The sequence below is a fragment of the Neptunomonas sp. CHC150 genome (genome assembly GCF_030397555.1).
GTDB classification, from domain to species: domain Bacteria; phylum Pseudomonadota; class Gammaproteobacteria; order Pseudomonadales; family Balneatricaceae; genus Neptunomonas; species Neptunomonas phycophila.
Window position 1 is genome coordinate 288,358 of record NZ_JAPNXU010000005.1, and the last position, 57,671, is coordinate 346,028.

At 46.8% G+C, this 57,671-nt stretch carries 50 protein-coding genes (2 of these 50 only partly in view); 10 read left to right on the plus strand and 40 right to left on the minus strand.

Annotation, left to right across the window (positions count from 1 at the left end):
- A protein-coding gene (locus tag OW491_RS05760) for an ATP-binding cassette domain-containing protein (protein ID WP_290035067.1) crosses the window boundary here: on the plus strand, positions 1-1,365 show its 3' portion. The gene continues 558 nt to the left of window position 1, outside the view; the window shows 1,365 of its 1,923 coding nt (coding positions 559-1,923); the start codon falls outside the window, past its left edge; the stop codon is at positions 1,363-1,365.
- 84 nt (positions 1,366-1,449) lie between these two features.
- Here the strand turns inward: OW491_RS05760 and OW491_RS05765 are convergent, their stop codons facing one another.
- The 11 genes from OW491_RS05765 to OW491_RS05815 all read right to left on the minus strand — a co-directional run bounded on the left by OW491_RS05765 (position 1,450) and on the right by OW491_RS05815 (position 13,736).
- Positions 1,450-2,775, minus strand: a complete 1,326-nt coding sequence (locus tag OW491_RS05765) for an HDOD domain-containing protein (RefSeq protein WP_290035068.1) — start codon at positions 2,773-2,775, stop codon at positions 1,450-1,452.
- Between the two features lie 89 nt (positions 2,776-2,864).
- Positions 2,865-4,976 (minus strand): RelA/SpoT family protein, encoded by a 2,112-nt coding sequence (locus tag OW491_RS05770; protein WP_075173277.1) that lies wholly within the window; start codon positions 4,974-4,976, stop codon positions 2,865-2,867.
- A gap of 116 nt (positions 4,977-5,092) precedes the next feature.
- Positions 5,093-5,305 carry a DNA-directed RNA polymerase subunit omega gene (gene rpoZ / locus OW491_RS05775; protein ID WP_075173278.1) on the minus strand — a complete coding sequence of 71 codons (213 nt, stop codon included), beginning with the start codon at positions 5,303-5,305 and terminating at the stop codon, positions 5,093-5,095.
- Between the two features lie 60 nt (positions 5,306-5,365).
- Positions 5,366-5,986: a guanylate kinase gene (gene gmk / locus OW491_RS05780; RefSeq protein WP_075173279.1), complete on the minus strand. Its 621-nt coding sequence runs from the start codon at positions 5,984-5,986 to the stop codon at positions 5,366-5,368.
- A 186-nt stretch (positions 5,987-6,172) separates the two neighbouring features.
- Positions 6,173-7,288, minus strand: a complete 1,116-nt coding sequence (locus OW491_RS05785; RefSeq protein WP_290035069.1) for an ABC transporter ATP-binding protein — start codon at positions 7,286-7,288, stop codon at positions 6,173-6,175.
- A gap of 23 nt (positions 7,289-7,311) precedes the next feature.
- The gene (locus tag OW491_RS05790; RefSeq protein WP_215151150.1) at positions 7,312-8,193 is read right to left on the minus strand and encodes a carbohydrate ABC transporter permease; all 882 of its coding nucleotides are present in this window, start codon (positions 8,191-8,193) and stop codon (positions 7,312-7,314) included.
- Complete coding sequence (locus OW491_RS05795) at positions 8,186-9,022, minus strand: sugar ABC transporter permease (protein WP_246283367.1); 837 nt, start codon at positions 9,020-9,022, stop codon at positions 8,186-8,188. The genes OW491_RS05790 and OW491_RS05795 overlap by 8 nt, the downstream gene beginning before the upstream one ends.
- 187 nt (positions 9,023-9,209) lie before the next feature.
- Positions 9,210-10,460 carry an ABC transporter substrate-binding protein gene (locus OW491_RS05800; protein WP_075173283.1) on the minus strand — a complete coding sequence of 417 codons (1,251 nt, stop codon included), beginning with the start codon at positions 10,458-10,460 and terminating at the stop codon, positions 9,210-9,212.
- Between the two features lie 195 nt (positions 10,461-10,655).
- The gene (locus tag OW491_RS05805) at positions 10,656-12,113 is read right to left on the minus strand and encodes an ATP-binding protein (RefSeq protein WP_277251935.1); all 1,458 of its coding nucleotides are present in this window, start codon (positions 12,111-12,113) and stop codon (positions 10,656-10,658) included.
- Positions 12,082-12,834 carry a response regulator transcription factor gene (locus OW491_RS05810; protein ID WP_075173285.1) on the minus strand — a complete coding sequence of 251 codons (753 nt, stop codon included), beginning with the start codon at positions 12,832-12,834 and terminating at the stop codon, positions 12,082-12,084. Before OW491_RS05810 ends, OW491_RS05805 begins: the two co-directional genes overlap by 32 nt.
- Positions 12,835-12,878: 44 nt before the next feature.
- A complete protein-coding gene (locus OW491_RS05815; RefSeq protein ID WP_075173286.1) occupies positions 12,879-13,736 on the minus strand; it encodes a MurR/RpiR family transcriptional regulator in 858 nt (285 codons plus the stop codon).
- A 232-nt stretch (positions 13,737-13,968) separates the two neighbouring features.
- Here OW491_RS05815 and zwf point away from each other — a divergent pair, with 232 nt between their 5' ends.
- The 5 genes from zwf to OW491_RS05840 all read left to right on the plus strand — a co-directional run bounded on the left by zwf (position 13,969) and on the right by OW491_RS05840 (position 19,202).
- A complete protein-coding gene (gene zwf / locus OW491_RS05820; protein WP_290035071.1) occupies positions 13,969-15,444 on the plus strand; it encodes a glucose-6-phosphate dehydrogenase in 1,476 nt (491 codons plus the stop codon).
- Positions 15,431-16,141, plus strand: coding sequence for a 6-phosphogluconolactonase (pgl, locus tag OW491_RS05825; protein WP_290035072.1), 711 nt, complete (start codon positions 15,431-15,433; stop codon positions 16,139-16,141). The genes zwf and pgl overlap by 14 nt, the downstream gene beginning before the upstream one ends.
- Positions 16,142-16,170: 29 nt before the next feature.
- Positions 16,171-16,815 (plus strand): bifunctional 4-hydroxy-2-oxoglutarate aldolase/2-dehydro-3-deoxy-phosphogluconate aldolase, encoded by a 645-nt coding sequence (locus OW491_RS05830; protein ID WP_075179450.1) that lies wholly within the window; start codon positions 16,171-16,173, stop codon positions 16,813-16,815.
- A 237-nt stretch (positions 16,816-17,052) separates the two neighbouring features.
- Entirely contained in the window at positions 17,053-18,732 is a 1,680-nt protein-coding gene (gene pgi, locus OW491_RS05835) for a glucose-6-phosphate isomerase (protein ID WP_075173290.1), read from the plus strand.
- Between the two features lie 2 nt (positions 18,733-18,734).
- Positions 18,735-19,202, plus strand: coding sequence for a methylglyoxal synthase (locus OW491_RS05840; protein WP_075173291.1), 468 nt, complete (start codon positions 18,735-18,737; stop codon positions 19,200-19,202).
- A 48-nt stretch (positions 19,203-19,250) separates the two neighbouring features.
- On the opposite strand, the gene OW491_RS05845 is transcribed toward OW491_RS05840, so the two are convergent.
- The 20 genes from OW491_RS05845 to OW491_RS05940 all read right to left on the minus strand — a co-directional run bounded on the left by OW491_RS05845 (position 19,251) and on the right by OW491_RS05940 (position 46,490).
- Positions 19,251-20,138, minus strand: coding sequence for a D-hexose-6-phosphate mutarotase (locus OW491_RS05845; protein ID WP_290035073.1), 888 nt, complete (start codon positions 20,136-20,138; stop codon positions 19,251-19,253).
- A 1-nt stretch (position 20,139) separates the two neighbouring features.
- Positions 20,140-21,111 carry a glucokinase gene (gene glk, locus OW491_RS05850; protein ID WP_290035074.1) on the minus strand — a complete coding sequence of 324 codons (972 nt, stop codon included), beginning with the start codon at positions 21,109-21,111 and terminating at the stop codon, positions 20,140-20,142.
- Complete coding sequence (gene edd, locus OW491_RS05855; protein ID WP_290035075.1) at positions 21,108-22,937, minus strand: phosphogluconate dehydratase; 1,830 nt, start codon at positions 22,935-22,937, stop codon at positions 21,108-21,110. The genes glk and edd overlap by 4 nt, the downstream gene beginning before the upstream one ends.
- Before the next feature lie 383 nt (positions 22,938-23,320).
- Positions 23,321-24,607: a TRAP transporter large permease gene (locus OW491_RS05860; RefSeq protein ID WP_290035076.1), complete on the minus strand. Its 1,287-nt coding sequence runs from the start codon at positions 24,605-24,607 to the stop codon at positions 23,321-23,323.
- Positions 24,604-25,206, minus strand: a complete 603-nt coding sequence (locus tag OW491_RS05865) for a TRAP transporter small permease (RefSeq protein ID WP_290035078.1) — start codon at positions 25,204-25,206, stop codon at positions 24,604-24,606. Before OW491_RS05865 ends, OW491_RS05860 begins: the two co-directional genes overlap by 4 nt.
- A gap of 19 nt (positions 25,207-25,225) precedes the next feature.
- The gene (gene dctP / locus OW491_RS05870) at positions 25,226-26,233 is read right to left on the minus strand and encodes a TRAP transporter substrate-binding protein DctP (protein WP_075179456.1); all 1,008 of its coding nucleotides are present in this window, start codon (positions 26,231-26,233) and stop codon (positions 25,226-25,228) included.
- A gap of 351 nt (positions 26,234-26,584) precedes the next feature.
- On the minus strand, positions 26,585-27,796 hold the full coding sequence (gene choV, locus OW491_RS05875) for a choline ABC transporter ATP-binding protein (RefSeq protein WP_354669557.1): 1,212 nt from the start codon (positions 27,794-27,796) through the stop codon (positions 26,585-26,587).
- Positions 27,796-28,641, minus strand: coding sequence for a choline ABC transporter permease subunit (gene choW, locus OW491_RS05880; protein WP_075179457.1), 846 nt, complete (start codon positions 28,639-28,641; stop codon positions 27,796-27,798). Before choW ends, choV begins: the two co-directional genes overlap by 1 nt.
- A gap of 15 nt (positions 28,642-28,656) precedes the next feature.
- On the minus strand, positions 28,657-29,571 hold the full coding sequence (locus OW491_RS05885; RefSeq protein WP_290035153.1) for a choline ABC transporter substrate-binding protein: 915 nt from the start codon (positions 29,569-29,571) through the stop codon (positions 28,657-28,659).
- Positions 29,572-29,740: 169 nt separating this feature from the next.
- Positions 29,741-31,444 carry a choline dehydrogenase gene (betA, locus tag OW491_RS05890; RefSeq protein WP_290035079.1) on the minus strand — a complete coding sequence of 568 codons (1,704 nt, stop codon included), beginning with the start codon at positions 31,442-31,444 and terminating at the stop codon, positions 29,741-29,743.
- Between the two features lie 9 nt (positions 31,445-31,453).
- Complete coding sequence (gene betB / locus OW491_RS05895) at positions 31,454-32,914, minus strand: betaine-aldehyde dehydrogenase (protein WP_290035081.1); 1,461 nt, start codon at positions 32,912-32,914, stop codon at positions 31,454-31,456.
- Positions 32,915-32,986: 72 nt separating this feature from the next.
- The gene (gene betI / locus OW491_RS05900; RefSeq protein WP_075173302.1) at positions 32,987-33,589 is read right to left on the minus strand and encodes a transcriptional regulator BetI; all 603 of its coding nucleotides are present in this window, start codon (positions 33,587-33,589) and stop codon (positions 32,987-32,989) included.
- A 418-nt stretch (positions 33,590-34,007) separates the two neighbouring features.
- Entirely contained in the window at positions 34,008-35,480 is a 1,473-nt protein-coding gene (locus OW491_RS05905) for an efflux transporter outer membrane subunit (RefSeq protein WP_290035084.1), read from the minus strand.
- Positions 35,473-38,619 carry an efflux RND transporter permease subunit gene (locus OW491_RS05910; RefSeq protein ID WP_290035086.1) on the minus strand — a complete coding sequence of 1,049 codons (3,147 nt, stop codon included), beginning with the start codon at positions 38,617-38,619 and terminating at the stop codon, positions 35,473-35,475. The genes OW491_RS05905 and OW491_RS05910 overlap by 8 nt, the downstream gene beginning before the upstream one ends.
- 14 nt (positions 38,620-38,633) lie before the next feature.
- Positions 38,634-39,791, minus strand: a complete 1,158-nt coding sequence (locus tag OW491_RS05915; protein ID WP_277253340.1) for an efflux RND transporter periplasmic adaptor subunit — start codon at positions 39,789-39,791, stop codon at positions 38,634-38,636.
- A 238-nt stretch (positions 39,792-40,029) separates the two neighbouring features.
- Positions 40,030-42,216, minus strand: a complete 2,187-nt coding sequence (gene mdoH / locus OW491_RS05920) for a glucans biosynthesis glucosyltransferase MdoH (protein ID WP_290035088.1) — start codon at positions 42,214-42,216, stop codon at positions 40,030-40,032.
- On the minus strand, positions 42,204-43,802 hold the full coding sequence (locus OW491_RS05925) for a glucan biosynthesis protein G (protein ID WP_290035089.1): 1,599 nt from the start codon (positions 43,800-43,802) through the stop codon (positions 42,204-42,206). Before OW491_RS05925 ends, mdoH begins: the two co-directional genes overlap by 13 nt.
- Before the next feature lie 188 nt (positions 43,803-43,990).
- The gene (locus OW491_RS05930; RefSeq protein WP_290035090.1) at positions 43,991-45,031 is read right to left on the minus strand and encodes an acyltransferase; all 1,041 of its coding nucleotides are present in this window, start codon (positions 45,029-45,031) and stop codon (positions 43,991-43,993) included.
- Between the two features lie 391 nt (positions 45,032-45,422).
- Positions 45,423-46,016 (minus strand): glutathione S-transferase, encoded by a 594-nt coding sequence (locus OW491_RS05935; RefSeq protein WP_290035091.1) that lies wholly within the window; start codon positions 46,014-46,016, stop codon positions 45,423-45,425.
- Positions 46,017-46,055: 39 nt separating this feature from the next.
- Positions 46,056-46,490, minus strand: coding sequence for a VOC family protein (locus OW491_RS05940; protein WP_290035093.1), 435 nt, complete (start codon positions 46,488-46,490; stop codon positions 46,056-46,058).
- Between the two features lie 125 nt (positions 46,491-46,615).
- Between OW491_RS05940 and OW491_RS05945 the strand changes: the two genes are divergently transcribed.
- Complete coding sequence (locus OW491_RS05945; RefSeq protein WP_075179468.1) at positions 46,616-47,506, plus strand: LysR family transcriptional regulator; 891 nt, start codon at positions 46,616-46,618, stop codon at positions 47,504-47,506.
- Here the strand turns inward: OW491_RS05945 and OW491_RS05950 are convergent.
- Genes OW491_RS05950 through OW491_RS05975 form a run of 6 tightly spaced genes read right to left on the minus strand, consistent with a single transcriptional unit; the run spans position 47,480 to position 52,666 of the window.
- Positions 47,480-48,166: an HAD family hydrolase gene (locus OW491_RS05950; RefSeq protein ID WP_215151128.1), complete on the minus strand. Its 687-nt coding sequence runs from the start codon at positions 48,164-48,166 to the stop codon at positions 47,480-47,482. The genes OW491_RS05945 and OW491_RS05950 overlap by 27 nt on opposite strands.
- 1 nt (position 48,167) lies before the next feature.
- The gene (locus OW491_RS05955) at positions 48,168-49,187 is read right to left on the minus strand and encodes an ABC transporter ATP-binding protein (protein ID WP_290035095.1); all 1,020 of its coding nucleotides are present in this window, start codon (positions 49,185-49,187) and stop codon (positions 48,168-48,170) included.
- Positions 49,184-49,972, minus strand: coding sequence for an ABC transporter permease (locus OW491_RS05960; protein WP_075173314.1), 789 nt, complete (start codon positions 49,970-49,972; stop codon positions 49,184-49,186). Before OW491_RS05960 ends, OW491_RS05955 begins: the two co-directional genes overlap by 4 nt.
- Positions 49,959-50,807, minus strand: coding sequence for an ABC transporter permease subunit (locus OW491_RS05965; protein ID WP_290035096.1), 849 nt, complete (start codon positions 50,805-50,807; stop codon positions 49,959-49,961). The genes OW491_RS05960 and OW491_RS05965 overlap by 14 nt, the downstream gene beginning before the upstream one ends.
- Positions 50,801-51,604, minus strand: coding sequence for an alkaline phosphatase family protein (locus tag OW491_RS05970; RefSeq protein ID WP_290035097.1), 804 nt, complete (start codon positions 51,602-51,604; stop codon positions 50,801-50,803). The genes OW491_RS05965 and OW491_RS05970 overlap by 7 nt, the downstream gene beginning before the upstream one ends.
- 9 nt (positions 51,605-51,613) lie before the next feature.
- Entirely contained in the window at positions 51,614-52,666 is a 1,053-nt protein-coding gene (locus OW491_RS05975; RefSeq protein WP_075179470.1) for an ABC transporter substrate-binding protein, read from the minus strand.
- 191 nt (positions 52,667-52,857) lie between these two features.
- Here OW491_RS05975 and OW491_RS05980 point away from each other — a divergent pair, with 191 nt between their 5' ends.
- Positions 52,858-53,574 (plus strand): UTRA domain-containing protein, encoded by a 717-nt coding sequence (locus OW491_RS05980; RefSeq protein WP_075179471.1) that lies wholly within the window; start codon positions 52,858-52,860, stop codon positions 53,572-53,574.
- Between the two features lie 244 nt (positions 53,575-53,818).
- On the opposite strand, the gene OW491_RS05985 is transcribed toward OW491_RS05980, so the two are convergent.
- Positions 53,819-55,057, minus strand: coding sequence for a type II toxin-antitoxin system HipA family toxin (locus tag OW491_RS05985; protein ID WP_290035099.1), 1,239 nt, complete (start codon positions 55,055-55,057; stop codon positions 53,819-53,821).
- Between the two features lie 12 nt (positions 55,058-55,069).
- Positions 55,070-55,384, minus strand: coding sequence for a helix-turn-helix transcriptional regulator (locus OW491_RS05990; RefSeq protein WP_110577073.1), 315 nt, complete (start codon positions 55,382-55,384; stop codon positions 55,070-55,072).
- A gap of 347 nt (positions 55,385-55,731) precedes the next feature.
- Between OW491_RS05990 and OW491_RS05995 the strand changes: the two genes are divergently transcribed.
- Positions 55,732-56,277: a DUF3427 domain-containing protein gene (locus OW491_RS05995; RefSeq protein WP_290035112.1), complete on the plus strand. Its 546-nt coding sequence runs from the start codon at positions 55,732-55,734 to the stop codon at positions 56,275-56,277.
- A 157-nt stretch (positions 56,278-56,434) separates the two neighbouring features.
- Positions 56,435-56,890 carry a hypothetical protein gene (locus tag OW491_RS06000; RefSeq protein WP_290035113.1) on the plus strand — a complete coding sequence of 152 codons (456 nt, stop codon included), beginning with the start codon at positions 56,435-56,437 and terminating at the stop codon, positions 56,888-56,890.
- Positions 56,891-56,901: 11 nt separating this feature from the next.
- Here the strand turns inward: OW491_RS06000 and OW491_RS06005 are convergent, their stop codons facing one another.
- Positions 56,902-57,671 carry the 3' portion of a YicC/YloC family endoribonuclease gene (locus OW491_RS06005; RefSeq protein ID WP_290035115.1) on the minus strand. 94 nt of this gene lie beyond the right edge of the window, so only the last 770 of its 864 coding nucleotides appear in the window; the start codon falls outside the window, past its right edge; the stop codon is at positions 56,902-56,904.

Here is a 57,671-nt window from a genome sequence, read left to right on the forward strand (position 1 = left end):
TGGCTAGAGGATTGGCTACGCAACTACCCGGGCACATTGCTACTTATATCGCATGACCGTGACTTCTTAGATCAGGTGGTCACGCATATTACCCATATGCACCAGCAAAAACTGGATATCTATAAAGGACAATACAGCGCCTTTGAGCGTGCTCGTGCCGAAAAGCTAGCTCAACAGCAAGTCCAGTTTGAGAAACAACAGCAGCGCATTGCCGAAATTGAGCAATTTGTTCGCCGCTTTAAAGCCAAAGCGTCTAAAGCCAAACAAGCGCAAAGCCGTGTTAAAGAACTAGAGCGCATGGAGCAAATATCCGCCGCCCATGTCGACAGCCCATTCACTTTCCGCTTCCCGAGCAGCGATAAGGTATCTAACCCATTGCTGTCACTCAGGCATAGTGATTGCGGCTACGCTGAAAAAGCCATCCTAAAAGGTGTATCAATCACGCTTACACCCGGCTCCCGTATCGGTCTTTTGGGCCCTAACGGCGCAGGCAAATCCACTCTGATTAAAAGTTTAATGGGCGATTTATCCGTTTTAAATGGCGAGCGTCATACAGGTGAGCATTTACGGGTGGGTTATTTTGCTCAACATCAACTGGAAGCGTTGGATATGGAAGCGTCTGCGGCCTTGCACATACAACGTATATCACCACAAGCGACCGACCAAGAAGTTCGCAACTACTTGGGCTCTTTTGGTTTTATCGGAGATGATGCGCTAGCGCCTGTAAAACGCTTTTCCGGAGGTGAAAAAGCACGCGTAGCATTGGCTTTAATTGCGTGGCAAAAACCAAACCTACTACTGCTAGACGAGCCGACAAACCATTTAGACTTGGAAGTACGCCACGCGTTGACGATGGCTATGCAAGAGTTTGAAGGCGCTGTCATTCTTGTCTCGCACGATCGCCACTTATTACGTAACACTGTCGATCAATTCTTACTGGTGGCAAACGGTAACGTAAGCGACTTTAGTGGCGATTTAGATGACTATCAACGCTGGTTAACCGACCAACGCCGTATTGCCCAACAGGCGCAAAGCAAAACCGTTGAGCGTGAGAGCCAATCGATCTCAGCAGCTGACCGCAAAGCTCAAAAGCGTGAAGCCGCTGAGTTACGCAAAAAGCTCAGCCCTATAAAGAACAAAATAAGCGCACTCGAAAAAACCATGGAAACTCTTCAAGCGCAACTGGGTGAGGTAGAAACTTTATTGGCCGACAATAGCCTCTACGAAGCCAGTAATAAGGACCAGTTACGAGACACGCTAGCTAAACAGACACAATTAACACAGCAACTGGACACAACGGAGAGCGAATGGATGGAGCTAGCGGAAACGCTAGAAACCATGGAGCAAAGCCTAGCTAATGAATAGCATAGGATATAAGCCCTACAAAAAAGTCCGGTACGAATAATCGATACCGGACTTTTTGGATACGTCCAGAGACTAGTCCACACATTACTGCGATAACGTGCGGGTTAGCTCCTGCAGCTCATCATCATGTTCATTCATTCGTGCTATTTCTTCATCAACGATTTGCTGCGTTAGTCCTGCTGCTAAGAGCACGTCATCATTAATAGACTCAATAGGACCATCCGCATTTTGATGTTGGCGCAGGGCACGGTTCGCAATGTACACCACTTGAGAGAACGCATCCGCTTCTTCATGTAATGGGTCATTGAAATAGCGAACCCCACGGCACACTTCTTCAGGTAGTGACCAACACTCCATCAACCAAGCACCGACTTGCTCACGTGTCACATGTAGAATGTGCTTTTCGATACTATCTAAACGTAAGTGCGGATTCGCCTCGATGTAACGCGATAGCAATGAAAAATGCGGCGGAAATAAATGCCCTAGCACCACATAACCAAAATTGTGAAGCAAACCCGTCAAATAAACGAGCCCAGGCTTAGGCCGTGCGTCATAAGGCATTTTTTTGGCTAACCGCTCAGCAAGAGTCGCTGTGTAAACCGCTTGCTTCCAATAGGGAATTTGGTTTCGCGGTGTATCTTTAGGCAAATCTAACGTTTTACCCATAGCGATACCCAATGCCAAGTTCACGACCAAATCAAACCCGAGAATGCGGATAATGGCGTCTTCAATAGACTGTATACTGCCGGGCGCTGCATAATAAGGAGATACCGACCAGCTCATTACTTGAGCAGACAAGCTAGGATCCACCTTCACTACAGGCACTAGATGGTCTACACCAGCAGCGGGATCGCTGCGCAACTCTATAATTTTATTCGTCGTTGGCGCCAGACTTGGTAAGCCCAGCGTGTCTTCTAGCCGCTGACGAATACGCAGTGCGGTGAAACGCTCCACGGCATGCGTAATGACGGCCTCATCATCCCCTTGTGGCTGCACCTTCTCGATATCATCTAAGCTGATACCAAGCGACAACGCTTGTGTGGTTTCGCCAAACCAGGACTTGGAGGCTGTAAATGATAAGCTGGAATAAGGCTCTATGATCTCAATACTCTTGAGATCATCAATCGATTTATCAATCAGCAACGGCAGGCTAAATAATTTCTGCTGACCTTCAGGAGTGGAGAGTTTGTCTTGCCCGAAAAAACGAAGCGCATCGTCACAGCGTGTCGGTTGTAAATTACGACCCGCTTCACGCCACAAACTCACTAAATTTAATAATTTTGCGGCAGGTAATAACACCAATACTTTGCCATCACTGTCATGCAGCAACACCAAACGACATTGTTTATTCTGCTCTACGGTTAATGTCTTTACACCAATGGCCAACGCTCTTCCTCCGGTTTGGTCCATATAATCAGCACCTTAATAAAGGCAGTATAGCCTAGCCTTGCAAAGCTGCTATAAAACACTTATCAAGCCAGTAAAAAGGACAAAACAAATCAGAGACGAGTGACTTTATTAACCGTACGCAACGACCGAACTTTTTTTATGGTTGCGGCTAAGTGAACGCGATCTGTTACAGCAATTTCAAGGTCAACACGCGCTAATTGGCCTTCTTTTTCCGACATATCAATCTTCAGAATATTAGCTCCTGATTCTGATATTGTCGTGGCTAAATTAGCGATAACACCCCGCTGCGATGTCACGCTCACCTGAAGAAGCACTGTAAACTCTTCATCCATTGCATCTGACCACTCCAGAAAAATACATTTCTCTGGATCATCACGCAGATAACCAATATTACGGCAATCTATGCGATGAATGACCAAACCACGACCGCTGCTGATATGGCCAATTATTTTGTCCCCAGGTATAGGACGGCAGCACCGTGCGTACTGTATAACTAAACCTTCTGTACCTTGAACAGCTATCGGCTTTTGCCCTTTAGTTAAACTATCGGCAGGTTCATCGTCAGGTTTAAGTTTTCTTGCAACAACATAGGCCATACGGTTGCCCATGCCGATATCTTCGAGCAAATCGTCAAGCTCATCAAAACTGCCGTCACGCAACAACTCGGCAAGCTTAACGGCATCAATGTGCTCAACGGTAATGTTATAGTTGGCAAGAAACTGATTGAGCAATCGACGGCCAAGTTCCACCGACTCATGACGTTGTTGGTTTTTTAGGAAATGGCGAATACTGGAACGCGCCTTACCGCTGACAACAAAATTAAGCCACGCCATGTTTGGCTGAGCGCTCGGCGTTGTAATTACTTCAACTGTTTGACCGCTTTCTAAAGGCTCTGATAACGGAGCAAGACGGCGATTTATACGACATGAAACGCATGAGTTACCCACATCAGTATGAACAGCATAGGCAAAATCAACCGGTGTTGCTCCGCGAGGCAACTCTAAAATTTTACCTTGTGGCGTAAATACATAGACTTCATCAGGAAACAGGTCTTTTTTAACGTGCTCAATAAACTCCATTGAGTCGCCAGCGTACTTCTGCATTTCCAACAGGCCTTGCACCCATTTTCGCGCACGGTTGTATGAACCTATGGCACTATCTGAATCACCATACACTTTATAGTGGCTGTGCTCAGCAATACCTTGGCTGGCTACAGCGTCCATCTCTTTGGTGCGAATTTGTACTTCGATAGTGATGTCACGCGCACCGAATAACTCTGTATGCAAGGATTGGTAGCCATTCGCCTTAGGAATGGCGATATAGTCCTTAAAACGCCCGTGAACAGGTTTATAAAGGTTGTGAACCGCGCCTAAAACACGGTAACAATCATCAACACTTTCCGTCACGATACGAAACGCAAATACATCCATGATTTCTGAAAACGCTTTTTTCTGCGCCTTCATTTTGTTGTATATGCTGTAGAGGTGTTTTTCTCGTCCGGTGACAATACCCGGTAGTTTTTCTTGGCTTAAACGCTGGCGAATAGAATCTTCGATAGAGGTAATAATATCTTTTCGCTGACCTCGGGCTTTAACCACCGCTCGGCGAATATACTTGGCCCGCATTGGATAAAAAGATTGGAATGCGAGGTCTTCTAATTCTACCTGTAGGTCACGCATCCCTAATCGTGCAGCAACCGGCGCATAGATATCCAATGTTTCACGAGCAATGCGGCGCTGTTTAACAGGCGGCATAGCGCCTAGAGTGCGCATATTATGTAAACGGTCTGCCAGCTTTACCAATATAACGCGTATGTCCTCGGCCATTGCCAAGACCATTTTCTGAAAGTTTTCAGCTTGAGCTTCAGCTTTAGTTTCAAACTCGAGGTGGGTAAGCTTCGATACGCCATCAACGATATCCGCTACGGATTCGCCAAATTGCGCCTCGATAGCTTCGTAATCAATTTCGGTATCTTCAATAACATCATGCAACATCGCCGCCATTAGGCTTTGATGATCCATGTGCATACCTGCAAGGATGCCTGATACAGCTAGAGGATGGGTAACATAAGGCTCGCCACTTTTGCGGCGCTGGCCATCATGAGCCTGCTCTGCATAAAAGTAGGCACGACGAACATCTCGGATCTGTTCTAGATCAAGATAGTCGTTTAAATGTCCAGATAGGGCATCGATTGTCGGCATTATCTCTCCGCTACGTCTATAGGCATCCATCGCATTGAATGGGATGCCTATAATCTAACAGACTTATACCTGTCGATGGAATAACGCCTTTAAATGACGACGAAAAAGGGCCGAGCTTAGCGGCGCTCAGCGTCTTCTAGGATTTGCTTAGTTGTCAGGCCTTCTGCAATTTCACGTAACGCGACAACGGTATCTTTGTCGTTTTCACGATCCAACTTAGGCTCTTTGCCGCCTGTTGCTAGCTGGCGAGCACGTTTTGCTGCAACCATAACCAATTCAAAACGGTTATCTACGTTTTCTAAGCAATCTTCAACTGTGACACGTGCCATGTTTAAACCTCAAATCATTGTTCGTTCTAAGAACGGGGCAGTTATTTTACTGGACAGTTTTTATACTGACAAGAGATCTTGCAACAGATCCGCATATCGACGCTGCTGGCTCGCTCGTTTTAGCCTTTCAGCGCAGAAAATAGACTGCAAATCGTTTAATGCTAAATCAAAGTCATCATTAATGACGACATAATCAAACTCATCGTAGTGCTGCATCTCTGAAACAGCTTTAGACATGCGATGTTTAATAACCTCGGCATCGTCTTGTCCTCGACCGGTCAACCGGCTTTCAAGTGCAGCTCGCGATGGCGGTAAAATAAAGATAGAGATATTTTCGGGCATTTGCTCACGCACTTGCTGAGCGCCTTGCCAATCTATTTCTAAAATAACATCAACCCCTAAGTCGAGCTGACCTTCCACCCATGCACGTGAAGTACCATATTTATTAGTAAATACTTCGGCATATTCTAAAAACTGGTTATCAGCAATCAGCGCATCAAAATCCGCCATACTGACAAAATTATAATCTACGCCGTTATGTTCACCGGGGCGCATTGAGCGCGTTGTGTGGGAGACTGAGACGCGCACCCTGTTATCGTGCGTCAGAAGTGCTTTTACTAAACTGGTTTTACCAGCACCCGAAGGCGCTGCAATAATGTAGAGGTTACCGCGAACGTTCATGCTCTGTCTCTTGCTACTTTGACGGCGCTATAGCATAGCTACAGCGAAGATGAGCGACGTATTATAGTATTATCTAACGAGAATTCATCGCCTAGCCTGATTTTAGTCACTTTTATTCCCGCCGGGCGCTTAAACAAAAACGGCCCAGCAGGTTAACGCTGAGCCATATCGTCGCTTTACACTCTTTTACACATCAATACGTGCCTGTGTTTGAGCATCAAACAAGACCGCTTTGCTCATATCAAACATCAATGATGCCACCTCTCCGGGTTTAACCGGATAACGCGGATTAACCCGACAGTTAACTTCAACACCATTCACCTCAGTCACTACCATGGTGTCAGCTCCGGTGGGTTCAATCACCTCAACTTTTACATCCACAGAAACCACCGTGTCCATATTCTCTTTATGCGGCACCGGGTCGGTAATCATTTCAGGACGCAAGCCCAGCGTGACTGTTTTACCAACGTGAGCAGATAAATCCATAGTTTGAGGCATAGGTAAAATTATCTTCTGGCCATTGCCATCAATAAACTCCACACCATAACCCTCACCATTTTTTACCAGCACCACTGACATAAAGTTCATAGCTGGCGATCCCATAAACCCGGCGACAAACTGGTTTACCGGGTTATCGTAAATTTCTTGCGGCGTATCAAGCTGCAACAACTCTCCATCTTTCATAACCGCGATACGATCAGCCAAGGTCATCGCTTCAATTTGATCGTGAGTAACATAAACAATAGTGGTACCCAAACGCTGATGCAGTTTTTTAATTTCGGTACGCATCTCAACACGTAGCTTTGCATCTAGGTTCGACAAGGGCTCATCAAACAAATACAAGCGCGGGCGACGTGCCAAGGCGCGGCCCATCGCTACGCGCTGGCGCTGACCACCCGACAAATTGGCTGGTTTACGGTCCAATAAATGCTCAATCTGCAGCAGGGTAGACACCCGCTGTACTTCTTCTTCGCGTTCTTTCTTTGGCATTTTACGAATTTCTAAACCAAAGGCGATATTTTCACGAACAGTCATGTTGGGATAAAGCGCGTAAGACTGGAATACCATCGCTATATCACGATCTTTAGGCGAGGCATGGGTAACATCCTCATCACCTAATAAGATACGACCACCAGTTACATCTTCAAGACCTGCTATGCTGTTCATTAGCGTAGACTTACCACATCCTGACGGGCCCACTAAGATTAGAAACTCACCCTGATCAATCGCTATATTGATCCCTTTCAGAACCTTCGCCTGACCGTAACTTTTTTCTACATTATCAATTGTTAACGCAGCCATGTTGAATCCTCAATTATTATTCTTTAGCCTTTCACAGCACCGGCGGTCAGACCGCGAACAAAATATTTACCTGCAAACACATACACCAGCAGTGTTGGCGCGGCTGCTATCAGAGCAGCGGCCATATCCACGTTATATTGCTTACCCCCAAAGCTGGTGTTAACCAGATTGTTAAGCGCCACCGTGACAGGTTGCGTATCAAAACCAGAGAACACCACGCCAAATAAGAAGTCATTCCAGATTTGCGTAAACTGCCAGATGACTGTCACAACAATAATGGGCGTGGATAGTGGAAGAACAATACGCCAGAAAATACGGAAGAATCCGGCACCATCTAAACGTGCAGCACTAATCAACTCTTTAGGAAGCGCGATATAAAAATTACGAAAGAACAAGGTCGTAAAAGCAACACCATAGACAACATGCACCATCACTAAGCCGGTTGTTGTGTTCGCGAGCCCAAAGAAACTCAGTGTGCGCGCCATCGGTAATAAGACCACCTGAAACGGGATGAAGCAGCCGATCAAAAGCAGCCCAAAAAACAGCTCACTGCCGCGAAAGCGCCACATAGCAATCACATACCCGTTAAGCGCCCCTAACAAGGTAGAAATAACCACAGCGGGGATCACAATCATGAAAGAGTTCATGAGATAAGGAGAAATCCCTTCGCACGTACCACCGGTGCAAGCACTCCCCCACGCTTTGCCCCACGCGTCAAAATTCAATGAACCCGGTAACGACAGCAAGGTACCCGTACGGATTTCTTCAACATCTTTAAGCGATGTCAGCAACATCACCCAAAGCGGCATTAAATAAACAAATGCCATAACCAGTAGAATGGCATACAAACCGTAACGCAATAAACGCTGCGCCAGACTGGTTGTTTTCGTCATTGCATTAGGCATTTTTCTTTCCTCGTAGCTCTGAGTAAAGATACGGTACAAGTATCGCTAATACGCCGCCCAACATAACCATTGCACTGGCAGCACCTAAGCCCATCTGCGCACGCGTAAAGGCATGCGTATACATAAAGTTCGCAGGCAAATCTGAGCTATAACCAGGGCCACCACCCGTTAATGCCGCGACCAAATCAAAGCTCTTAATAGCAATGTGCGCCAAGATAACAAAGGCACTAAAAAAGACAGGTTTTAAACTCGGCAAAATCACTCGGCGATAGATCATCGGCATGGAAGCCCCATCGAGCTGCGCCGCTTTAATCATATCCTGATCAACACCACGCAAACCGGCCAAGAACATAGCCATCACAAAGCCCGAAGACTGCCAAACCGCCGCAATCACCAAACAAAAGACGACACGATCAGGATCAACTAACCAATCAAGCTGAACACTCTCGAATCCCCAGCTATGGAACATTTTCTCTAAACCCAGCGATGGATTAAGCAGCCATTTCCAGGCTGTACCTGTCACAATGAACGAAATAGCCATGGGATAAAGATAGATAGTACGCAAAGCACCTTCAGCACGAATTTTCTGGTCCAAGAAAATCGCAAGAACGATACCTAACGCCAAACACGTGAGAATAAACAGAGCGCCAAAGACAACCAAATTATCTAATGACACTAACCAGCGATCATTAGCAAAGAGCTTTTCGTATTGCCCTGTACCAATAAATTTCCAGACAGGCAGCATACGAGAGCTGGTAAGCGATAAAAGCGCGGTCCATATAATGTAACCGTACATACAAACCATAACCATCAACAACGTTGGGGTCATGACCAATTTAGGTAGCCAGCTCGCGAGGCGGTCCTGAAAACTGACCGAGCGAACCCGCTGAGCCTTACCTTCTGGCAGCACAGGAGTTTGATTTTGCATAATCATTACCGAAGATTGGAGTATCGGAGATCGTAGTGATCAAGTAGCAAGCGCGGCACGATGTCCACGCTTGCTCAAAGCGAACCGCTTACAGTTGAGCGGCTTTAACAGAACGCGCCAGTGTTTCAACCGCATCTTCAGCCGACGTATCGCTATTGAAGAAGTTAGTCACCACATCGTAAATCGCACCCTGGACTTGCGAAGTAGTCGCCAAACCATGCGCCATACTTGGCACTAGCGTACCGCTAGCCGAGCTGGCTTCAAACGCATCCATTGATGCCAAAGCGCAGCTATCAAACGGGGCACGGTTCATTCCCATACGCGCAGGGATAGAACCTTTGTTCAAGTTAAAAGTTTCTTGGAAAGCGGGGTCCATCACCAGCTCAGCTAGCTTGCCTTGCGCTTTTGATGCGTCATCATCGCTCAGCGCGAACATCGCGAATGAATCAATATTAAACGTAAAGGTTCCGCTAGTATCGGGTGCGGCTAGGCATACATAATCCACACCTGGCTTTTTGCCCGCGGCGGTAAATTCGCCTTTCGCCCAGTCACCCATGATCTGCATTGCCGCTTCGCCATTAATGACCATTGAGGTAGCAATATTCCAATCACGACCGCTGGCATTCGGGTCGATAAAATCACGTAACTTTTTAAAAGTTTTGAAGACGTTGATCATTTCGGCGCCTTTCAGCGTCGCTTCATCATGATCAACAAAGGCTTTGCTATAAAACTCTGGGCCACCAACACCCAACGCTACTGCTTCAAATAACGTAGCGTCCTGCCATGCTTGACCACCATGAGCCAAGGGAATGACACCCGCTTCTTTTAACTTAGGTGCAACTTCAAGAAACTGCTCCCACGTTGTCGGGATACCCAAGCCTGCTTTACGGAAAGGTTCTGGGTTAGCCCACAGCCAGTTAACACGGTGCACGTTAACCGGCACGGCTACGTATTTACCGTCGTATTTCATTACATTGCTAACAACAGGGGGCAATAAAGTATCCCACTTACCTGCCGTCGCTACGCCATCAAGATCCGTTAGAAAACCGAGATCACCCCACTCTTGAATATCTAAACCTTTGATCTGAGCCGCCGCAGGAGGGTTACCCGAAATAGCGCGGGACTTGAGCACCGTCATCGCTGATTCACCACCACCGCCAGCTACAGCAAAATCTTTCCATGTATGGCCAGATTCGCCCAAGTATTCTTTCAATACATTAATAGCTGCCGCTTCACCACTGGATGTCAGGTAATGGAGAACCTCTACCTCAGCCGCTTGCGATACGCTTGCAGCTACCGATAAAGCTAAACCAGAGAGACAATACTTTAAATTTTTCATGCCATTCGCCTTCTTTTTGTTGTTTTGACGTTAGTCCGGATGTCACCGGCACATAGAACACTAACAAAGACAAAAAAAATAATGCGTAAATTAGTGCAATCATTTGTAACAGGGCGTTACAAAATCGCCCAAATGACGCAAAACAGCGATATAAAAGACAACTAACAGCCCTATTACAGACTAAAGTATTACGCGCTAACCACGAGGTAACGTTACCGTGACGACCAAACCTCCTTGGGGGTGATTACGCAAAGACACCTCCCCGCCGTGAGCGCGGGCTATATTCCGACTGATCGACAAGCCGAGCCCCATACCAGGGTGATTAGAATGGTCTGTCGTAAGGCGGGTATAAGGCTGAAACACACGTACTAGCTGAGAATCAGGGATGCCCGGCCCTTGGTCTCGGATACTGATAATTAGGGCAACATCACTATCGGTAACAGTTACATAGGCTTCTTTGCCATAGTACAAAGCATTATCTAGCAAGTTACCAATACATCGTTTTAATGCCAAAGGTTTACCCAGATAGGGTTGTCGCTGCTGACCCGATAGCTCAATTTTCTTACCGGCAATATCAGCGCCATCAGCCATGTATAGCATCATCCGCCATAAATCGACTTCAACGCGATTCTCATGGATATCCGTATCCTTAACGCTTTGCAAAGCTCCTTTCACCATAATATCTAGGTCTTCTAAGTCGCGCGCCATCGCCTCTCTTTGTTTATCATCCTCAAGCATTTCAGCTCGTAAACGCAAACGCGTTATTGGTGTTTTGAGGTCATGGGAAATAGAAGCAAACAATTTTTCACGATCATCCAAATAGCGCTGAATACGACCCTGCATCGCGTTAAACGCTTTGGCCGCCGTAATCACTTCCTGGGACCCTCTTTCAGGTAAGTGCTTTTGCTCCCCTTTACCAAAAGACTCCAATGCCCGCACTAGCTGCCGCAAGGGGCGCAATAACACACGCACAATCCATACTCCAAGCAGCAAAATAACCATTAGAGATATAACAAGCGACATTAAACGCTCTGTAGATAAAGGAGAAGCCGCGTCTAAAAATTGCGCATCAGGCATCACCGTAGCCAAATACAACCACTCTTTATCACTGATAGGCAGCTGCATGACTAATATAGGCGAACCGCTGGGACGCACGAGTAAACTTAAATCAGCCCAACGGGCAGGCAGATCGTCTAAAAGGGTTTCATTATTAAGCACATGAAGGTCAGCGGGGCGAGAAAATTTGATATGGACAGTGTCAGGATCTATCCCCAACTGTTTTTTAAGCGCCTGTTGAAACTCATTCACCACTACGGTTTTAAGCGGCGAGTCAGGCAAGTCCTTAATATGTATATATTCGCGATTGAGTGTTACAAAAAAGCGCGTCCCACCCATATCACGCAACTGGTTGAGCACGACATGCCGGTAAGATGTAGGCAAAGACGTAAAAAATTGAACCGTAGAAGCAACCCGAAAAGCCATATGCTGGGACACTTCGCGCACACGCAACTCACTGTCAGCACGCCATTGTGTATACCACACAACCGCACTTATGGTTTGCGCCAAGATAACACCGGCAGCAAGCGCTATTAATATACGGCTGGTAAGCGTTAAGGGGCTTTTAATCAATCGTTGCAAAAAGCGGGGTTTCACTGCGCTCCACCTCGCATGACAGGACATAACCCTTACCACGAACGGTTTGAATCAACGATGGACGCCGGGCGTCTTCACCTAAACGCTGGCGTAACCGACTCACATGCACATCCACAAACCGATCCATGGGCAAATTATCCCGGCCACGTGTTTGTTCGGCGATAAACTCGCGACTCAAAATATCACCCGCGCGGTCTACAAAGAGGTTCAACAAATAAAAATCAGCCCCCGTGAGCGATTGGCTCTCACCTGACGGGGTCCACAAATTACGCGCGGTAGTATCCAGCTCAAAGTCAGCAAAACGTACGAACCGTAAACTTTTCACCGTTACTTCGGGTGCATGATCTATGCGCCGAAGCACAGCTCGGATCCTTGCCAACAATTCACGAGGATTAAACGGCTTAGCCAAGTAATCATCCGCCCCAAGCTCTAACCCTACAACCCGATCCATTTCATCCGAGTTCGCAGTTAGCATGATGACAGGCAGCCGTGAAAAGCTACGCAAGTCACGGCACACATCAAAGCCATTAGCACCAGGCAACATAATATCGAGTATAGCCAAATCGGCTTGGTTCCCCGCTCGAACATGCGCTAAAAAAGCTTCTCCGGTTTCAAAGGCCGTAACAACAAACCGGTTGGTTGTAAGGTACTGCGTTAAAAGATCACGTATTTCTTGATCATCATCTACGACAAAGATTTGCTTGAGCACTTCACTGGTCATTGTTGTTATTGTGACCTCTCATATTGACTCTTCAGGCTTTAGACCTACTCGTTTGGATAACGCGTATCCTTTAAACTATCTTTTATCTTTTTTAAATGCGTATGAAAATCGACACCGCGGCGCAAAGTAACTCCCGTAGCCAACACATCCAATGTCGTCAGCTGCACGATGCGCGAGATCATTGGCATATAAATGTCCGTATCTTCGGGCATAGGCGTGTTCAACAATACAGTACACTCTTTCGCTAATGGCGAATTTTCTGCTGAAATACCTAATACTGCTGCGCCGTTCTGGCGAGCAATACGTGCAATATCAACCAACTCTTTCGTCCGCCCGGTATAGGAAATAACAACAATCAAGTCTCCCGTATGAGCGGCAGCGGCTATCATTCGCATCATCAGCACATCTTCATGTGCCGATACCGGAATATTAAACCGGAAAAACTTATGTTGCGCGTCTGTTGCCACAGGGCCTGAAGCGCCCAGCCCAAAGAAAAAAATCTGCTTAGCTTGGGTCAAATAATCAACCGCTTTAGTGATTAATGCCGCATCAACTGTTTTGCGTGAGGCATCTAATGCGGCAATAGTCGATGTAAAAATCTTATCTGTATATTCTTCAGCTGTATCTTCTTGCTCAACGTTACGGCTGACATAAGGTGTGCCGCCCGCCAAGCTTTGTGCTAGCTGAATTTTAAAATCGGGGTAACCCACCGTATCAAAGTTTCGACAAAAGCGATTGACCGTAGGTTCGCTTACCGATGACGCTTGCGCCAACGTTGCTATACTCATGCGTGTGGCTGACTCAGGATCACGCATGATCACATCAGCCACTTTACGTTCCGATTTATTGAAATTATCTAATCGTGTGCGAATCTGATCTAACAGGTTCATACTTGATGACATAGTTTAAGGAGCCCGTATGAAGTAGTAAGTTAACTACATTTTAGTCTATCTGGGTGAACAACCCCAACTTTACCCAGCTATCACCCGACATTTTCAGCCTATCTTACGATAGATGGGACAAGTCTGCCTTTCTATTTTTTAGTAATTTAACCAAAATTTAATTGTATTTAGCCGTTTTCTCGCTTACATTATTAAAAAAATCGGTTAAATAACTACAAAAGAGGCTCCAGCGATGGTTTCCCATGACATTCCTAGTGATATTGTCATTTTTGGTGCGCTTGGTGATTTAGCACAGCGAAAGCTAATCCCTTCTCTATACCACCTTGAAAATGCAGGGCTTCTCTGCAAGGAATCACGCATTATTGGCGTAGCCCGTACCGATATGGATACAGCAGGCTTTCGCGAACAATGCAAAAGCAGCTTAGCCACTTTTGTGAAAGCCGAAGAGCTAGACCCGACCAATCAAGATATTTTCCTTGATAAGCTGGTGTACAGCCAAGTCGACTTTGGCACTACAGAGCAATATCAAGGGCTGAAATCAACGCTCGATGAGCAACTCGAACGTACTCGCATTTTCTACTTTGCAACAGCCGCTTCATTGTATGGCATTATTTGCAAAAACCTGACCGAGACCGGTTGCATTGAAGAAAGCTCACGAGTGGTATTAGAAAAACCGATTGGGCACGACCACGACTCATCTAATCAGATCAACGATGAAGTCGCCAAATACTTCGAAGAATCTCAAATTTACCGTATCGATCACTACCTTGGTAAAGAAACCGTACAAAACTTGATTGCACTGCGCTTCGCCAACCCTATCTTTGGCGCCCAGTGGAACCAAAACCAGATTTCACATGTAGAAATCACGGTAGCCGAAAAAGTCGGCATTGAAGGCCGCTGGGGTTATTTTGACAAAGCCGGCCAAATGCGTGATATGGTGCAAAACCACTTATTACAGCTACTTTGCCTAACAGCGATGGACCCTCCTGGGGATCTCACTGCGGATATGATTCGCGACGAAAAAGTTAAAGTGCTTAAGCTCATGAAGCCCATCACAGGCAGCATGCATAACGACCATGTCGTCCGTGGACGCTACACAAAGGGCATGATCGACGGCAAGCAAGTGCCAGGCTATATGGAAGAAGAAGGCGCCAACCCAACAAGCAATACTGAAACATTTGTTTCGCTCAAAGTTGAGATAAAAAGCTGGCGATGGGCTGGAGTTCCTTTTTACTTGCGCACAGGCAAACGCCTACCGGAAAAAGTTTCTCAAATTACGATCCACTTTAAAAAGCAAGCGCACTATATCTTTGATGAGAGCCAGCGCCACCTCGCACACAACAAGCTCATCATCCGCCTGCAGCCAGAAGAAGGGATTTCGCTTCAAATCCTCAACAAAGACCAAGGTCTTGGACAAGGCATGCGCCTACGAGCAGGTCCTCTGAAGTTAAACTTTTCAGAGACCTTTGAAAAAGCGCGTATACCTGATGCCTACGAGCGCCTTTTACTCGAAGTTATCCAAGGTAATCAGTACCTGTTTGTCCGCCGTGACGAGATCGAATACGCCTGGAAGTGGTGTGACCAATTGCTTGAACATTGGGACAAAGAAAACACCCCGCCTTTACCTTACGCCGCGGGCAGCTGGGGGCCAAAAGCCTCAGATTTAATGGTCATGAAAGATGGCAGGAGCTGGCATGAAGATCAGTGATCTCAAACTACCGGAACACGTTTCAGTTAAATCTTTTGATTCCCGTATTGCATTAACGAATGCACTCACTGAGTCAATTAGCCAACAACTGAATGCAGCTGTTTCCGCCAAGGGTACAGCGTCACTAGCTGTTTCAGGTGGATCAACACCAGTGCCGCTTTTCCAAGCCCTGAGCAAACAGGATCTGCCATGGACACACATCATCACAACATTAGTCGATGATCGATGGGTAGCTCCTGAACATAAGGACAGTAACGAGGCACTAGTACGCACTCACTTGTTACAAAACAAAGCTGCACAGGCCCCTTTTATTGGCTTATGGCAAGCAAATACTCCCGCGTCAGCAGCGGCCGCTCACGTCAACACTAAACTGAGCGCAATTGAAGGCCCATTAACAACGGTAATACTAGGCATGGGCAATGACGGACATACGGCGTCGTTATTTCCATGTTCTACGCAATTACCCCTTGCTTTTAATAGCGATCGAGACTGCGAAGCTGTTAAGCCTACAACAGCGCCGCATTCACGCATGACGTTAACGCCCAAACGTCTTTTTAATAGCGAGCAGCGCATTCTGCATATCTGCGGCGAAGACAAACTAGACACATTGGCTAAGGCCATAGAAATAGACGATCCCAACACGATGCCGATCGGCCTTTTCTTGCGACAGCCTATTACCATTTACTGGGCTCCTTGAGCCAGTGTCTATATAACAGGATAAAAACGATGACACAGAACGAACACACTGCAAAGATAGACGCCGTTACGGCACTCGCGCCAATAATCCCTGTCATTACCATTGACCGTTTGGAAGACGCTATTCCAATGGCAGAGGCATTAGTAGAAGGCGGGTTGCCTGTCCTAGAAATTACACTGCGTACAGCTAATGCATTAGCTGCCATTGAAGCAATCGCAAAAGCAGTACCAGGGGCATATGTTGGCGCAGGTACCGTTCTAAACCCTGAAGACTACCGCCGCTCTGTTGATGCGGGTAGTAAGTTCATCGTTAGCCCAGGCGCGACCGCCGAGTTACTCGACTTTGGCATGGAAAGCGACATTCCTTTATTGCCAGGTGTTCAGACCGTATCTGAAATGATGGAAGGCATTAAGCGTGGCTACAAACGCTTTAAGTTCTTCCCCGCTGAAGCATCTGGCGGTGTTACCACTTTGAAATCGTATCATGGCCCCTTTGACGACATTCGATTCTGCCCAACAGGCGGGATCCGCGCAAACACGGCCAAAGACTACCTCGCTCTACCGAACGTTATGTGCGTCGGTGGAACTTGGTTGACGCCTGCAGACCTCGTAACGGCTCACGACTGGTCTGCGGTCACCCGCCTTGCTCAGCAATCCCTCCAACTATTGCGTTGAGCGAGGCACCCTATTCCCATTGCCTGAAAACAAGGGACGGTTAGCCCGCTGAAAAGCGGGCATTTTTTTCTCCCTTTTTTATCATGCATTAACAATTGTCATACGTTGAGCAAAAAAATAGTGAATACTATTCTTGCCGTGACAGTTACTGAAAAACGGACAAGAACTAAGCACTAACAGAACACATAAAAGCAACTGGGCAGTATACGCAAAAGTAAAAACAACAGGATTTATACTATGCCAACCACTTCTAACACTCCAAATTCCATGCTGCCAGCTTGGCAATCCTTACTTGGCCGCCGCCAAAAGGCAAAAGACACCCCGTTACGTGCACTCTTTGAGCAGGACCCAGAACGTTTTCAGAAGTACTCCCTGAAAGTTCAGAACATTTTATTAGATTACTCAAAGAACCCAATCGATGATGACACGCTAGCTGACCTCATCAAACTCGCTCACGAAGTCGGTTTAGAAGACTGGCGCGATCGCATGTTTCGTGGTGACAAGATCAACCCAACAGAAAACCGAGCGGTACTTCATACTGCGTTACGTAACCGCAGCAACACTCCCGTTATTGTTGACGGCGTTAACGTCATGGAGTCGGTTAACAATGAACTTAAGCGCATGCGCCAATTTGTTAATGCCGTGCGCAAAGGGCATTGGCGCGGACACTCAGGCAAAAAAATTACCGATGTTGTTAACATCGGTGTAGGTGGTTCGGATTTAGGCCCGCGCATGGTTACGCAAGCGCTTAAGCCTCAAGCCGATGACCGGATTAGCGTTCACTTCATCTCAAACGTTGACGGCGTAGAAATCGCTGAAACACTGCGCTCTCTGAACCCAGAACGTGTATTGTTTGTGGTTGCTTCTAAAACCTTTACCACCAGCGAAACCATGACAAACGCTGAAACAGCGCGCAACTGGCTCATGGCTTCTGCTTTTGATCACGAAGCCGTTGCCAAACACTTTGTCGCTGTATCTTCAAACCAAAAAGCCGTTAAAGCGTTTGGTATCGACGGTAAGAATATCTTTAACATGTGGGACTGGGTTGGCGGCCGTTTTTCGTTATGGTCTGCTATCGGTTTACCCATCGCCCTAAAAATAGGTTTTAAAGGGTTTGAAGAAATGCTCACAGGGGCTCACGAAATGGATCTACATTTCAGAGACCAGCCTTTTGAAAAAAATGCCCCTGTACTGCTAGCCTTGACTACTCTGTGGAACAGCACCTTCTTAGGTTGTCAGACGCAAGCTATTTTGCCGTACGATTGGCCGCTACAACGCTTTGCCGCCTACCTACAGCAAGCAGAGATGGAAAGTAACGGCAAATCTGTAGACCGCGAAGGCAACCAAGTCCCCTATGCAACAGGTTCGATTATTTGGGGGCAACTCGGTATAGATGGACAACATGCCTTCTATCAGTATCTACACCAAGGCAACACCATTGTGCCCGCTGACTTTATCGGCTCTGTTGCTAGCTCTACGCCCGTGTTAGGCCATCATGATAAGTTAATGTCTAACTTCTTTGCACAAACAGAAGCCCTAATGAACGGCATCACAGCAGAAGAAGTACGCGCCGACTTAGAAGCTCAAGGCTTACCTGAAGAGCAAATTAAAAAGCTAATCCCTCACAAGGTACACCCTGGCAACCGCCCAACAAACACCATATTGTTGGATGAGCTAGATCCTCACTCATTGGGAGCCTTGATCGCCTTATACGAACACAAACTGTTTGTATTAGGAATCATCTGGGACATTTGCTCATTTGACCAGTGGGGCGTGGAATTGGGTAAAACCCTCGCCAAAGGTATACTGCCTGAACTACAAAACAGCAAGGTTAGCGAGCATCACGATGGCTCAACGCGCAATTTGATTCATTATTACATTGATCAACGCAAAGCCATGCTTAATGAAAGTGAGTAATTATGCAGTTTAAAACGAGCGTCATGCCTAAAAAAAAGCGCATTGCTTTGATTGCGCATGACAACATGAAACAAGAGCTGATGGAATGGTCTTTACTACATCGCCATCAGCTTGAAAATCATGAGCTGTTTGCAACGGGCACCACGGGACACATGCTTGAAACTGAGCTGAGCATCCCCATTACCAAGCTGATCAGCGGCCCATTGGGCGGTGACCAGCAAATTGGGGCCATGCTTCCTGAGAAAAAAATTGATTTGATTATCTTTTTTTGGGACCCATTCGAACCTATGCCCCACGACCCCGATGTCAAAGCATTACTGCGTGTGGCAGCAGTCTGGAACGTTGCAGTAGCCTGCAACCGCAGCTCAGCCGATTTTCTACTGTCTTCGCCATTGATGTCAGCCGAGCACAGCTACCGGATCCCTGATTACGATAGCTATCTCGCTGAGCGATTAAAAAAGCCGTCTTAAGACGGCTTTTTTTGGTGTTTAACTAAAGCACAGCACTGGCGCTTTTTATTATGAAAGACTTTGTACCGAAATAGTTGTTTCAAGCGACACCTTACCCTGCGGCGCTAACACCATGTCATCATATTGACGTGTTTTCGCCGCCTCAATGCACAAATAGCCATCCACTTGGTCCAATCCGATATCAGGAACGTCTTCGGCACCCGCCCCCGCATTCCACACAACAGTTGATTGGCTATTCTTCTTGCTGATTTTAAGCACTCGCTGCCACTCCACATCCTTTAAGTACACATCAGCCGTACTGTGATAAATACGATCGATCGCTTCATTAACCGTAATATCACCGCTTTGAGTAAATACGGAAAAGTCATGGTTCTTATCAGCATATTCAGCGCCGTCGAGGCCTGACACTGAAATCGACGCGCGTGAAGAGATTGCCAGATATGAATGTAACGCTTGCGTGACGCGCACGTCTGCTTCACCCACATTATGAGTAGTCAGCTTAAAGGTCACAGCCGAGCCTGCTACTTTGATCGAGAAAGCCGGGTCTAAATTAGTCCAAATAGGCCCTACCGGTTTGAGCAACCACTCTCCACCATGTGCATTATAACTTTCAGAGTTAACTTCCCACTCGACCGTACGTGCAACACCATGAAAAGGCTCTCCAGCATTTTCTTCTAGCGGCTCAGCAAACCAAGGCCAGCATAGCGGCACTCCGCCTCGCACGGCCTTAGGAAAGGGAGCCGGCTTAGTGGTTGTCCACAGCACAGGGTATTGCCCTGCAGGCTGAAACCACAAAACCTGAGCACCATACAGAGAGATAGCCAAATCGCCCCACGCTTGGCGCACTATACGCAAAGGAAACCCCTGCCACTCAATCGAGTGTACTCCCTGATCTAACTGAGAGATCAGATCCGCTAATGATGTCGCATTATCCATATTACCCAGCCACCTCTTCATTGAAGAGCGCTGCAGCAGCTCCTACCAAACCGGGCTGTTCAGCTACGCACAACCAAACAGGAATCGATTCCATATAGCCAACGAAACGCCCTTTTGCTTCAAAAGCCTCACGAAACGAACTTTGTAAAAAGAACTCTCGCACTCGCGGCAGGATACCACCACACAGGTAGACCCCGCCACGGGCACCGAGTGTTAATACATTATCGCCTGCCACAGTACCTAAGATACGGCAAAAACGATCTAGCGCTTCGACAGCACGTGGATCTGTCGCATTTAAAGCGGCCTCAACCACCTCTGATGGGTGAGTAAACTGCGGCTCAAAACGGGTATGCTCAGCCAAAGCCTCATAGAGATTGACTAATCCCTGACCGCACAAAAGCCGCTCGACAGACACACGGCCAAAGCGACTGTGCAAATGACGCCAAATAATGACATCTAACTCATCAATCGGTGCAAAATTAATATGCCCGCCTTCTGACGCGAGCGGGATCCAATCATCATTCGCTTTAATCAAACCAGACACGCCCAACCCAGTGCCTGGGCCAATGACTAAACGCGCCATATCGGTTAAGCCTTCCCCACCACCGAACTGTATTTTTTCTTCCGGTTTTAGGTTTAGCATACCTAGCGCCATCGCCGTGAAATCATTGACGATTTTAAGGCTAGTTAACCTTAAGGCTTCTTTTAACGAACGACGTGTAAAACACCATGGGTTGTTTGTCAGACGGATCTCTTCTTGCTGGACAGGGCAGGCAAACGCTAGACAAGCCTGTTCAACACCTTTTATACCCACCTGATCAAAGTAGGCTTGGCATGCAAACTCTATATTTTCGTAATCGGCGCACTTCAGTGTAACGATTTCAGTCAATTCGGTAGAGCCGGGTTTGACCAGCGCAAAGCGGGCATTGGTACCACCAATATCTCCGACTAGCGCCATCACCGTCTGGATCATCCGTCTATCTCCGCAAAATCAAAAATAGTCGCCCCTTGTTCTGCACAATTGACCTGACGGCGCATCGGCAAGAACAATTCTCGACCCATCCCTTTATGGTGATCAACAGAAACATCGGGGGCACTCAAACCGCGCTCTAACCAACTTTCATCGTCTGCAAGCAAAGTAAGAGTACCGTTAATGGCATCTAAGCGAATCATATCACCGTCTTTCACTTGGCTAAGCGCCCCACCTTGGTTAGCCTCAGGCCACACATGGATAGCGGCTGGCACTTTACCCGATGCTCCCGACATACGACCATCAGTTACCAGCCCGACCTTAAATCCTTTATCTTGTAACGTACCCAAATATGGCGTCAGTTTATGCAACTCAGGCATGCCAATGGCTTTAGGCCCCTGATAACGAACCACCGCAATAAAATCCTTTTCTAACTCACCGTTTTTAAACGCCTGCGCTAGTTCATCTTGGTCGTTAAATACAATGGCAGGCGCCTCAACGATTCGATGCTCCTCATCAACCGCTGACACCTTAATTACACCGCGGCCCAAGTTACCTTGAAGGACTTTTAATCCACCATCTTTACTAAATGGGTTATCGATTGGGCGCAACACTGTTTCGTCCATAGACTCCGTCACACCTTCACGCCATACCAACTTGCCATTTTCCATGAACGGCTCTTGGGTATAGCGCGACAAGCCTTGACCTACAATGGTCATTACATCTTCGTGCAAGAATCCACCAGCCAATAACTGACGCACTAGGAAACCAACGCCGCCTGCGGCTTGAAAATGGTTAATATCTGCTTGGCCATTTGGATACACACGGGCCAACAACGGCACAACTGAAGACAAATCAGAAAGGTCATCCCAATCAATAATGATGCCGGCAGCGCGGGCAATTGCGACTAGGTGCATGGTGTGGTTTGTAGAGCCACCTGTTGCTAACAAAGCGACCGTAGCATTAACAATGGCCTTTTCATCAACTATTTCATACATCGGCGTAAACCGACCATTGCCTGCCGTTAGGCGAATAGACTGCTGAGTAGCTTCTTTTGTTAAAGCTTCACGCATAGGCTGGCCAGGATTGATGAACGAACTACCGGGTAAGTGTAGCCCCATCATCTCAACCATCATTTGGTTACTATTTGCCGTCCCGTAAAAGGTGCACGTACCAGCGCTATGGTATGAGTCCGATTCGCACTGTAATAACGCATCACGATCTACCTTACCTTCGGCATACAGCTGACGAATCTTTGCCTTCTCCTTATTCGGCAACCCGCTTGGCATAGGCCCTGCCGGTACAAACACAGTTGGCAGATGCCCAAAACGCAATGCACCCATTAACAAACCTGGGACAATTTTATCGCACACGCCCAAATATAATGCGGCATCAAACATATTGTGAGACATGCCCACAGCCGTCGCCATCGCGATCACATCGCGGCTAAACAAACTTAACTCCATGCCCGGCTGGCCCTGCGTAACACCATCACACATAGCAGGAACACCACCAGCAAATTGGGCGACCGAGCCCATTTCGCGAGCCGCTGTCCGAATCTGCTCGGGATAGTGCTCGAAGGGTTGGTGCGCCGACAGCATGTCGTTATAAGCAGAGATGATGCCGACGTTAACAGCATTCATCATCTTTAACGCATTTTTATCTTCCGCGCCACACGCGGCAAAACCGTGCGCTAAATTACCGCAGGCTAATTGAGCGCGGTGAACACCGTCCTCCTCCGCTCGCTTCATCTGATCGAGGTACGCTGAACGTGAAGCAGCGCTACGTTGTTTGATTCGTGATGTAACTTGCTCAACCACCGTATGCATAGGAACTCCTGCGGTTTTGTCTTCTAATAAAGATCGATTTATCAATTTTGTTTGTAATCTTAATAAAAAAACAAACAAATTTCCGGATAAATTTGATCTTTTTCGTAATATTTATAAAATAAACCACTATACTGAGTCTATTGGCTGAGATAAAATCTCCCCAAATGAATCCAACTAGTGGCGTTATTCGTAAAAACGACACTAGTATGATCCACCTAGCTACTGATTCAATGCAAGATTATTGTATTTATAAAGTTAGATGAACAGCGCAGGACATAGAGCACACCCTGCGGCGAGAAGGATCAACCTGTTTCCGTTTGTACTGAAGTACCCTTTGAGGAGCCTAATGGCTCCTTTTTTATTGCCTACAGCAAGCGGCCTCGCTAATCAGCAAACGCCAAATCCCTCAGGAATAGCGCAATTGAAGGGAAAGCGATTAATAAACCTGCAACCACGAGCAGCATCACAATAAATGGCGGCGTACCTTTAATCACCTCCCAATAAGGTCGCCTAAAAATAGCGATCGCAGTAAATATGTCGCAACCAAACGGCGGTGTAGCGGAACCGATGGCGACTTGTAAGGTAATTAGTACACCCACCAACACAGGATCGATTCCGGCGGCCTCAACCAAGGGAGCGAAAATAGGAACCAAGATAAGAATCACCACAATGGGGTCAACAAACATGCAACCTATAAAGAAAGATACACAGATTGCTATCATTAACATGATCGGACTTGCATCCGCCAAACCCAGCGATGCAATCAAGGTTTGTGGTATTTGAGCAAACGAAATGATCCACGAGAATGCCGCACCAGCTGCGACAAGTATAAAGACAACCGCCGTTGTTAACCCTGTTGATTTAGCTATCGCAAACAATGAAGCCAAAGGTAACGAGCGAAAAACAACAAATTCTAAAATCACAGCATACAACACACACGCAGCCGCAGCTTCGGTTGGGCTAAAGACACCGCCATATATTCCGCCCACAATAATGACCGGAAAGCCTAAGGGCCACACGGCTTGTTTAATCGCCAGTAAACGCTCTTTTACACTGGACTTTGGCTCGGTGGGCACCTTGTTACGAATTGCGTAAAACACACTATAGGCAGCAAACATCACCAATATGAGCAAACCAGGCCCAATACCAGCAATAAATAATTCTGAAATGGATGTATTAGACACCACCCCATAAATAATCATTCCGATGCTGGGAGGGATCAAAAACGCTATATCGCTCGCATTCACAATAAGCGCTAACACGAAGTTATCTTTATAACCGGCTTTTAGCATCTTAGGCCGCAATGAAGAGCCTACCGCTACAACCGTCGCCTGCGTTGAACCTGACACAGCGCCAAACAAGGTACAGGCCGTTGCCGTGCTGATGGCTAGCCCTCCTTTAAGGTGACCTATAAAGCTCATGACCATTGCGATTAAACGATCTGCAGACTGACCACGCGTCATAATATCCGCGGCTAAAATAAACATAGGCACAGCAATAAGTGACGCAGGACGAATACCCGCCATAAACTGCTGGATCATAAAGTTCATCTGATCCAGCCCACCAAACATAAACACAAAGCCGATCATGGCGCCTACAATAAGCGGAATCATCATAGGGAAACCCAGCAACAGCAAAACAATCATGGCACCAAGCATCCAAGCCATCATAATGATGTCTCCTCCACTGTGTCCGCATGTGCTTCTTTTACATCGGTGGACAGATAAATGTCGTCACTCAATAGATTTTGCCAAGCAGTCATCGCATATTGGATAGCCGTCACACCCAAACCAATGGGCACCCAGATATAAATCCAATACACAGGTACTTGTAACGCGGGTAACACGCGCCCTGAACCTGCGATAGATAATATATAGCGAGTAGAAAAGTAAGCCAAAGCTGACATAACCAGTGCCGTTACCAAACACATTATGATCATCAAAACTTTGCGCCATGATTGAGGTAAGGCGTCATACAGCGCGCTCATCCGTATATGACGACCATGCCTAGCGGCGTAACTTAAGCCAGCAAACGTAATCAACACAATGAGAATACGGTTAACTTCTTCCGTGAAAAACAAGCTATGTTGAAAAACAAAGCGTCCAACCACATTAGCGACCGTATTGGTCGCCATTAACAAAACCCCCGCTCCCAGCATAAATGCCTCTACCCGACCAATCCATAAATCCAGCCATCCCAGCACGCCTGAGGATGAAGAGGGATAAACAACCGCGTAATCCGTATCAGAGTTCGATGGTAGTTTTGACATGATGGACGCCCCGTCTACATTACTGCTGTACAGCTTTTAGATCGGCTTTAAACTGATCCAAAATAGCTTGTCCACGCTCGCCTGTCATTTCAATAAACTTGGCTTCCACCTCTTGAGCAGCATCACGAAATGGCTGACGTTGCGCTTGTGTTAAACGGTTAACTTGTATTTCAGGCTTTTGCTCTTTGATTTTCTCCAAAGAGCGCTCACCTAAGCCTCGCTGGTATTCCACAATATGATCAAAGGCCGCTTTCATACCATCACGAATCAGAGCCTGATCATCGTCGGATAAGCCATCAAAGAAGGGCTTATTAGCCATGACTGCCGTGGTAAAATTGTTATGTCCCGTAAAAGTAATAACATCGGTCACTTCAAACATCTTGGCGGATTCAACCCAGAACATTGGGTTTTCTTGTCCTTGAATAATATTGGTTTGCAGGCCTCCGTATACTTCTCCCCAAGGCAACGGAGTGGGGGTCGCGCCAAATGCCTTATATGATTCCACCAGCAGTGGGTTAGTCATCACGCGGACTTTAACGCCATTTAAGTCATCAGGTGTTTCAAAAGGCTCTTTAGTGGTAATGACTACCTCTCCCTCAGGAAACATGCTTAACAGCTCCAAACCTTTCTCGGCGTACACATCGACAAAGTCTTCATTAATGGCTTTGCTGTTTCGAAAGAAAGAAACCAACTCATCATGGTTTTCAGGTAATAAATAAGGAATAAAGAAGACTTGAGCCTCAGGAATGAGCGCCCCAGTAAAGCCGGGCGATTGATCAACAAACTGAAGAATCCCAGCCTGTGCTTGCTCCATAATGTCCGCCGACTCACCTAAGGTGCCGTAAGGGAAAAGCTGCAAAGAGTGGTCTGAATTTTCCTCGATATACGCTTTGAATTCTTTAGCGTATTCACCTTGAACATCAGTGAGCGACTCTTCAAAGGCATATCGCCACGTATCCGCCATAGCTCCAACACTCGCAACAGATAATGCACAGGCCGCAACAACCGTTTTTAACTTGAATGACATGCTATCTCCTCAATTTGATTCATTCACTATGCTTCTGCTCTCGCCGCAATCATCCCATCACGCCGGGCTAAGCCGTCAGAAGCACCAATATACTACTTAGAATATCTAATGATTACACATCAAACTAATAGAGATCAAAATATTATTTATAAACAACGCGAACTGGCTTCAACAAAAGGAAACAAAAAAGCTAAAAAAGCCCATTAAATTCAGAAAATTAGGATGAGAAATCAATAAAAGAAGTGCTAAACAACGTGCACAGAGGGAGTTAGTACGCAGGAAGGAACCACACTAAAGCGAAGAAAAATGCGCGGCCTAAACCAGACCGCCACATTATAAAATGACTAGAATCTAAGCAATCTGCTCAACGATAGGGGAAGAAAAATGCTTGCCGAGCAAAGCATGGTAAAAGTCTTTGTCAGATAGCACGCCTACCATTTTGTCCGCTTCAGCCAATATAACAGCCGTCCCCGTCAAATAAAGTAGCTCCATGGCATTACGCATAGAAATATCAGGTGACACCATCATGACACTCGTTTCTTTCACTGCATCAAAGCCGTCACCCTCTTTCCAACGGCGTACATTTAGTGGCTCGCCCGAACGACTTACCGATACGACCGAGCCGTCATCGGCAAGTTGCACAAGGGTTTCAGTAGACGCATCCAGCAGTAGTCCCTGTTCAGTTTGCGGCAAATCATTAACATGCGTCATCAACGAGGAGCCGCACAGCACATTTAACGGATTAGTATGGGCGACAAAATCCTGAACATACTGATTGCTTGGGTTGAGCACTATATCTTCCGGCTTGCCGTGCTGAATGATTTTAGCAGACTCCATAATGGCAATATTGGTACCAATTTTGAGCGCTTCATCCAAATCATGACTCACAAATAAAATGGTCTTTTTAAGGCGCTGCTGCAACTCAATCAGCTCATCTTGCAATTGCGCCCTAATCAAGGGATCCAGCGCTGAAAACGGCTCATCCATTAACAAAATATCGCTATCCATCGCAAAGGCGCGCGCTAAACCTACGCGCTGCTGCATCCCTCCAGACAGCTCGTGCGGGAACTTATCTTTCCACTCCGTCAAGCCCACCATTTCAAGCTTTTCTAATGCTCGGTTTTGGCGTTCTTTTTTGGGCACGTTCTGCATTTCTAGACCAAAAGCTACGTTATCCAACACGCTTAGCCATGGCATCAATGCAAACTTTTGAAACACCATTGAAACGCGCTTACTGCGCATGTGACGAAGCGTAGCCGCATCACAATTAGCCAGATCCACCACACGATCCCCATCGCGCACTTCCAACTTGCCTCGGCTAATGGTGTTAAGGCCATTCACTGCGCGCAACAAGCTGGATTTGCCAGAACCTGACAGCCCCATAAGCACACAGATTTCACCTTCTTGTACTTGAATACTTGCACCTTGCACCCCGACCACATCGCCCGTCAGTTCAAGGATTTGATCACGAGTCTTCCCTTGATCTACTAACGCTAAGGTTTGGGCTTGCTGGCCACCAAACACAACATCGAGGTTTTCTATATTGATTACTGTTGTCATCATTAACCCTCTTGCTTGCTGCCTGGCGCTTTACAGATACGGTCCAGAATTATAGCGACAAGCACTATGGCCAAACCGGCTTCAAAGCCTTGTGAAATATTGACCGTATTCAGCGCTCGAATAACGGGCTTCCCTAAACCATCCGCACCGACCAAGGCCGCGATAACAACCATGGACAAAGACAGCATGATGCACTGAGTAATGCCTGCCATGATGCTCGGCATCGCCGCGGGTATTTCTACTTTAAAGAGCAGCTTAGATGGGCTAGCACCAAAGGCTTTACCCGCCTCAATCAACTCTTCTGGCACCTTACTAATACCTAAGTAAGTCAACCGAATAGGTGCGGCTATCGCGAATATAATGGTAGAAATTAAACCCGGTACAACACCTAAGCCAAACAACACTAGCGTAGGGATAAGGTACACAAAGGTCGGGACCGTTTGCATCAAATCCAAGATAGGACGCATGATAGTGTATAGCCAAGGTTTATGAGCCGCTAAGATACCTACAGGCACGCCAATTAAAATGGATAACGCCGTTGCCGTCAGCACCAAGACTAACGTCTCCAGCATCTCTTCCCAATAACCCAAATTCAGGATGAGTAAAAGCGAGGCTACGATAAAAATAACCAAGCCAACACTACGGTGTAAGGCGTATGCAATTGCCGCGGTAAACGCGACAATTGCCATGGGCGGAAACCATTGGAATAGGTCAACCAGCAAGGTAATAACCCACTCTAATGAAATAGAGATCGTATCAAAGAACCCTGCCGCATTGAGCGTCAGCCAATCGACAAAACGCTCCATCACATCGCCAAGCGGTAATTTATGATCGGTTAACCAATCCATATAGTTTCTCTCCGCTTACTGTTGCAGGTATTCAAGTACCGCAACTTCGCCAGATTTAGAGCCATCCAACGTCGTTACTCCATCTAACCACGTGCTCAATACCGCTGGGTTAGCTTGTAACCATTCACGAGCAGCGACTTCTGGCTTTTGGTTATCATCCAGAATGCTACCCATGACTTCGTTTTCCATCATTAGCGTAAACTCTAGGTTTGACAACAACTTACCCATATTTGGACAAGCTTGCGTGTAGCCTTTTGTAACGTTTGTGTGGACACTCGCACCGCCATAGTTAGGACCAAAGAAATCGTCACCACCATCAAGGTATTTCAAATCGAAGTTAGCGTTCATTGGGTGTGGCTCCCAACCTAAGAACACAATCCACTCATTACGGCGGATAGCTCGGCTGACTTGCGACATCATGCCTGCTTCACTGGACTCAACCAATGAGAAATCTTTGAGGTCAAAAGCATTGTCATCAATCATGCTCTGGATAAGGCGGTTACCATCGTTACCTGGCTCAATACCATATAAGCGGCCTTTAAACTCATCCTGATACTTAACGATATCAGCAAAGGAGTGAACACCCGCATCGTATACATACGAAGGTACGGCTAAGGTGTATTTTGCCCCTTCAAGGTTTGCGCGAACCGTCTCAACAGTTCCAGCCTCACGGTAAGGCGCGATATCCGCTTCCATAGTTGGCATCCAGTTGCCTAAGAAGACATCGATATCAGCATTGGCAAGTGATGTGTACGTTACAGGCACGGACAAGAGTTGAGTTGTTGGCTTGTAACCCAATGCCGTTACAATCTCGCTAGTAATAGCTGTGGTGGCAGTGATATCTGTCCAACCTACATCAGAAAAGCGAACGTTCTGGCAATCAGCCGCTGCTACTGTGCCTGAGACTAATAAACCCGCACTCAATGCCATACTGGCGGCTAGTTGAGTAAATGTCCGTTTAGGTGCTGCTTGTGATATCTTTTTCATGAAATACCTTTCCTATTGCTCTTTTAGTTATACAGAACATATGTTCTGCAGACTCATCACCGCCGACTAAGCCGTGCAAAGCTCCGCACGGCTTAGTCGGCAGAAGTTGAGCCTATTCTTTTTGCTGACGAATCTCCGAACGCGCAGGCTCTCCTACTCGTTGGCGAGTCTGCCATTGCTCATCTATCCAAACTGGCACATGTTCGGCCGGCAAGGGTTCTTTACCTAAAATAAGATCGGCTGCTTTTTCGGCGACCATAATGGTCGGCCCATTAAGGTTCCCGTTAGTAACTGTTGGAAAAATGGAGGAATCAACCACTCGCAATTGTTGCAAGCCCCGAACACGGCACTGATTATCGACAACGGCCATAGCGTCATCATCAGCTCCCATTTTGCAACTACATGACGGGTGGTAAGCACTTTCGACGTTCTGACGAACCCAAGCATCTATCTCTTCATCCGTTTGAACTGAAGCGCCCGGCTGGATTTCGTCTTCACGGTATTTATCCAAGGCAGGTTGATTAAGCAGCTCGCGAGTTAGCCGGATAGTATCGCGCCAGTCCTGCTTGTCTTGCTCAGTACTGATGTAGTTAAACTTGATAGTTGGCGGCGCGGTTGGGTCTGAACTTTTAACATGTACAAAGCCTCGACTTTGAGGCTTATTCGGGCCCACGTGAACTTGAAACCCGTGCCCCTCAAATGCCGCTTTGCCATCGTAGCGCATAGCCGCCGGTAAAAAGTGATATTGAATATTAGGCCACTCGACACCGGCACGTGAGCGAATAAAACCGCACGACTCAAAATGGTTGGTAGCGCCTAAGCCAGTGCGGTTGAAGATCCACTGCGCACCAATCATGCCTTTACTGAACAAATCGAGCTTGCCATTTAGCGTAATAGGTTCGTGACAGCGGTATTGAAAATACACTTCTAAATGATCTTGTAGGTTCTCGCCGACACCCGGAAGCTCGTGCGTTACCTCGATACCTGCAGCCGAAAGCACATCCGGCGCACCGATGCCTGAAAGCTGCAATAAATGCGGAGAGCCAATAGAACCCGCTGACAAAATGACTTCTTTAGCCGCCAGTACTCGCTCACGCTTATTGTGGTGCTCGATCTCTACACCTGTGGCCGTCTTCCCATCCAACAACACTTTACGCGTTAACACTGCAGTAAGGACTGTCAAATTATTGCGCTTTTTGGCTCGGCGAAGGTAAGCACGGCTAGTTGAAGCTCGCACGCCATTATCAACCGTCATATGCATTGCGCCAAAGCCTTCTTGTTGATAGCCGTTGTAGTCGCTTGTGGCGGGGTAACCCGCTTCAACACCGGCATCAATAAATGCTTGATAAAGCGGATTTAATGACATGTGATTGCCATCGCAGGTTTTAACCGGCCCACGGCCACCGCGATACAAATCTTCGCCATCTTGCCAAGACTCTGCTTTTTTGAAATACGGCAAGCAAGACGCATAATTCCAATCGTGAGCGCCTAATTGTGCCCACTCATCAAAATCGCAGGCATGGCCACGCACATAAACCATACCGTTGATTGAAGAGCCACCGCCAAGCACCTTACCTCGTGGACAGTGCAGCCGACGCCCATCTAGGCCTTCTTCTCGTTCGGACTCAAATTGCCATGCAAACTTAGGCATACTCATTGGGTACGATAATGCTGTTGGCATCTTAATTAAGATGTTGTTATCGCTTCCGCCGGCCTCAAGCAGCAGCACAGTATGCTCGCCACTCTCGCTTAAACGATCCGCTAGCACGCAACCTGCAGAGCCCGCACCGACGATAATATAATCATATTGCAGCATGGTTTTTCCTTACGCGTAAGGGCTATCGATATCACCCAACTCAACCAGAACACTCTTGGTTTGGGTGTAATGTTTAAGCGTATCAACGCCGTTTTCTCGACCGATGCCCGATTGCTTGTAACCACCCACTGGCATTTCCGCAGGCGATCCGCCCCACGTATTAATCCAGCAGATACCTGCTTCCAGCTGGGCAATAACACGATGCGCGCGGCTAATATCACGGGTAAATAAGCCCGCCGCCAAACCAAACTCCGTATCGTTTGCACGACGAATAACTTCAGACTCATCACTAAACTTAAGCACAGACATGACAGGCCCAAATATTTCGTCTTTGACCTGCGGCATATCATCAGTGCAGTCCGCAAAAACAGTTGGCTTAACAAAAGCACCTTTAGCGAGCGCCCCTTCCGTTGCTCGCTCTCCACCACACAGCAAACGGGCACCAGCCGCTTTAGCGGAATCGATATAACCCATTACTTTTTCTAAATGCTGGATCGAAATCAGCGAGCCAATCTGTGTGTTCGGATCCATAGGGTCTCCCATCACCAACTGCTCTGTGCGCGCTTTTAGCTGCTCTAAAAAAGTGTCATAGATGGATTCGTGCACAAAAACACGCGTGCCATTTGTGCACACTTCCCCTTGTGTATAAAAATTAGCGATCATGGCACCCGCAACAGCGTTTTTAAGATCGGCATCATCAAACACAATAAGTGGAGATTTTCCGCCAAGCTCCATGGTGACTTCCTTCAGTGTAGCTGAAGAAGCCCCCATCACCTTGCGGCCTGTACCACATTCCCCTGTAAAAGAGACTTTTGCGATACCGGGATGGGCCGTCAACATCTGCCCTACACGTGCATCACCCTGCACCACATTAAAGACACCGTCTGGCAAACCAGCTTGCGTGAACAGTTCGGCCAAACGCATCACTGACAGTGGTGTTTCTTCTGACGGCTTGAATACCATCGTGTTACCGGCCGCCAAACAGGGGCCCGCCTTCCACATAGCAATTTGTACTGGATAATTCCAAGCGCCAATCCCTGCACACACACCCAATGGCTCAGGGCGCGTATAGAAAAAGCTGCCGTTACCCAAGTCTTGGTACTCACCCTGTAACGATGCCGCCAAGCCTGCAAAATATTCGATAACATCCGCACCGGTCTGAATGTCTACCACCTCTGCTTCTTGCCATGGCTTACCGGTATCAAGCACTTCTAGGCGCGCTAATTCATCATTGTGATCACGGATCAATTGCGCCGCCCGATTGAGAATGCGCCCACGTTCAGCTCCGCTCATGGCTCCCCAGCTTGCTTGCGCGGCCTGCGCCGCAGCCACCGCCGCATCGACATCCGCCTGCGACGCCTGCTGCACCTGAGTAATCACCTCGCCGGTAGCTGGGTTGGTTGTATCGAACACTTCACCCGAGGTTGCGGCGAAAGATTGGCCATTGATAAATAAGGTTTGCTGCTGCATAAAACACAATCTCTATTCTGTTAATAAATAAGAACTCGCCTCTTTGAGCTCGCTCTTTATATCGTTGTTTTGTTAAGGCTTAACAAAACAATTGGACGGAAGCTGTTGTCGTAAATAATCTAAAATAAGCTCGGTTGCCAATGCTTCATTGACACCTCCCGGACTGAGAGCCCCGCGCAACCAAAAACCATCTATCAAGGCGGCTAACGATAATGACACAGCGATCGCCTGATCCTTAGGCAGTACTTTTTTTAGTTCAAAACGTAAGTAGGAAAGTAACCGTTTTTCATTTACCCGCTGCAAACGAAAGAGTTCTGGGTGGTGCATTGCTTGCGCCCAAAACGCGAGCCATGTTTTTGCGGTCTGAGGGCTGGTTTGGCTAGGGTCGAAATTAGCGCGGATAATTGCCGTCAGCCGGGCAACCACATCATCCTCTGGTGCTGCCGCCAATTGTTTGCGTACGCCACTGGACAGGTCGAACAATACAGACCTCATCGTGGCTTCTAACAACCCATCTTTACCACCAAAATAATGGTTAATTATGCCAGGAGACACACTGGCCGCCCGACCAATTAAAGCAACACTAGCCCCTTGCAAGCCCACTTGATCAATAACCTGCATAGTCGCATTAATTAGTTGAGGCCGACGAATTTCTGCCATACCCACTTTTGGCATAGAACCCGCATCCTTTTATTAATTGAACGTTTAATAAAAATAAACCACTGAGATTTTATGTCAATGTTCTAAACAAATTATTTAAGCAAATGTCGTTATAGCTTAGTTGCGACTTATCTAGATTAGATTTTGACGTAAAAAAGACAGTATTTGTCGCGATGATGAATCATTAGACAGCAAAAATATATTTAGCATAATGAATAATTACAGATATAAGATTTTGGACTCTAATCGATTTGCATGGCCAAATTGCGCACTACTATGGACAAAGTGACTACGGCTACCATCAGACATCCACCGAATAAATAACCAGAAAGCGATCCATCCATAACGCAAAAAGCCCCTTTCGGGGCTTTTGGTTAATGCTTTAACGCACTAGGCGAGCAATAAAGCGCTTGTCAGTTATTCACAACGGGGGCTACGGCGCTGACGTGTCCTGACTATTACTAATAGTCGCACCATCATTTGGCTGAGTATAATATCCCTGAGTCAAGTTACCGGCACCGGTTTGGTTGAGACCTTGCCCCCAACCCCCGCCAAGTGCTTGGTATAAGTCAATCTGCGCTTGATACAAAGCTAAACGCGCTGTAATACTGGCTTGCTGACTACTGACCAAACTACTCTGAGCATCTAAGCGCGTTAGCATGCTATCTACACCGGACTGGTATCGCAGATCAGCCAGCTCAAAATAACGCTGATAAGACTGTAACGCCTTATTCTGATTTTCTAACTCTAACGAATAGCCTGACAATGCAGTTAAGGCGTCCGAAACATCCGTGAACGCTGATTGAACGGCTTGCTCGTATTGCTTCACGGCTATTTGATTCTCAATTTCGGCTACTTCAACATCACGCCGAAGAGCACCACTATTGAAGATAGGCAACGAAATAGAAGGAGCAAACGTCCACGCTCCTGAGCCTGAATCAAATAAGCCACTCAACTCGCTGCTCTGGCTACCAGCGTTAGCGGTTAAACTAATAGAGGGAAACAGCGCAGCTCTAGCCACACCGATATTTGCATTGGCTGCGCGCAAGGTGTGCTCAGCGGCTAAAATATCAGGACGCTGATTCAATAGCGTAGAAGGCAATCCCGCTCCGACCGTTGCTATTTTAACATCCGCTAACCTTTTCGCAGGCGTGAAGCCTTCGGGAAGCTCCGTACCCAACAGCAATACCAACGCATAACGGTCCTGATCGACCAACCGCTGATATTGGGACAAGGTAACTAGCATATCTTCATAAGATGCTTGCGCTTGAGCTTGCTCGATTGACGAGTCGATCCCCTGATCGTACCGCAAGCTCACTAAACGATAGTTATCTTCCTCGATCTTGAGGTTTTCTTGCGCGAGCGCCAGTTGCTCCATATCCGCCACCCAAGTCAAATACGCAGTGGCTATGTTCGCAACAATCGTTAACTGAGTTGATCGGCGCACCTGCTCTTGCGATAGGTACGTTTCTAACGCCTGATCTTTTAGGTTTCTAACTTTACCAAACAAGTCCAGTTCGTAAGCGGTTAACCCAGCCGTAACACTATAAGTGCTGGAAATGGTTGAGTCGTCAGAAAAAGCCGAGGTAGCCGCTCGGGTTCCACTGCCATCCAAGGTTAGGCTCGGTAACAAATCAGCCCGTTGGATTTGGTACTGCTTACGATAAAGCTCAACATTTAATAACGCTATTTGCAGATCTTTATTGCTGTCTAAACCTAGTTTAATAAGCTGCTGCAGCGCCTCATCATTAAACACAGACTCCCAACCTAACGGCATGACAGCCGCTTGCTGCTCTGCCGGAGTCCAGGTATTAATCAACTCTACTTCAGGGCGCTGGTAATCAGGGGCCAGCGAACACCCTCCTAGCGCGGCGGCGACCACCACGGCCAAAAACGGCTTATGCATGGCGTGTACCCTCATCTTTTGCTGAATTATCATTCGGCGCCTTGCCTGTAATTTTGTAACTTAGCTTCATCACTAACACATAGAACAATGGAACAAAGAAGATAGCCAAGAAGGTTGCGGCAAACATACCGCCCATTACTCCTGTACCGATGGCTTGGCGGCTGGCAGCACCAGCACCCGTACTAATAGCCAAAGGGGTAACCCCAAGAATAAAGGCCATTGATGTCATAATAATAGGACGCAAACGCATACGACACGCATTAATGGTTGCTGTAATCAACGCTTTGCCACTATCAACTTCGGCCTTAGCAAACTCGACAATCAAGATAGCGTTCTTGGCGGACAAACCAATTGTGGTAAGTAAGCCTACTTGGAAGTACACATCATTGCTGAGCTCTCGGCCTGTTGCTGCCAACAGTGCGCCTAAAATACCCAGCGGAACGACGAGCATCACGGCAAAAGGAACAGACCAGCTTTCGTATAACGCCGCCAGACACAAGAATACGATCAGTAGCGACAAGCCATACAGCATAGGCGCTTGTGATCCACTCGCCTTCTCTTGGAAAGACAAGCCTGTCCACTCAAGGCCGATACCGTTAGGTAGCTGAGCAACAATTTCTTCGATAGCTTCCATGGCAACACCGGAGCTTAAGCCCGCCGAGGCTTGACCTTGCACGTTCACTGACGACACACCGTTATAACGCTCTAAGCGTGGTGAATCGTACTCCCAGCTAGCTGTGGCGAAAGCACTAAATGGCACCATTTCCCCATCGGAATTGCGTACATACCAACGATCAATATCACTTGGCAGCATACGATATTCGGCATCGGCCTGAACATATACCTTCTTCACTCGGCCATTATCAATGAAGTCATTCACATAACTAGAACCCCACGCGGTACTCATCGTTGAGTTCACATCACTGATTGATAGCCCCAGCGCAGAGACTTTCTCGTAATCGATGTCCACGTGGAACACAGCGACATCTTCCATACCGTTAGGGCGAACACCTGTTAGCCGTGAGTCTTGAGCAGCCATGCCCAGCAACTGATTACGCGCAGCTACCAGTGCCTCATGCCCAAGGTTGTTACGGTCCAACAACATAGCGCTAAAGCCTGAGGCTGTACCCAACGATTGGATTGGAGGTAAGTTAATAGGAAATATCGTCGCATCACGGATCTGGCTCAATGCTCCAAACGCCTTGCCGATCAACTCTTGAGCCGACTGGCCTGGCCCTTGACGCTCATCCCACGGTTTTAGCTTAACAAACGCCAATCCCATGTTTTGACCGGAACCTGCAAAACTAAAGCCCGCTACGGTGAAATACGAGTCGACTTCGGGGACAGAGGCAAAGTACCCCTCCATCTGCTTAATCACTTCCATCGTGCGCTCTTGAGTCGAGCCCGACGGCAACTGCACTAGTGTTAAGAACACACCTTGGTCTTCATCCGGCAAAAACGATGTAGGCAGTTTTTGATACATAAAGACTACACCGCCAATCATTAAGGCATAAATAAACAACAGACGGACAGGGCGCTTCACTACATAGCCAACACTTCTCTCATATTTACCCGTCATGTTGCTAAACATACGGTTAAACCAACCAAAAAAGCCTTTCCGCTCATGGCTGTGAGTGTTTGCTGGTTTGAGGATCGTGGCACACAAAGCAGGCGTCAGGATTAATGCCATCAACACCGACAGCGCCATCGCTGAAACAATGGTGATCGAGAACTGGCGATAAATAGCTCCTGTAGACCCACTAAAGAACGCCATTGGCACAAATACAGCTGACAGTACTAACGCGATACCAATTAATGCCCCGGTAATTTCTTCCATTGATTTGCGCGTCGCTTCCAAAGGAGGCAAGCCTTCTTCTTCCATAACACGCTCAACGTTTTCCACAACGACAATCGCATCATCAACCAGCAAACCAATAGCCAACACCAAACCAAACATAGTGAGTGTATTAATACTAAAGCCAAAGGCAGCCATAATGCCGAATGTACCCAGCAAAACTACGGGAACAATAATGGTAGGGATAATAGTGGCTCGCAAATTCCCTAAGAAAAGGAACATCACCAAGAACACCAATACAACGGCTTCTATGAGTGTGTGGACTACTTCCGTAATCGAAATACTGACGAAGGGTGTGGTGTCATATGGATAAACAACCGTAACGCTATCTGGGAAAAACTGCTGTAATTCAGCCACTTTTGCACGGACAGCTTCCGCCGTATCCAGAGCGTTAGCTCCTGTGGCAAGTTGAATAGCCAAACCAGTGGCTGGGTTTCCTTTATAGCGGCTTTCTGCAGAATAACTTTCTGCGCCTAGCTCGATACGAGCCACATCTTTTAATCGAACCTGAGAGCCATCGGTATTAACAGTCAGTAAGATATTCTCAAACTGACTAATATCCGTAAAACGTGATTGTGCTGTAATCGTGGCATTTAACTGCTGGTTAGGCACTGACGGTAAGCCGCCTAACTGCCCTACGGCCAACTGCGTATTCTGGCTGGTAATGGCATTGGTCACATCAACCGGCGTTAAACCTACCGCCGTCAATTTTTCAGGATTCATCCAAATCCGCATAGCGTATTGTGCACCGAAAACCCTGATGCTGCCCACACCATCAACCCTTGAAAGCGGGTCACGCAGTGTGCTGTACGCATAGTCGGACAAGTCCGTTTTGGTTAGGCTCCCATCATCGGACACAAGCCCTACCACCATTAAAAATGATGAGCTGGATTTTGTAACGGTAATGCCTTGCTGCTGAACTGTAGTAGGCAAGGACGCTTCAGCCAGTGACAGTTTATTCTGCACCTGTATTTGGGCCGTATCAGGATCAGTACCGGATGCAAAAGTTAACGTTATACTTGAGTTACCGGAGTTGTCACTCTGCGATGACATGTACAATAAGCCATCAAGGCCTGTCATATTTTGCTCGATAACCTTGGTAACGCTGTTTTCTACCGTTTCTGCTGACGCCCCCGCATAGGATGCACTCACACTAATGGAAGGAGGCGCTATCGTTGGGTATTGCTCTATCGGTAAGCTAATAATCGATAACGTGCCGGCCAACATAACAACGATGGCGATAACCCACGCAAAGACAGGCCTATCTATGAAAAATCTAGCCATTAATTAAATACCCCTTAGCCTTGCGTCTGAGTATTAGAAGAGTCTGCTGCACCGGACTCAACCATTTCGACTTTGTCACCTGCTTTAACTTTTTGCAGGCCGCCAACAATCACCTTATCACCCGGCTTTAAGCCTGAATTGATAAACCACTGATCACGAATTGCATCACCCACTTCAACTTTTTGAGTGGCGACTACGCCATCGGCATTTACAATCAAAGCGACAGTAGAACCGTCTGGCTGACGTGTAATACCTTTTTGCGGAGCAAGAATGGCGTCTTCTATCGTTTGCGTGACGATTGTTGCGCGCACATACATACCTGGTAATAACATAGCTTGCGAGTTCTCAAACCGTGCGCGCGCATTAACCGTTCCCGTTGTTTCATCCACACTCACTTCTGAAAATTCCAGCTTACCTTGCTCGTCATAAGCGGCCCCATCTTCTAGCACCAAACTAACGGGTATTTCTTGACCGGCATCACTGCGCTTCATCTTCAGCACGGCGGTAGCTGGGCGTTGCATATCGACATAAACAGGGGATATTTGACGAATAGTCGCTAACGCTGTTGACTGAGCCGCCGAAACTAGCGCTCCTTCTGTGACCGCCGAGCGGCCCACAATACCAGAGATAGGTGCCGTTATTTTTGTGTAGTTCAGATCAATTTGCGCCGTTTTAACGGCTGCTTCTGCTGCTAAAATTTGTGCTTGCGCTTGCTTCCATGCCGACACAGCATCCGCCGCTTCTTGCTTACTAACAGCTGATTGCTTAACTAAGCGCGAGTAGCGATCAGCCTGCTCTTTCACGCTTGCCGCATTCGCATTAGCCACTGCTAGGTCCGCTTTCGCACTGGCTAATGCTGCCTGATAAACCGCAGGGTCAATCTGATACAGAACATCACCTTCGTTGACGGTACTGCCTTCAACAAACAGACGCTTTTGTATAATCCCGCTAACTTGAGGACGAATCTCCGCGGTACGGTACGCCGTCACTCGGCCCGCTCCGCTCTCTGTAATCTCAACAGACTCAGTCTTTATAGTTACCACATCCACTTTAGTAGGTGCTTTTGGTGGGGCTTGTTGTGCTTGCTGCTCCTCTTGGCAACCCGCCAAGAACAGGACAGAACATATCGTTGCAAAAGCGACACTACGTTTGAGTTGGGTATTTGTAACCATAACAACCTCAGTTTACTGACTCTTAATTAATCTGCATTCGCTGAATGATTTCTATACAAACCATACGAATATTTAATATCGCAATTTTACATACATGTATGTACGTATGTAAACATAAATGGAGGTTAGCTTAACCCTTTCCTCTTAATAGATAAGTAATGGTTAGGATTAAGCCAAACAGAAACCTGATCTTTACCATCATAAACATCAAGAGGTGAAGATCAGGTTAAGAAGATTGTTATTCTTTGCCCGCAAGCGAATAAGAATGCTCGCGCTCGGTTACCGCCAAGCGACATGCTTTTTCAAATAAATGCGGGTTATTAAGCATCATTAGTCGTTCTTTCGGTGTCATAAATCCAATAGCTTCCGAAACCGACTCAGCCTCAGCAACTTTCATCGCGGTTAAGGCTTCTACTGAATCTATATCACCACGTGCTCTTGGTGGCTGCTCGTCAAGCATACGCTTATGAATACTAGCCCAATGTGCAGATGCAACAAAACCTACAAAATCAGGACACTGCTTTGCATCATCGGTATAAACTTTAAGCGTTTGTTCAAAAGCCGTGAATATTGCAGGCGGCACACCTTCTTCCGGCGTCTTTAATATCCCCCACCGTTTAGCCTTTTCCCCGATAGACCATGAACTGGTTATCACGGAAACAGGCACAGCGAGTAACAACCCCGCCACCGCAGGAGCCAACCACGCCAATAATGACATGGAGTTTAACGCGGCAAACGCCGTCAATATCACACCCATCACCATGTGCCAACGGTGTCGATAAATCACATCTTTGAGCGGCAAACTACCATCGTCTCGACGTTGCGGATTCCAACCGGCATCTCGACCTATCAAGATAGACAGCACCGCGCCACTGTGAATTAACATCATGATGGGAGCGACCAAAGCCGACAAAATAATCTCAACCACAAAGCTGATAAGCACCCGCAAAGTACCACCCGCTCGCTTACGCTGTTCGGCATTTACAAGAAAGGCGATAATGCCCAGCACCTTAGGCGCAAACAATATCCCCATTGTGAATAAAAACAGCATTAAAGCGCGGGCGGCATCAATAACCGGCCACGTTGGGAACAGTGAAAATTCATCACTAAAATATTCGGGGCGGATATACTGCGCCTGCAGCGCCAACGCCATACCGGCCAGTATCAACAACAGCCAAAGGGGCGATGAAAGATACGACATGATACCGGTGGCCAAATGACTACGGCTGACCCAATGCAAACCAGAACCGCCGATAACGCGCGCGTGCTGCAAATTACCCTGACACCAGCGTCGGTCTCTGACGGCCAAATCGATAATAGACGGAGGGCTCTCTTCGTATGAGCCATCTAAGTCTGACGCGATAACAACACTCCACCCTGCGCGACGAATCAGAGCCGCCTCCACAAAGTCATGACTCAGTATGTGACCACCAAACGGCGGTTTTCCACGCAAGTGCGGTAATCCAGCAGCACTCATAAAGGCCTCGGTACGAATGATGGCATTATGCCCCCAAAAGTTACCTTCTTTAGCCGTCCACCATGCCATCCCAGAACCCACAACAGGGCCATAAACCCGTGTAGCAAATTGCTGAATACGAGCCATCAGTGTTGTGCCGTTGATCAACTGAGGAATCGTCTGAATAAGCCCGGCGTCGGGATCTGCTTCCATACGTCGCGCCAAGGTAATCATGGTTTTTGCTTCCATCAAACTGTCGGCATCCAGCACTAAAAGATGGTCATATGCACCACCCCAGCGCTTACAGAAGTCAGCAACATTACCCGCCTTTTTAGCTTCATTCTTGACCCTGCGCCGATAGTAAACGTTTACTTCGCTACCTAAACGGTGTCGTAAAGTTTGCAAAGCAACTTCTTCTGCGATCGCCACTTCGACATCAGTCGTGTCACTGAGTACAAACCAATCAAACGCAGCGCCTTCGCCCTGCGCTTGAATCGCTTTTGCCATGGTTTCAATAGCCGAAAAAATACGCCCCGGCTGCTCATTGTAGGTTGGCATAAGCACAGCCGTACGCTTAGTCAGCGAGACAGGCTCCTCATCTAACGGCTTATGCTGAGCGATGACTTTAAAGAAACCAATGATGGAGCCTGCGAATGCGACCGTGATCCAACTAAAGGTAAGCGCAAACAACACCAGCACAAGGTTTTCTACAAAGATTAGCTCACCCAATGCAAGCACTGAGTACATCTCATAAATGCCCCAACACGAAAGCACCACCGCCGATCCTAAAACCAACAGCCTACGCCATGCAGGAGAATGAACACCTTTTGGATTCACTGGTGTCCGTACACCACGGCGACGAAAATGCTTGAGTGATTGCTCCGGCATGTCAGCCGGAGAAACAGGCGGCATCCCTGACGCCTCCTGACTCACGTCTATATTCTCATTTAGTGTGTTTATTTCGACCACTGATACATCCAGCTCTCAGCTTTTCGGTTGTCATCAAATTGTAAGTCCATGCGTAACTCAACTAAATCCGCATCTTCAGGATCCAGCTCAAAACTCACACGGTAACCGCCTGTTTTAGGGTTTTCTCGAACGACGATATTTTTTACCTTGCCGCCTTGGTTTTTGACTTTAGCCGTTGGCTTGTTCAACCCGGAGGTGGTTAAGGCATTAGGGAACTCATAATCAATCACAAATAAGCGTTCCGGCGTTGGGCCACTGATATCAGCGCGGCCATTACGCGTAGCCGTTACGATACCTTCCGAAGGCGCAGGTGTTGGCCACTCACCCCAAACAAGGCGGTACGCAAAGCTGTATTCAGTTTTTGCAGGGATGACATCAGCAGGAGACCAATACGCCACAATGTTGTCATGGATTTCGGAGTCGCTTGGGATTTCGATTAACTTGACCATTCCTTTACCCCAGTTGCCCACCGGTTCAACCCATAAACTAGGGCGCTTTTCGTAATGCGCTTCTAAATCTTGGTAATGATCAAAGTTACGATCACGCTGCATTAAACCGAAACCTAATGGCCCATTATCCAAAAACGAGCTGATATTCAGCTTGTCGTGGTTCAACAAAGGACGCCACAAGTGCTCACCTCGTCCGTTTAACATCAACAAGCCATCCGAATCATGCACACGAGGGCGAAAATCATCGACTTGGTCGCGATCATAAGAGGAGAACATAAACATACTTGTCCCAGCGGCCAAACCCACTTTAGTCAGGTCGACACGGGGGAAAAGTGTGGCTTCCACATCCATAACTGTGTTTGTTCCCGGACGAATCGTGAAACGATAAGCACCGGTTGTACTCGGGCTGTCCAGCAGCGCATATACGACAATAGAACGGCTATCCGCTACCGGTTTTTCTATCCAAAAAGCACGAAACACAGGGAACTCTTCACCTTCAGGATCCGCGGTTTTCAACGCTAAGCCACGTGAAGACAAACCATACGCTTGGTTTTTACCCAATGAACGCAAATAGCTGGCGCCCTGAAAAACGGCAAGCTCGTCGAAGTAATCATCACGGTTGATAGGAGAATGAATCCTAAAGCCCGCAAAGCCGATATCTTCTTTTGGCAATGGCCCCTTCATCACTTCACCGGTTTTAAACATCGACGATGAGTAACTCAAATGCTTAGCCTGGCCATCTTCAATCACAGCAATTTCTACAGGGTCTTTGTAGTAAAAACCGCGATGAAACATTTGCAATTGAAAAGGCACATTTTCATTCGTCCACAACGCCGATGAAGGGTTGAAGCGAATATCACGGTACTGATCATAATTGAGATCTGCCAACGATTCAGGCAACTTAGCTTCAGGCGCTTTGTAGGGCTTTTTTGCAAGCTGGCGAGCGATATCAGTCACCGTATCACGATTAAATTTGCCAGAAACCGCAAATTGAGTCGCCGCCACATTGGTTGTTGCGGCTTTTTTCGCGGCATCGGCTGCTAATGTCTGAACGGGAAGCGTGGCGGCACAGCATAACGTTGCACCAATTAACGCACGGGAAAAGACACTTGAGGACTGTTTCTTGTCATTGAACATATAAATTCATTCACTCTGTTAATAGCATGTTCGCTTTGTTGGCACTCTTTTCACTGCTGTTGCATTCGCACTGCAGCTGGTGCCTATTTTCAAAGCGTGAAAATTTACAATTTTCTCTCGTAATATCAATTAATAAATCCGCCTAAAGCCTGCACGCTTTGGTTAGGCGTTCAAAATACGGGTATTCATCACGCTCCTATTAGCCAACGGCTCTTGCCCGGCCACGCCGCTCGAATCATACGAGTGGCGTAGATACTGCCGTAAAACATAATCAAGAACATAACGGCCGTCATACCCATGCTGATAAAAGCACCTCCGGAAATTTTCTTAAGGCCTATCAACGGAGACACAACATTAATAAGTAACGTAAATAAGGGATGTATAAAAAAGATCGCAAAGCTTATGTTACCAATTTCTTTCAGTTGATGTAGTTCAGTTTTGGCTCGCGCCCAGTACTGACAAATAGCCAACAAAATAAAACACAGACCGAGCTTCTGGATAAACTGTAAATCGACACCCCTAAATTCAAAAAAGTCTTTATGCGAATTACCCACCCAGACCCAAATGTAAGTCTGCCCTATCAGGGCGAAAATAACGGACATTATAGAGACCACTAAAATGCCCTTTTGGTGCCGCAAAAACCAAGGCTGATATTGGGAATACAACATACCCAGCAAGTAATACGGCACATAGTAGACAATCGAGTGCATTACATTCGCATTCCCGTGAGGCCGGTGTACAAACATCGCCAGCACACTCAGCATAGCCAATAAAAAAAGTTGCCGCCCAATTGGGAGCTTTAAGTAGGCTAAAAAAACAGGGGTTAGCAGAAAAACCACCATGATAAACGGGATATACCAATGCGGATAAAGCACATAAAAATTTTTAACGGTATGAAATACGTTCATACCGACCTTAGCCGCAGGAAAATGATCCCTAAATACCCAAATCGAAACCAACGCCACTAAGCCTACAAGTGACACGACTAAAAAAGGCACATAGACGTTCTTAAATTTGGTTAGCATAAAACGCCGGTATTCAAAACGCTGCGCAAATATCGCGTGTAGGAAAAACCCAGAAATAAAAACAAAAACGGCAGTCCCGCCTCGTAAGAGGTTCTCGAGCAGCAAAGGAAAGCCTTTTCCTGAGTTATAAACCGAGTGCCCTAAAACAATCAAAATAATGGCAACCGCACGCATATAGTCAAACTCGAGTAAACGTGTTTTCAACGTGGCATCCAATCATCAACATGTTAAATGAAACAGCACAACAGCATGCTGGTAGGTTTCGTAGTACATACGAGAAACAGACATACTGGCTGTAAAAAACAGCCGTATTATGAGGCTATAAAAATATAGGTGCTACAATATTTTACAGGATAATTGAGCATTTTTTGATCGCATCCCTGCTCCATTAAAATCAGCATCTATCCTTTGCCTACGTCTCGCCGCATCAACCTATGCCATTGTTACGTGGACATAGAGACAATGGATCAATCAAAGGGTTCAGATAGATAAAAATCAAAAGCACGGGTGGATAAGGGATTAAGAAAAACGGGGGCGATGTTCTTAGAGAAAACGCCCCACCCGTTTTACAAAGGTGTTTTATATCAGAAGCTAATCAAAGGCCCGGCATGGATATGTAGTGATCCAGCCCTTTAATTCGATTAAACCACTGATCGAGTGCTTGGTAGGGAGATAAATCCACGCCACCTTCGTGACACAGCGCCACATAAGGGAATACAGCCATATCTGCAATCGTTGGCCGGCCCAGTGCTAACCAATCGTGTGAGCTTAAATGGCTTTCCAACAAGCCTAAAATACGATCGGTCAGCCTCATCGCTTGTGGCTTATCTATTTCATAACCAAACTTATCCACAAGGCGCACAGCATTAGGTCCGTGCTGCACCTCGTTGGACGCTACCGACAGCCATTGCATGACTTCACCTTGCTGCGCGGCGCCCTCCGGCCACCATGCTTGCCCTGCATAGCGGCGAGCTAAGTACACCAAGATAGCTTGCGAGTCACGCAGTATTACCTCGCCATCCACCAAGACAGGAAGCTCCCCCCATGGATTTAAGCCGATGACAGGTTCACGTTTGTGTGCACCATCAAGAAAGTCCACAGGTACTATCTCCAAATCGATCTTCGCCAACGCAGCAAATAATCGAACTTTGTAACAGTTACCCGAGAGTTCTAAGTCGTAGAGTTTCATGCGAGTTGTCCTTATTATTGATGATGAAAAACTAATCAGCTATTGCGTTAGTTGATTAAATTCGAGCACATTGCCATCAGGATCGCGGATAAATAACGCAACACGGCGCGGGCCAATAGGATGGATATCTTCCGTAATAGTTATCCCCTCCTCAACAAGCCACGCCCGCATCGCATACAGATCATCAACCACAAAGGCGGGATGAGTGATACCTGGGCGCTTTAGGGGCTCGTCTAACAAGACGTTAGACGCCTGCGGCTGACGAGCACCATTAAAGATCAAGTTGATCCGTACCTCGTACAATCCGTGATTAGCCACCATTTCGTTGGCTTCATACGCGGCAAAATAGTGCGTCTCGACAAAACCCAACCGCTGATAAAAAGCCATTGACTGTTGGCGATCGCTAACACGAATCCCCACATGATCAAATGACTGTATGACGGCGGGCATTAAAGACACATTATCGCTTTGCATGGAGCACTCCTGATCTAAAGAGCTTCTAGTGTCTTTTGTTAGGCAATTGCAATAAATGGCTTAATACTGATAACTTCTTTTCATAAAATGCACAAATCAACCAACTGACACGATAAGGAACGATAGTGGATAAGCTAAAAGCGATGGCTACCTTTATAGAAATTGTTGATCGCGGTAGTTTATCCGCAGCAGCCGAAGCAATGGATCGCTCCCCGGCTTCTGTTGTCCGCGCCTTAGCCGATTTAGAAAACCATCTTGGTATACGTTTACTCAATCGCAGTACACGCCGAATATCCTTAACTGACGAAGGGCGCGATTACCTGCTGCGCTGTCGGCGTATACTCGCCGATATTAACGAAGCCGAGTTCCTTTTAGACGCCCGCCGTACCGCACCGGCAGGAAAACTCACGGTAACAGCCCCAATGATGTTTGGACGCCTTCACCTTATTCCGTTACTTAACCAATACCTAGCGGAACACCCAGGCTTACAGGTAGATATCACACTCGTCGATCGTGTTGTGAACATTATTGATGAAGGGTTTGATATTGCAATTCGTATAGGCCACTTAGCCGACTCATCATTGATATCGATGCCGCTGGGGCTTACCGCACCCGTTATTTGCGCCAGTCCAGCACTGATCAAACAACAAGGCACCCCCAACACGCCAAACGACTTAGCCAGTTGGCCCATCGTACGATTCAATCAGCACCACCACTGGGCCTTTAAGAATAGTGAAACGCTCAACACAGAAAACATGTCCTTGGTCATGACAACCAACCAAGTGGACACCGCCATTAGCTCTGCTATAGCGGGTTTAGGAGTAACTCGACTATTCAGTTACCAAGTTGCCCAAGCCCTTGAACAAGGACAACTTATCCGGCTATTACCTGAATTTGAACCAACCTCCCTGCCAGTACAGTTTGTTTACCCTCACAACCGGTTATTGTCGTACCGGGTTAGAGCGTTTTTAGACTGGGCTGGGCCACAATTAAAGGAGGTGTTGAAAGGACGTTGATCTTGACCAGCTTAATATTGGCCACTGTCGCACTTGCGCATGAGCGATTAACTGCTCGCACGGGTTTACCAAATAGGTCTGATCCGCAAACAAGCATAGGGGTAAATCATTGATCGAGTCCGTATAAAAGTGTATCTCGCTAAACGACTGCGCCTGTTCTCTCAACCACTGCTGAAGCCGTATGACTTTACCCTCTCGATAACTGGGCGTCCCGAGCACTTGATGAGTAAAACAGCCATTTTTTTCAACCAAATCAATCCCGATTGATTGCTGAACCCCAATCCGAGTAGCAACCGCTTTCACTAAAAAAGCGATAGACGCGGAAATAATCAGCATGGGAACCGACTCTTGCGTGAGCTGGGTAATTAACGATTTAGCATTGGGGTATAACTGTGGCAGTATGCGAGATTCCACGCACTGCTCAACCAGCGCTATCACCTCACCTTTAGGCATAGCGGCTAATGGAGACATAGAGAAAGATAAGTAATCTTCCATGTCCATGTCTCCTTGTGCATATAAAGCCATAAGGCGCTTATCTTCATCTAAAAAGCCGGGGGATGAGGCAACCCCTTGATCAACTAAAAACTCATTCCATATCATGGCGCAATCGCCATCGATTAGCGTTTCATCCAAGTCAAAGACATATAAAGGTTGCGCCATTTTACACGCTCACCGGTTGAATTTCGTTTAAGTTAAATAACAGCTCTAGTGAGGTCCCTGTGGATAACAGGCGTTCAGATGAGCGGTTCAGCAAATCCACCGTTAACTCGCACCCTTGAACAAGCACTTGATATCGAATGATATTACCCAATAACTGATGATCTTGAATAACACCCTGCTGTGGAGCCGATATATGAGCATCATATTGACGCCCAGCTTCTCTGACATAGATCGACTCAGGACGAATGGCCACTTTCCAGTCGGTATCAATATTAAAAAGCCGCTTAGCATAGATAGCATCAACCAAGTTATAGTGCCCCATAAAACCGGCAACAAACTCATTAGCGGGCTGGGTATAAATTGATTCAGGAGAGCCCTGCTGCACTATTTCTCCTTTATTCATCAAGAAGATACGATCAGACATCGTCATGGCTTCTTCTTGATCATGCGTCACAAACACCGTCGTCAAATTCAGCTCTTTTTGAATATCTCTAATTTGCTGGCGCAATCGTTTGCGGATTTTTGCATCCAGCGCCGATAGCGGTTCGTCTAACAACAATATACGCGGCCGAACAACCAAAGCACGTGCCAGTGCAACGCGCTGACGTTGCCCACCGGATAACTGATGTGGGTAATGTTGTTCTTTACCTTGTAGGTCAACCAACGCGATCACTTTCGCAACGTCGGTTGCTATTTGATCTGCAGCCAACTTTTTCATCTTTAAGCCAAACGCGATGTTGTCGAAGACTGTCATATTGGGAAACAAGGCATACGATTGAAACACCATACCTATGCCGCGCTGCTGAGGCGCTTGGTGTGTAATATCCTCACCATCGACAGCGATAACACCACTATCAACCGGATTTAACCCGGCTAAACTCCTCAGCAATGTGGACTTTCCGCAACCACTTGGCCCCAAAAGAGTCACAAACTCACCCTGTTCGATCGTGAAGTCTATATCCTCAAAAACAGTATTCTCACCAAATCGCTTTGTTAACTGCGTAACACTCACATAACTCATGATTGGTCCCCTCGACTAAAGCGAGTAGCTAGCCAAGTCAGTAAAAAGATAAAGAAGAAGTAGGTCATCACCAATGCAGACGTAAAATGCCCACTGGTTTGGCGCATGTTATAAAGATAGATTTGCAAGGTTTCATAGCGAGTGCCCACCAGCATATTAGCGAACACAAACTCACCTAACAGAAACGAGAAGGATAAAAACAGCGACGCCAGCAATCCTTTTTTAAGGTTAGGCAGAATCACCAGCCAAAAGGCTCGGGGCGTACTCGCCCCTAGTAAATGCGCTGCATCCATCAAATCATGTAGGTTGATTGCAGCAAAGCTATTGGAAATCGCCCGATACATAAACGGTAGCGCTATCGTGAAGTAAGTCCCCATCAGAATCCACGGTGTTCCTATTAGCTGAACATCGCTGTCGGCATACAACTGCAACAAACCTACAGACGACACCACCGGCGGAACCGCGAACGGCAATAAGATCAATACATTCATCACTTTATCTAGCTTCGGGAAATAGTAATGCACAATAAAGATCACCGGCATAATCAGTAATACGCTTAATGCCAATGTGGAGAAACAAATAAACAAACTACGGCCAAAAGCCAGTAAAAAACGCTCATCAGTCAATAGGGTTACATACCATTCCAACGTAAAGCCATCCGGTAAAATAGTGGCCCCCCAGCTTGAAGCAACAGAATATAAAAAGGTGGCAACAATCGGGATCAACATGATCCCCACGATCGAATACACTACGGTTTTATGAAGGCATTGATTAGCGTTTTGCATGATACCCCCTCGCTACCAGCCACTGATTAATGCAAGTAATAAATGCCAATATAGCCATCACCAGCACTGAAATAGCAGCAGCCAAATTCGGCTCAAGAAAAAGATCTCCCGACACCAAACTCGCGATTCGAATCGTGATGATGTTGTAGTTACCCGAAGTCAGCGCATAGGCCGTGGCATACGCACCAATCGCATTCGCGATCAGGATAATAAAAGTCCCTAATAAGGCTGGAGATAACACGGGCAACGCAATATTTAGCCAGTATTGCCATGTTTTTGCCCCCAACAGGGCGGCCGCTGATTGCCAATCGTCGTTCAAACCATCAAACGCGGGATACAGCAGCAAAACGGCTAAAGGCACTTGGAAGTAAATATAAATAACCAGCAAGCCCCACTGCCCATACAGATTAAAATCATCAATTAATCCGTACTTTTTCAGCAATAAAGTAACCGCGCCATTGATGCCCAGAATGATAATAAACGCGAATGCGATGGGTACTCCGGTAAAGTTACTTGTCATATTCGTAAAGGCAATCACAGCCTCTCGAATTTTCGAATCCACCCGCCGTAACGACGAAACCAACACCGTGGCAATAAGCAAACCCACCACAGCCGACCAAAACGACAACCACAAACTATTACTAAAGCCTTGCAACATAAAACTAGAATCAAAGACTTCGCTGTAGTTCTCAATGGAGATTTCGCCATCATAAATAAAGCTATTGGCTAACACCCAACCCATTGGCGCTAATTGAAAAGCGCCAAAGAACACAAAAAAGGGAATAAGCCAAAGCAAGGGCTTCCAGGCAAAACGTTTACGAAGCCCCCTCAACATAACAAGCCTTTTGTCATAGGTTTAGAGTGCTCAAGGGATAGCAATTGACACACCACTCCACACAGCTCTGTTTGCTTAACATCGCAGCCAACATGAGAAAACTGATCCCCCATTACAAACAACGGCACATCACGCTCTTCAGGTAAAATGCCACCATGGGACAGATCGTTATTCATTCCATGATCGCTTGTCACCAGTACTTGATAGCCCTCGGCCAACCACTGATCCACATAGTTAGACAGATAAATATCAGCGCCGCGTGCCGAGTTTCGATATTGGCGGGAATCCAAACCGTGCTTATGCCCCATATCATCAATATTCATGGGATGGATTAGCAAAAAGTCGGGATCATAAGTGCGGCGTAAATATTCAGCATCTAAAAACAGCGCTTCGTCAGGGTAATGATCCCAATGGTAAAAAGCGCCATGCTGAATATTTAGGGTTTCATCATGTGTCATACGATCGCGAACCGCATCATAAGGTGCTCGGTTATACAGCTCACTAACCCAGTGATAAGCCGCCGCAGCCGTTACCTTACCCTGCGATTTTGCCAAACTAAAAATGGACTCATGACGGGACAGTCGCACAATATTATTATTCACGATACCGCTATCAACCGGACGAACGCCGGTCAAAATACACTCATACAACGGCCGAGACATAGAAGGCAGCTCACACTGCAGTTGGTATAAGGTTGCCCTGTGCTGCTCAATCAAACCATTCAAGTAGCCCATGCAATCATGAGCTACTTGATAATTGAGTCCATCCAGAACAACAAGGATGACCTTATTGCTCATAGCAGCCTCTTACTTGACGTGAATTAGAACGTTTTCCTGCCATTGACGTGGCAGTTTACGTGCTGATTTTTCCCAAGCGGCGAAGTCCTTTACCGGATGAACGTTTTGGTATTGCTCATTAGGTAATAGTTTATCTTGTACCGCTTGTGGTAATTCAACATTGGTTCGGATTGGACGTGCGTAGCCAGCCGCCAAGTTCACCTGACCTTTATCGCTGAAGATAAACTCACGTGCTAGTTTTGCAGCGTTCGGGTTTTTAGCAAACTTATTAATAATAGTGGTGTAACCAGAGATAACAGAGCCATCTTGAGGGATATTGACGCTAAAGCGATCACGCCCAAATTTGTCACGGTTATTTAACGCGTTAAAGTCCCATAGCACCGCCACTTCGACTTCACCCTTTTCGATATTAGCCGCACTAGGATCCGTTAATGACAAGTTCCCCTTCTGCGCCAGCTTCGCAAAGAACTCAATCGCCGGTTGCAAGTTCGTTTCATCACCACCATTTGCAAACGCCGCTGCCAACACCGCATTATTAGCCTGCGCAGCCGAACCCACATCCCCAAGGCTCACTTTATAATCACCATTGAGTAAGTCACTCCATGACTTAGGTGGATTTTCAACCAGATTGTTATTCGAGATAAATGCGATAGAACCCGTATAAGCAAGCGCCCAATGCCCTTCTTTATCTTTAGCCCATTCAGGGATTTCAGACCAAGTAGACGGCTTATAAGGCTGCGTTACCCCTTTTTTAACGGCCACATTCGCAAACGCAAAACCCACATCACCAATATCGGCTGTGGCGTTTTTCTTTTCAGCCGCAAATTTAGCAATCTCTTGCGCCGAGCTCATATCGGTATCTTGATGCTCCAAGCCGTAATTGGCTTTTAAATCAGCCCACGTATCTTTCCAATTAGCCCATGAATCAGGCATCCCCACACTGTAAACCGCCCCTTCTTTTTTAGCGGCTTCGACAAGCGAGTTCATATCTGTCTCTGCCGCAAAGACAGATGCAGACATCGTAGTAGAAATTAATAGAGCACTGGCTAACACGCTTTTCATCGTCTTCGATCCTCTTGGACTAGGTCAGTTGTTTAAATGAAAAGTCTATTAGTGAAATGTGACAGTTTAGATACAGAAATTTGACGATTTATCGCTATTCTTATGACACCCATTCATCTGGTTCGTAATATTCTTGTTATCTATCGCGTTTATATTGTGTAACAACGCAACAAACGATGGACTAGACCAAGATGCCGCCCCACGCGACAACTCAGCTTTCAAAAATAAAAATCACTATTCGAGAACAAATAGAATCAGGCGTGATTGCAGAAATGCAAAAGCTCCCTTCTGAACGAGAACTCAGCCAACTCTTTAACACCACACGTATTACCATCAAAGACGCACTGGTATCCTTAGAAACAGAAGGGCTCATCTACCGTGAAGAACGCCGCGGGTGGTATGTATCGCCACAACGCATTCGCTACAACCCTTTATCTCGTAGCCACTTCCATCAAATGATAAAAGACCAAAACCGCCGCGCCGAAACAACGCTCATCAACATCCGCAGCGAAATGGCCTCGGGGCAATATGCCGCGGCGCTGGAAGTAGAAGGCATCACCCCTATCCATATCATTGAACGTTTAAGGCACATCGATGGAAGGGCTGTGCTGTATGTAGAAAACTGCCTAAAAGCCGCCCTATTTCCAGCGGTGCTTGAGCAGCCCCTCACCCAATCACTCACCCAACTTTATGCCGAGCACTACGGCTATCACACACAACGCTCCCGGTTCGATGTCATCCCTACATCCGCCCCCTTAAACGTCGCTAAAGCCCTTAATCTCAGTGAGGGCCAACCGGTGTTAAAAATTTGCCGTGTTAATTACAAACAAGATGGGGAGTTACTAGACTGCGAGTTTGAGTACTGGCGACCCGATGCAGTGATGATTCAAATTGATAGTCGGGCGTGAGGGGGCGTTAATCAACCAAAATCCGATGCTATCACTTTGGCAAAATCGATAGCAAAAAGCTCAAGGAGGATACTATGATATCCACGTTTGATAAGTCTGAGTGTTGAATGATTGGCCTCAAACTCTACAGATTGTTACCTGTAAAGTAACTTTGTGTAGACCTCTAACCTCTGCATTTCACACTTTTACGCGCAGAAAAGTGCGAAATTTTACATTTTTATGCGCATAAAAGTGTAAAGGGGTTCTAATCGAGTATAAAGCACTCCCTCAATAGCTCCCTTTCTTCTTTGCGGATACCCGCTTGTTGGGCAAGGACTTCCCATTGTGAAACGACTTTTAATAATCTTTGGTGGATGGCCTTGGCTTTACTTTCGGTAACGTGAAAATACTCTGCAACGTCAAATGCTAAGTCAATCGAAAGCGCATTGCTTACGTCATCAATATTAAGGTGTAGACCAGAGGCGTATAACATAGGATTGATATCGTAGGCGGGAGATAGTCGCCAACCAGAGGTCTCCAGAATGAATCCGTGATTTCTAAGATGGTCATCACAATTGGAGACCATGATGTTAAAAAGCATTCTAGTCCACAGTTGTTCGAGGTCTTGCTGTGTATTAGCACCGTGCTGCATCAGAAATTCAGCCAGCTCTAAGTAACTTGCTCCATCATCCTGACCATCAAAGTACTCTAGTTGAGTCATCGCAGAGCTGAAGTGTAGCCGCTTCCCTGTTTCGGTACGGTCGAACCTTTTTGTTAAAAAAATATGATGTCTGCCAATGGCTTCAACTTTGGATTCAGCCATTTCGATGCCAGACTCTACGGCCATTTGATAAACAATGAACTCCCATAAGCCAATATCGTAATCATCGTGACGACTAGGAAACTTAGCTAACCACAAACTATCATCGTGATTTCTTATTGACGCCTTTGGCCTAGCTCCACCTAGTGATGAACCCGGTGAGATCAGCATATTGAGCCATTTCAGATAATCTGGATTATCTAAATCCGGAGTTTCTTCGATTTTGTTAGCGGCATGTTGTAGCTCCGGTAAGCTGGTTATTGCGGGCGCTGCCAGCTCATGGCTATCGTCTAAAAATGGACCCGTTGGCGATGTACAAAAGCGCAGTGCTCCCATGCGAAATGAATCGTGAACACCTAGTAAGTAATCTGTCTCGTATAGTTTTTTTGCTCGCCGTTTTTCTTGTCTAGCAACCACCGCTTCTCTGCGTTGCATTAACAATCGACCCCAACGGTCAGGGCATGAGTCTAGAAATGTTTTGAAATTCTTATCGCCCTGCGCATGTTGCTCGCCAACGAATAGGTTTAAAGAAGGGTCAATCTGGCGAACATAGTCGGAAGTTAGCCATGACTTGTCATAACTAAAGCTGAAATGTTCTTTGCCTCTAATTTCTGACGATCGTAATGTGCCAACTAATATAGGGTCGGTTGACTCAGTCCAATCAGCATAAACGTAGATTTCCATAATGCGACACTCTTATTTTTTGTTCAGCAATTGGATGTCTTGCAGCTTTCTTCCCAGCTCGTCATCAAAGGCAACTTTGGCTAGGTCTTCCAAGAGACCTAAAGAGGCTAATACGTTGACATAGTGACCAAGCGAAACGGAAGGATCACCTTTTAAGATTTTTCGTAGCGTTGGTTTAGACAGGCCAGTTCTGTCGTGCAGCATTTCTTGGGTAATGCCGCGTCGCTTCATCGCCAGTGTTAAGTTCTCGCCCAAGATGCTTAACACCTTTTTGTGCTTTGGAAAAACGACGGCGGTACGCTTTGCTGTTGATTTGATGGTATTCATAGTGAAACTATATTTTCTTAAATATTTAAATAGTGAAAGTATAGCTTCACTTTTGACTTTGAGTAAAGTGACCATTTGATATTATTAATCAGGTCAAAACGAAACTATATTTTCATTTTCCGGCGGATAAAGAAGTTATAGTTTCACTTTCAGCCTTGCCTCACACTCCATGTGTTGTAACACACCATCTACCCCTTGGGCTTTTGGGGCAGGTTGTTAGCAGCACCCTCAGAAGGCTGCATGATCTGGGCTCTTATCTGGCTATGAAGTTTTTGCAATGCGAATACACTCCAACTTAATTTGATAGATCGGTAAAGTTGGTCTTGAGCCAAACTGGAAAAATAACTTTGCTTTATTATCAGTTGGTAAAAGAACTGACGGAACAAGAGCAACCAATAATGCAGGCCTTGCCTGATATTTCACCAAGGCTGCATGCACGCTATGCGCGCGAGCAAATATTGGTGGCATTTGGTGCGACCACGTTTGAGCGCCAAACGCCAGCACGTGAAGGCGTATTTGTGCTTAAAGATCAGAATATTGAACTGATGTTTGTCACCTTAGACAAAAATGAAAAGCAATTTTCACCAACTACCATGTACCACGATTACGCGATAAACGAACACCGCTTTCACTGGCAGTCGCAAAATAGCGCTCGGCCCGACAAAGGTCGCGGTTTGGAATACATCCAACATCGAAAAGTGGGTAAGCGTCTGTTTCTATTTGTTCGTGAACAAACCAAAGATGAATACGGCCGCACCATGAGCTTTGTTAATTATGGAGAAGTGGAATACGTTTCGCATACAGGCTCGCAACCGATGAGTATTACTTGGAAATTAAAAGCCCCCATGCCGAGCTTCATGTGGCATCAGGCGGCTAAGTTAGCGATTGGGTAGCGTGATAAAGCTCGTAATCTTAACTCGCCTAAAGAGCGTAACTAAGTTTGCTGAGGTTGAAAAAGTGTACGAAGGGGCAATGGTGTGAATCTAAGACTCAAGCTGACGATACAATCGTGGTCCTTTACCCCTTCTCTAAACCGTTAAGCCAATTATCATGAAAACAGCTTCTATTGCGGTTATCCTCATCCTTGTAACAGCAGGCTTTGTTTTTACGAAAACATCAACGACCGAACTCATCATTTGTGCTGATGGCAGCGGCGAGATTTATACACCTACCCCTGTATGTCGCTGGTATTTATCGACTTTTCGTACAGCGCCAACGGATGTTGATGCGGTGCGCCGTGCCAGTGGAATTGACTTCATATTGAACGGTACTTCCGTAAATAGATTTAATATCGCAGAGTTATATATCGAAGCGGGCCTAAACATTAATGAAAGCCCAAGCCTCACGCCGTTGTGCAATGCCATAGCACTTAAACAAACAGACAATGTTAAATTCTTGTTGGCTCATAAAGCCACTATTAACCACTCAAAATGCGATGCTATCGCTTTGGCAAAATCAATAGATAATAGAGAAATGGAAGAGCTACTTGAGGGTGGAGTTAAGTAGCTCTGCAAAGATCACTCAATATTCTGAATCTGTTCCCGCATCTGCTCAATAAGCACCTTTAATTCCACCGCGCTTTGCGTCGTATCTGTAACAATCGATTTCGACGATAGCGTATTCGCTTCGCGGTTGAGTTCTTGCATCAGAAAGTCTAAACGGCGGCCTATCGGTTCTTTTTGCTTTAGCACGCGGCGGACTTCTTGTACGTGGGTGTTTAGGCGGTCCATCTCTTCGTCAACGTCGGCTTTTTGGGCAAGGAGTACGATTTCTTGCTCTAGGCGTTGAGGGTCGAGCTCTACGCCGCAGTCGGCGACGCGGGCGCGTAGGATGTTACGCTGGTTGCTAAGTATTTTAGGAAGTTTGGCGCGCACTTCTTTGACGACTTCTGTAATGCCGTCTAAGCGTTGTGATATGAGAGTGGCAAGTTCTGCACCTTCGCGTTCTCGGCCTTTGACTAAGTCATTAATAGCTTGGTCAAACAGGTCGAGGGTGGCTTTTTTTACCGCGTCCATATCCAAGGAGGCATCTTGAAGCACGCCGGGCCAACGCAGCATATCGAGTGGATTCATGGTTTGTGAAACCACCATGAGTTCTTCCATTTTCTGTGTAGCTTCGATGAGTTGGCGAGCGTAGCCTTCGTTGATATTAAGCGATTGGGCTTGTGCATCGGGGATAAAGCGCAGTGTGCACTCTACTTTGCCGCGGTTAAGACGCTTGCGCAGCCTTTCGCGCAATGTCCCTTCTAATTCCCTGAATTGTTCGGGTAGACGCAAATGTGGTTCTA

Coding starts and splice junctions, on each gene's coding strand:
- OW491_RS05765 (WP_290035068.1), bottom strand. CDS start 2,775: ATGGACCAAACCGGAGGAAGAGCGTTGGCCATTGGTGTAAAGACATTA.
- OW491_RS05770 (WP_075173277.1), bottom strand. CDS start 4,976: ATGCCGACAATCGATGCCCTATCTGGACATTTAAACGACTATCTTGAT.
- rpoZ (WP_075173278.1), bottom strand. CDS start 5,305: ATGGCACGTGTCACAGTTGAAGATTGCTTAGAAAACGTAGATAACCGT.
- gmk (WP_075173279.1), bottom strand. CDS start 5,986: ATGAACGTTCGCGGTAACCTCTACATTATTGCAGCGCCTTCGGGTGCT.
- OW491_RS05785 (WP_290035069.1), bottom strand. CDS start 7,288: ATGGCTGCGTTAACAATTGATAATGTAGAAAAAAGTTACGGTCAGGCG.
- OW491_RS05790 (WP_215151150.1), bottom strand. CDS start 8,193: ATGCCTAATGCAATGACGAAAACAACCAGTCTGGCGCAGCGTTTATTG.
- OW491_RS05795 (WP_246283367.1), bottom strand. CDS start 9,022: ATGACCCCAACGTTGTTGATGGTTATGGTTTGTATGTACGGTTACATT.
- OW491_RS05800 (WP_075173283.1), bottom strand. CDS start 10,460: ATGAAAAATTTAAAGTATTGTCTCTCTGGTTTAGCTTTATCGGTAGCT.
- OW491_RS05810 (WP_075173285.1), bottom strand. CDS start 12,834: ATGACCAGTGAAGTGCTCAAGCAAATCTTTGTCGTAGATGATGATCAA.
- OW491_RS05815 (WP_075173286.1), bottom strand. CDS start 13,736: ATGTCATCAAGTATGAACCTGTTAGATCAGATTCGCACACGATTAGAT.
- zwf (WP_290035071.1), top strand. CDS start 13,969: ATGGTTTCCCATGACATTCCTAGTGATATTGTCATTTTTGGTGCGCTT.
- pgl (WP_290035072.1), top strand. CDS start 15,431: ATGAAGATCAGTGATCTCAAACTACCGGAACACGTTTCAGTTAAATCT.
- OW491_RS05830 (WP_075179450.1), top strand. CDS start 16,171: ATGACACAGAACGAACACACTGCAAAGATAGACGCCGTTACGGCACTC.
- pgi (WP_075173290.1), top strand. CDS start 17,053: ATGCCAACCACTTCTAACACTCCAAATTCCATGCTGCCAGCTTGGCAA.
- OW491_RS05840 (WP_075173291.1), top strand. CDS start 18,735: ATGCAGTTTAAAACGAGCGTCATGCCTAAAAAAAAGCGCATTGCTTTG.
- OW491_RS05845 (WP_290035073.1), bottom strand. CDS start 20,138: ATGGATAATGCGACATCATTAGCGGATCTGATCTCTCAGTTAGATCAG.
- glk (WP_290035074.1), bottom strand. CDS start 21,111: ATGATCCAGACGGTGATGGCGCTAGTCGGAGATATTGGTGGTACCAAT.
- edd (WP_290035075.1), bottom strand. CDS start 22,937: ATGCATACGGTGGTTGAGCAAGTTACATCACGAATCAAACAACGTAGC.
- OW491_RS05860 (WP_290035076.1), bottom strand. CDS start 24,607: ATGATGGCTTGGATGCTTGGTGCCATGATTGTTTTGCTGTTGCTGGGT.
- OW491_RS05865 (WP_290035078.1), bottom strand. CDS start 25,206: ATGTCAAAACTACCATCGAACTCTGATACGGATTACGCGGTTGTTTAT.
- dctP (WP_075179456.1), bottom strand. CDS start 26,233: ATGTCATTCAAGTTAAAAACGGTTGTTGCGGCCTGTGCATTATCTGTT.
- choV (WP_354669557.1), bottom strand. CDS start 27,796: ATGATGACAACAGTAATCAATATAGAAAACCTCGATGTTGTGTTTGGT.
- choW (WP_075179457.1), bottom strand. CDS start 28,641: ATGGATTGGTTAACCGATCATAAATTACCGCTTGGCGATGTGATGGAG.
- OW491_RS05885 (WP_290035153.1), bottom strand. CDS start 29,571: ATGGCATTGAGTGCGGGTTTATTAGTCTCAGGCACAGTAGCAGCGGCT.
- betA (WP_290035079.1), bottom strand. CDS start 31,444: ATGCTGCAATATGATTATATTATCGTCGGTGCGGGCTCTGCAGGTTGC.
- betB (WP_290035081.1), bottom strand. CDS start 32,914: ATGCAGCAGCAAACCTTATTTATCAATGGCCAATCTTTCGCCGCAACC.
- betI (WP_075173302.1), bottom strand. CDS start 33,589: ATGCCAAAAGTGGGTATGGCAGAAATTCGTCGGCCTCAACTAATTAAT.
- OW491_RS05905 (WP_290035084.1), bottom strand. CDS start 35,480: ATGCATAAGCCGTTTTTGGCCGTGGTGGTCGCCGCCGCGCTAGGAGGG.
- OW491_RS05910 (WP_290035086.1), bottom strand. CDS start 38,619: ATGGCTAGATTTTTCATAGATAGGCCTGTCTTTGCGTGGGTTATCGCC.
- OW491_RS05915 (WP_277253340.1), bottom strand. CDS start 39,791: ATGGTTACAAATACCCAACTCAAACGTAGTGTCGCTTTTGCAACGATA.
- OW491_RS05925 (WP_290035089.1), bottom strand. CDS start 43,802: ATGTTCAATGACAAGAAACAGTCCTCAAGTGTCTTTTCCCGTGCGTTA.
- OW491_RS05935 (WP_290035091.1), bottom strand. CDS start 46,016: ATGAAACTCTACGACTTAGAACTCTCGGGTAACTGTTACAAAGTTCGA.
- OW491_RS05940 (WP_290035093.1), bottom strand. CDS start 46,490: ATGCAAAGCGATAATGTGTCTTTAATGCCCGCCGTCATACAGTCATTT.
- OW491_RS05950 (WP_215151128.1), bottom strand. CDS start 48,166: ATGGCGCAACCTTTATATGTCTTTGACTTGGATGAAACGCTAATCGAT.
- OW491_RS05955 (WP_290035095.1), bottom strand. CDS start 49,187: ATGAGTTATGTGAGTGTTACGCAGTTAACAAAGCGATTTGGTGAGAAT.
- OW491_RS05960 (WP_075173314.1), bottom strand. CDS start 49,972: ATGCAAAACGCTAATCAATGCCTTCATAAAACCGTAGTGTATTCGATC.
- OW491_RS05965 (WP_290035096.1), bottom strand. CDS start 50,807: ATGTTGAGGGGGCTTCGTAAACGTTTTGCCTGGAAGCCCTTGCTTTGG.
- OW491_RS05970 (WP_290035097.1), bottom strand. CDS start 51,604: ATGAGCAATAAGGTCATCCTTGTTGTTCTGGATGGACTCAATTATCAA.
- OW491_RS05975 (WP_075179470.1), bottom strand. CDS start 52,666: ATGAAAAGCGTGTTAGCCAGTGCTCTATTAATTTCTACTACGATGTCT.
- OW491_RS05980 (WP_075179471.1), top strand. CDS start 52,858: ATGCCGCCCCACGCGACAACTCAGCTTTCAAAAATAAAAATCACTATT.
- OW491_RS05985 (WP_290035099.1), bottom strand. CDS start 55,057: ATGGAAATCTACGTTTATGCTGATTGGACTGAGTCAACCGACCCTATA.
- OW491_RS05990 (WP_110577073.1), bottom strand. CDS start 55,384: ATGAATACCATCAAATCAACAGCAAAGCGTACCGCCGTCGTTTTTCCA.
- OW491_RS06000 (WP_290035113.1), top strand. CDS start 56,435: ATGAAAACAGCTTCTATTGCGGTTATCCTCATCCTTGTAACAGCAGGC.